The organism is Ensifer adhaerens, assembly GCF_001270265.1.
Lineage (GTDB): Bacteria > Pseudomonadota > Alphaproteobacteria > Rhizobiales > Rhizobiaceae > Ensifer > Ensifer adhaerens_B.
The window spans coordinates 229,144-285,592 of sequence record NZ_LGAP01000003.1 but is presented as its reverse complement, the minus strand read 5'-3'; the positions used below and the strand labels follow the sequence as shown (position 1 = coordinate 285,592).

Annotated in this window: 54 protein-coding genes and 3 pseudogenes (2 of these 57 running past the window's edge); 40 read left to right on the top strand and 17 right to left on the bottom strand. The window is 61.6% G+C overall.

Features of this window, described 5'->3' with window-relative positions; genetic code table 11:
* Nucleotides 1-48, top strand: a pseudogene (locus AC244_RS38005) (type II toxin-antitoxin system RelE/ParE family toxin) (it extends 242 nt beyond the left edge of the window).
* Nucleotides 49-116: 68 nt separating this feature from the next.
* Here AC244_RS38005 and AC244_RS10060 read toward each other — a convergent pair.
* Together AC244_RS10060 and glsA are read right to left on the bottom strand one after the other, a co-directional pair.
* A complete protein-coding gene (locus AC244_RS10060) occupies nt 117-1,736 on the bottom strand; it encodes an MFS transporter (RefSeq protein WP_234716903.1) in 1,620 nt (539 codons plus the stop codon).
* Nucleotides 1,737-1,789: 53 nt separating this feature from the next.
* Nucleotides 1,790-2,787, bottom strand: a pseudogene (gene glsA / locus AC244_RS10055) (glutaminase A).
* Between the two features lie 109 nt (nt 2,788-2,896).
* Here glsA and AC244_RS10050 point away from each other — a divergent pair.
* Entirely contained in the window at nt 2,897-3,628 is a 732-nt protein-coding gene (locus AC244_RS10050; protein WP_053248665.1) for a hydantoinase/carbamoylase family amidase, read from the top strand.
* A gap of 129 nt (nt 3,629-3,757) precedes the next feature.
* On the opposite strand, the gene AC244_RS10045 is transcribed toward AC244_RS10050, so the two are convergent.
* Complete coding sequence (locus AC244_RS10045) at nt 3,758-4,435, bottom strand: phosphoribosylanthranilate isomerase (protein WP_053248664.1); 678 nt, start codon at nt 4,433-4,435, stop codon at nt 3,758-3,760.
* A 19-nt stretch (nt 4,436-4,454) separates the two neighbouring features.
* Nucleotides 4,455-5,309 (bottom strand): MurR/RpiR family transcriptional regulator, encoded by an 855-nt coding sequence (locus AC244_RS10040; RefSeq protein ID WP_082366806.1) that lies wholly within the window; start codon nt 5,307-5,309, stop codon nt 4,455-4,457.
* Nucleotides 5,310-5,455: 146 nt separating this feature from the next.
* Between AC244_RS10040 and AC244_RS10035 the strand changes: the two genes are divergently transcribed.
* The 9 genes from AC244_RS10035 to AC244_RS09995 all read left to right on the top strand — a co-directional run bounded on the left by AC244_RS10035 (nt 5,456) and on the right by AC244_RS09995 (nt 15,087).
* A complete protein-coding gene (locus AC244_RS10035; protein WP_234716902.1) occupies nt 5,456-6,655 on the top strand; it encodes an ABC transporter substrate-binding protein in 1,200 nt (399 codons plus the stop codon).
* Nucleotides 6,656-6,792: 137 nt separating this feature from the next.
* A complete protein-coding gene (locus tag AC244_RS10030; protein WP_053248663.1) occupies nt 6,793-7,695 on the top strand; it encodes a carbohydrate ABC transporter permease in 903 nt (300 codons plus the stop codon).
* A gap of 3 nt (nt 7,696-7,698) precedes the next feature.
* Complete coding sequence (locus AC244_RS10025; RefSeq protein ID WP_053248662.1) at nt 7,699-8,535, top strand: carbohydrate ABC transporter permease; 837 nt, start codon at nt 7,699-7,701, stop codon at nt 8,533-8,535.
* 46 nt (nt 8,536-8,581) lie between these two features.
* On the top strand, nt 8,582-9,784 hold the full coding sequence (locus tag AC244_RS10020) for a trans-sulfuration enzyme family protein (RefSeq protein ID WP_053248661.1): 1,203 nt from the start codon (nt 8,582-8,584) through the stop codon (nt 9,782-9,784).
* 10 nt (nt 9,785-9,794) lie between these two features.
* A complete protein-coding gene (locus AC244_RS10015; protein WP_063934095.1) occupies nt 9,795-10,823 on the top strand; it encodes a carbohydrate kinase family protein in 1,029 nt (342 codons plus the stop codon).
* Nucleotides 10,824-11,172: 349 nt separating this feature from the next.
* Nucleotides 11,173-12,279 (top strand): polyamine ABC transporter substrate-binding protein, encoded by a 1,107-nt coding sequence (locus AC244_RS10010; RefSeq protein ID WP_063934094.1) that lies wholly within the window; start codon nt 11,173-11,175, stop codon nt 12,277-12,279.
* Nucleotides 12,280-12,315: 36 nt separating this feature from the next.
* Complete coding sequence (locus AC244_RS10005) at nt 12,316-13,386, top strand: ABC transporter ATP-binding protein (RefSeq protein WP_234716901.1); 1,071 nt, start codon at nt 12,316-12,318, stop codon at nt 13,384-13,386.
* A gap of 9 nt (nt 13,387-13,395) precedes the next feature.
* A complete protein-coding gene (locus tag AC244_RS10000; protein ID WP_053248659.1) occupies nt 13,396-14,283 on the top strand; it encodes an ABC transporter permease subunit in 888 nt (295 codons plus the stop codon).
* 9 nt (nt 14,284-14,292) lie between these two features.
* A complete protein-coding gene (locus AC244_RS09995) occupies nt 14,293-15,087 on the top strand; it encodes an ABC transporter permease (protein WP_053248658.1) in 795 nt (264 codons plus the stop codon).
* A 65-nt stretch (nt 15,088-15,152) separates the two neighbouring features.
* Here AC244_RS09995 and AC244_RS09990 read toward each other — a convergent pair whose 3' ends face one another.
* Nucleotides 15,153-16,049, bottom strand: coding sequence for a helix-turn-helix transcriptional regulator (locus AC244_RS09990; protein WP_053248657.1), 897 nt, complete (start codon nt 16,047-16,049; stop codon nt 15,153-15,155).
* A gap of 202 nt (nt 16,050-16,251) precedes the next feature.
* Between AC244_RS09990 and AC244_RS09985 the strand changes: the two genes are divergently transcribed.
* The 3 genes from AC244_RS09985 (at nt 16,252) to AC244_RS09980 (ending at nt 19,836) form a co-directional block, all read left to right on the top strand.
* Nucleotides 16,252-17,973, top strand: a complete 1,722-nt coding sequence (locus AC244_RS09985) for an amidohydrolase (protein WP_053248656.1) — start codon at nt 16,252-16,254, stop codon at nt 17,971-17,973.
* 75 nt (nt 17,974-18,048) lie between these two features.
* Complete coding sequence (locus AC244_RS35080) at nt 18,049-18,426, top strand: cupin domain-containing protein (protein ID WP_161807853.1); 378 nt, start codon at nt 18,049-18,051, stop codon at nt 18,424-18,426.
* A 3-nt stretch (nt 18,427-18,429) separates the two neighbouring features.
* Nucleotides 18,430-19,836 carry an NAD(P)/FAD-dependent oxidoreductase gene (locus tag AC244_RS09980; RefSeq protein WP_082366804.1) on the top strand — a complete coding sequence of 469 codons (1,407 nt, stop codon included), beginning with the start codon at nt 18,430-18,432 and terminating at the stop codon, nt 19,834-19,836.
* Nucleotides 19,837-20,080: 244 nt separating this feature from the next.
* Here AC244_RS09980 and AC244_RS09975 read toward each other — a convergent pair whose 3' ends face one another.
* Nucleotides 20,081-20,626 (bottom strand): MarR family winged helix-turn-helix transcriptional regulator, encoded by a 546-nt coding sequence (locus AC244_RS09975; RefSeq protein WP_053248715.1) that lies wholly within the window; start codon nt 20,624-20,626, stop codon nt 20,081-20,083.
* A 172-nt stretch (nt 20,627-20,798) separates the two neighbouring features.
* Between AC244_RS09975 and AC244_RS09970 the strand changes: the two genes are divergently transcribed.
* Complete coding sequence (locus AC244_RS09970; protein ID WP_053248714.1) at nt 20,799-21,134, top strand: cupin domain-containing protein; 336 nt, start codon at nt 20,799-20,801, stop codon at nt 21,132-21,134.
* A 37-nt stretch (nt 21,135-21,171) separates the two neighbouring features.
* Here AC244_RS09970 and AC244_RS09965 read toward each other — a convergent pair whose 3' ends face one another.
* Nucleotides 21,172-22,926, bottom strand: coding sequence for a hybrid sensor histidine kinase/response regulator (locus AC244_RS09965; RefSeq protein ID WP_053248655.1), 1,755 nt, complete (start codon nt 22,924-22,926; stop codon nt 21,172-21,174).
* Nucleotides 22,927-23,379: 453 nt separating this feature from the next.
* Here AC244_RS09965 and AC244_RS09960 point away from each other — a divergent pair, with 453 nt between their 5' ends.
* Complete coding sequence (locus tag AC244_RS09960; protein ID WP_053248654.1) at nt 23,380-23,565, top strand: twin-arginine translocase TatA/TatE family subunit; 186 nt, start codon at nt 23,380-23,382, stop codon at nt 23,563-23,565.
* A 173-nt stretch (nt 23,566-23,738) separates the two neighbouring features.
* Here the strand turns inward: AC244_RS09960 and AC244_RS09955 are convergent, their stop codons facing one another.
* From AC244_RS09955 to ubiT, 5 genes are read right to left on the bottom strand one after another with little or no spacing between them, the layout of a single operon-like run.
* Nucleotides 23,739-23,987, bottom strand: a complete 249-nt coding sequence (locus AC244_RS09955; protein WP_063934093.1) for a DUF454 family protein — start codon at nt 23,985-23,987, stop codon at nt 23,739-23,741.
* 54 nt (nt 23,988-24,041) lie between these two features.
* Entirely contained in the window at nt 24,042-24,437 is a 396-nt protein-coding gene (locus AC244_RS09950) for a hypothetical protein (RefSeq protein WP_063934101.1), read from the bottom strand.
* Complete coding sequence (ubiV, locus tag AC244_RS09945; protein ID WP_053248652.1) at nt 24,422-25,372, bottom strand: ubiquinone anaerobic biosynthesis protein UbiV; 951 nt, start codon at nt 25,370-25,372, stop codon at nt 24,422-24,424. Before ubiV ends, AC244_RS09950 begins: the two co-directional genes overlap by 16 nt.
* A gap of 4 nt (nt 25,373-25,376) precedes the next feature.
* Nucleotides 25,377-26,354: a ubiquinone anaerobic biosynthesis protein UbiU gene (gene ubiU / locus AC244_RS09940; RefSeq protein ID WP_053248651.1), complete on the bottom strand. Its 978-nt coding sequence runs from the start codon at nt 26,352-26,354 to the stop codon at nt 25,377-25,379.
* Nucleotides 26,345-26,851, bottom strand: a complete 507-nt coding sequence (ubiT, locus tag AC244_RS09935) for a ubiquinone anaerobic biosynthesis accessory factor UbiT (protein ID WP_053248650.1) — start codon at nt 26,849-26,851, stop codon at nt 26,345-26,347. Before ubiT ends, ubiU begins: the two co-directional genes overlap by 10 nt.
* A 113-nt stretch (nt 26,852-26,964) precedes the next feature.
* Between ubiT and AC244_RS09930 the strand changes: the two genes are divergently transcribed.
* Both AC244_RS09930 and AC244_RS09925 read left to right on the top strand, forming a co-directional pair.
* A complete protein-coding gene (locus AC244_RS09930) occupies nt 26,965-28,476 on the top strand; it encodes a UbiD family decarboxylase (protein ID WP_053248649.1) in 1,512 nt (503 codons plus the stop codon).
* Nucleotides 28,473-29,099, top strand: a complete 627-nt coding sequence (locus AC244_RS09925) for a UbiX family flavin prenyltransferase (protein ID WP_053248648.1) — start codon at nt 28,473-28,475, stop codon at nt 29,097-29,099. Before AC244_RS09930 ends, AC244_RS09925 begins: the two co-directional genes overlap by 4 nt.
* Here AC244_RS09925 and AC244_RS09920 read toward each other — a convergent pair.
* The 3 genes from AC244_RS09920 to AC244_RS37480 all read right to left on the bottom strand — a co-directional run bounded on the left by AC244_RS09920 (nt 29,048) and on the right by AC244_RS37480 (nt 30,452).
* A complete protein-coding gene (locus tag AC244_RS09920) occupies nt 29,048-29,740 on the bottom strand; it encodes an NnrU family protein (RefSeq protein ID WP_053248647.1) in 693 nt (230 codons plus the stop codon). The genes AC244_RS09925 and AC244_RS09920 overlap by 52 nt on opposite strands.
* A gap of 10 nt (nt 29,741-29,750) precedes the next feature.
* Nucleotides 29,751-30,179: a hemerythrin domain-containing protein gene (locus AC244_RS09915; protein ID WP_053248646.1), complete on the bottom strand. Its 429-nt coding sequence runs from the start codon at nt 30,177-30,179 to the stop codon at nt 29,751-29,753.
* A 111-nt stretch (nt 30,180-30,290) separates the two neighbouring features.
* Entirely contained in the window at nt 30,291-30,452 is a 162-nt protein-coding gene (locus tag AC244_RS37480) for a hypothetical protein (RefSeq protein WP_202596062.1), read from the bottom strand.
* A 122-nt stretch (nt 30,453-30,574) separates the two neighbouring features.
* On the opposite strand from AC244_RS37480, the gene AC244_RS09910 reads away from it, so the two are divergent.
* From AC244_RS09910 to AC244_RS09885, 6 genes are all read left to right on the top strand, one after another.
* Nucleotides 30,575-31,141, top strand: a complete 567-nt coding sequence (locus tag AC244_RS09910; RefSeq protein WP_053248645.1) for a cytochrome c oxidase subunit 3 — start codon at nt 30,575-30,577, stop codon at nt 31,139-31,141.
* Between the two features lie 5 nt (nt 31,142-31,146).
* Entirely contained in the window at nt 31,147-31,425 is a 279-nt protein-coding gene (locus AC244_RS09905; protein ID WP_053248713.1) for a cytochrome C oxidase subunit IV family protein, read from the top strand.
* A 172-nt stretch (nt 31,426-31,597) separates the two neighbouring features.
* The gene (locus AC244_RS09900; RefSeq protein ID WP_053248644.1) at nt 31,598-32,050 is read left to right on the top strand and encodes a c-type cytochrome; all 453 of its coding nucleotides are present in this window, start codon (nt 31,598-31,600) and stop codon (nt 32,048-32,050) included.
* A gap of 24 nt (nt 32,051-32,074) precedes the next feature.
* Entirely contained in the window at nt 32,075-33,421 is a 1,347-nt protein-coding gene (locus AC244_RS09895; RefSeq protein WP_053248643.1) for a nitric-oxide reductase large subunit, read from the top strand.
* Between the two features lie 67 nt (nt 33,422-33,488).
* Nucleotides 33,489-34,301: a CbbQ/NirQ/NorQ/GpvN family protein gene (locus AC244_RS09890; RefSeq protein ID WP_053248642.1), complete on the top strand. Its 813-nt coding sequence runs from the start codon at nt 33,489-33,491 to the stop codon at nt 34,299-34,301.
* Nucleotides 34,302-34,311: 10 nt separating this feature from the next.
* On the top strand, nt 34,312-36,213 hold the full coding sequence (locus tag AC244_RS09885; protein WP_053248641.1) for a nitric oxide reductase activation protein NorD: 1,902 nt from the start codon (nt 34,312-34,314) through the stop codon (nt 36,211-36,213).
* 70 nt (nt 36,214-36,283) lie between these two features.
* Here AC244_RS09885 and hemN read toward each other — a convergent pair whose 3' ends face one another.
* A complete protein-coding gene (hemN, locus tag AC244_RS09880; RefSeq protein ID WP_053248640.1) occupies nt 36,284-37,636 on the bottom strand; it encodes an oxygen-independent coproporphyrinogen III oxidase in 1,353 nt (450 codons plus the stop codon).
* A 226-nt stretch (nt 37,637-37,862) separates the two neighbouring features.
* Here hemN and AC244_RS09875 point away from each other — a divergent pair, with 226 nt between their 5' ends.
* From AC244_RS09875 to AC244_RS09860, 4 genes are all read left to right on the top strand, one after another.
* The gene (locus AC244_RS09875; RefSeq protein WP_053248639.1) at nt 37,863-38,153 is read left to right on the top strand and encodes a DUF2249 domain-containing protein; all 291 of its coding nucleotides are present in this window, start codon (nt 37,863-37,865) and stop codon (nt 38,151-38,153) included.
* Nucleotides 38,154-38,286: 133 nt separating this feature from the next.
* A complete protein-coding gene (locus tag AC244_RS09870) occupies nt 38,287-39,651 on the top strand; it encodes a hypothetical protein (protein WP_053248638.1) in 1,365 nt (454 codons plus the stop codon).
* Nucleotides 39,648-40,184 carry a DUF2249 domain-containing protein gene (locus AC244_RS09865; protein ID WP_053248637.1) on the top strand — a complete coding sequence of 179 codons (537 nt, stop codon included), beginning with the start codon at nt 39,648-39,650 and terminating at the stop codon, nt 40,182-40,184. Before AC244_RS09870 ends, AC244_RS09865 begins: the two co-directional genes overlap by 4 nt.
* The gene (locus tag AC244_RS09860) at nt 40,171-40,479 is read left to right on the top strand and encodes a metal-sulfur cluster assembly factor (protein WP_053248636.1); all 309 of its coding nucleotides are present in this window, start codon (nt 40,171-40,173) and stop codon (nt 40,477-40,479) included. Before AC244_RS09865 ends, AC244_RS09860 begins: the two co-directional genes overlap by 14 nt.
* Before the next feature lie 181 nt (nt 40,480-40,660).
* On the opposite strand, the gene AC244_RS09855 is transcribed toward AC244_RS09860, so the two are convergent.
* Complete coding sequence (locus tag AC244_RS09855) at nt 40,661-41,884, bottom strand: NnrS family protein (RefSeq protein WP_053248635.1); 1,224 nt, start codon at nt 41,882-41,884, stop codon at nt 40,661-40,663.
* Nucleotides 41,885-42,220: 336 nt separating this feature from the next.
* On the opposite strand from AC244_RS09855, the gene nirK reads away from it, so the two are divergent.
* The 12 genes and pseudogenes from nirK to AC244_RS09795 all read left to right on the top strand — a co-directional run.
* Nucleotides 42,221-43,363, top strand: coding sequence for a copper-containing nitrite reductase (gene nirK, locus AC244_RS09850; protein ID WP_053248634.1), 1,143 nt, complete (start codon nt 42,221-42,223; stop codon nt 43,361-43,363).
* A gap of 109 nt (nt 43,364-43,472) precedes the next feature.
* Nucleotides 43,473-44,390, top strand: a complete 918-nt coding sequence (locus AC244_RS09845) for an SUMF1/EgtB/PvdO family nonheme iron enzyme (protein ID WP_053248633.1) — start codon at nt 43,473-43,475, stop codon at nt 44,388-44,390.
* Nucleotides 44,391-44,509: 119 nt separating this feature from the next.
* Complete coding sequence (locus AC244_RS09840) at nt 44,510-45,211, top strand: Crp/Fnr family transcriptional regulator (protein WP_053248632.1); 702 nt, start codon at nt 44,510-44,512, stop codon at nt 45,209-45,211.
* Between the two features lie 254 nt (nt 45,212-45,465).
* Nucleotides 45,466-46,053 (top strand): ANTAR domain-containing response regulator, encoded by a 588-nt coding sequence (locus AC244_RS09835; protein WP_053248712.1) that lies wholly within the window; start codon nt 45,466-45,468, stop codon nt 46,051-46,053.
* 52 nt (nt 46,054-46,105) lie between these two features.
* Entirely contained in the window at nt 46,106-47,401 is a 1,296-nt protein-coding gene (locus tag AC244_RS09830) for a CmpA/NrtA family ABC transporter substrate-binding protein (protein ID WP_053248631.1), read from the top strand.
* Between the two features lie 352 nt (nt 47,402-47,753).
* Complete coding sequence (locus AC244_RS09825; protein ID WP_053248711.1) at nt 47,754-49,046, top strand: CmpA/NrtA family ABC transporter substrate-binding protein; 1,293 nt, start codon at nt 47,754-47,756, stop codon at nt 49,044-49,046.
* A gap of 59 nt (nt 49,047-49,105) precedes the next feature.
* Complete coding sequence (gene ntrB, locus AC244_RS09820) at nt 49,106-49,999, top strand: nitrate ABC transporter permease (protein WP_053248630.1); 894 nt, start codon at nt 49,106-49,108, stop codon at nt 49,997-49,999.
* A gap of 14 nt (nt 50,000-50,013) precedes the next feature.
* Nucleotides 50,014-50,814 (top strand): ABC transporter ATP-binding protein, encoded by an 801-nt coding sequence (locus tag AC244_RS09815; RefSeq protein WP_053248629.1) that lies wholly within the window; start codon nt 50,014-50,016, stop codon nt 50,812-50,814.
* 5 nt (nt 50,815-50,819) lie between these two features.
* Nucleotides 50,820-53,282: a nitrite reductase large subunit NirB gene (nirB, locus tag AC244_RS09810; RefSeq protein WP_053248628.1), complete on the top strand. Its 2,463-nt coding sequence runs from the start codon at nt 50,820-50,822 to the stop codon at nt 53,280-53,282.
* A 4-nt stretch (nt 53,283-53,286) separates the two neighbouring features.
* The gene (gene nirD, locus AC244_RS09805) at nt 53,287-53,622 is read left to right on the top strand and encodes a nitrite reductase small subunit NirD (RefSeq protein WP_053248710.1); all 336 of its coding nucleotides are present in this window, start codon (nt 53,287-53,289) and stop codon (nt 53,620-53,622) included.
* A gap of 2 nt (nt 53,623-53,624) precedes the next feature.
* Complete coding sequence (locus AC244_RS09800) at nt 53,625-56,282, top strand: nitrate reductase (RefSeq protein ID WP_053248627.1); 2,658 nt, start codon at nt 53,625-53,627, stop codon at nt 56,280-56,282.
* Nucleotides 56,254-56,449 (top strand): annotated as a pseudogene (locus AC244_RS09795) (SAM-dependent methyltransferase) (its annotated part continues 881 nt past the right edge of the window); the annotation flags it as partial. The gene AC244_RS09800 and the pseudogene AC244_RS09795, both read left to right, overlap by 29 nt.

Genomic DNA, 56,449 nt, shown 5'->3' with positions numbered 1-56,449 from the left:
ATTGTCCGTGTCCGGCACGGTCACGAGAACTGGGCGGACAACGCCTAATTAAGCTAGGGACTGCTGAGCCCCCACTGCATCCAGCGCGGATGCGACGACGCTTCCGGTGGGCGCGTTCAGTTGTCTGGTATTTCCCCTGGTCGATAATTTGGAAGCCGACCCGGTGGTAGCAACGCCAGAAGCGCAAGTCCGGCCATAATCAAAAAACCGATCTTCAGGGCCAGAAGCCTTGCTTCGGTATTGATACGCAACGCCTCCGCCTTTTGCTCAGGCGTGGCAGTCGTTGCTTGAATCACCGATGCCAGCTGATCGTTGCTAACGAATGTGATGCTATCGAGATTGACCTGGGACTGGATTTCGATCGGCAGCGTTGGGTTCGCCGCCAATTGACGCATGACCGCGGAGCTTAGGAGACCTACGAGTAGAGCTCCGGAAACGGCGGTACCCACGGCGGCAGCGAGGTTGTTGGTGGTCCCCCTCAAAGACCCAACGTCCCCGGCCAGTTGCTTCGGCGAGGCCGTCACCAACACGTTGAACAAGAGAGTGACCAGCGATCCTTGGCCAACTCCGAACAGGATGAGCCCCAACAATACGGGACCGGAACTCCAATCGTTGCGCACAACAAAAGCGAGCCACAACAGCGCGATCGCGCAGGCCGCAAAGCCGAACCGCCCAATCTGTCTTGGAGTGATCCTGTCATAGAACCGAACGATCAGCATCGCCGCAAAAAAGACGGTCAGGTTGAAGGGCAACATCGCGACAGCAGTCGCGAGCGGTGAGCGTCCCTGGACGATCTGTATATAGAGTGGGACGGAAAAATTAAGCGCGGCCTCAAGCGCGACGACTGAGAACATCGCGTAAACGGCGGCCCTTTCCTGAGGAGAATCGAGCACCTCGAGTGGCAGCAGAGGTGTGCGGTTTGACGCTTCGCGACGCCGGGTCCAAAGGAAGAAGGCCTGCCCCAATACAATGCCAATGACAATCATGGCCGGTGCTGGCGAAACGCCAAGGATATCAAAGGGAGCGTTTGGGCTTGCCAAGACAAGGCCCCAACCATTCAGGTTGTTAAATCCGAAGCTGATCAGAACGATTGCACTGGCCGCAAACAGCACGCCGATCATGTCGATTTTTACCTCGGGGCGGCCTTGATCCGGCTTTAGGCGGAAGCTCAGAAGAAGAACGATGGCTGAGACGACGACGAGGATGCCAAAGACCGGCCTCCAGCCAATATAGGTGCCGAGCACGCCACCGATCAAAAACGCAAGCACGCCGGCGCCCGCGCGGGCAGATCCCAAGGTGCCAAGGGCCGTAGCCTGCTGACTACCCCGATAGTTTTCCGCAATCAGTGCGACAAGGGCGGGAACGATGACAGCACCCGCCGCGCCACAAAGGCCCTGTGCGGTGATCATGGCCGTGGCATTCGGACTAAGCGTCATGAGGATTTGTGCCGATCCGAACACGACGACGGCGATGCGAAATACCTGCAACGCGCCAAAGCGTTGAACGAGCTTTGCGCCGAGCATGACGAAGCCTGCCACGATCATAGAATAGGCAACGATCCCCGTGGCGACCACAGTTGGCGCCACACCGAAACTGTCGACCATCCCTCCCAATGCCACCGGCAACGAGGCGACGTTGAATGACATTATCGCTTGGCCAAAGGCGATCGCGATCATGGGAACCCATGAAGCGCGAACGTCCATGTCGGTGTCAGGCGCGGATGCGGCAGTGGACATGGTCTCGCTCCCTTGTGAATCAGATCGAAATTGCGATGTGCCCCTGGCGACGGTTAACTGCCGGAAGAGGAAATCAGCAGATCAAGCCCCAGCCGTTGCGACAGGAACTGCGCAACGAGTTGTCCCTTGACGCTATTGCCAGCTTCATCGAGAGGCGGTGCGAACGTACCCAATCCGCCTTTTCCGGGTGAAACCGTCACTATTCCGCCTCCGATCCCGCTCTTGCCGGGCAGGCCGATTTCATAGAGCCAATCGCCCGAAGTTTCGTACAGGCCCGCTGTCAGCATGACGGCCAAGGTGTAGTGGCAAACCTCCTGCTTGACGACCTGCTCCCCGGTCACCGGGTTGATGCCGCCGTTGGCAAGCGTCGCCCCCATGACCGCGAGATCGCGTGCACTGACATTCAGCGAGCATTGCCGCGTGTAAAGCTCCACAGCTTCGGTCGGATCGCAGTAGATGCGCCCGACGCTATGGAGCATCCAAGCGATGCTTCTGTTTCTGGAGTTGGTTTTCGAGGCCGAGTCATAAACCTCCTCGTTCACGCGGAGGTCCTTGCCCGCAAAGCGGGATAAACCCTGGAGAATGAATTGCCATCCGGCTCAACACTTTCTCCCGGAACGAGGCTGGTCGTGGCGATTGCACCGGCGTTGACCATGGGGTTCGTGCGTCCCGCGACATCTCGTTCGACGCCCGTCAAAGAGTTGAACGCATAACCCGTGGCATTGACGCCAAGTCGGTCACGGGCTCCGGTCGCGCCGATCACATCGCAAATCAAAGCGAACAGAAACGGCTTTGAAACACTCATGATCGTGAATTCATGTTCGGCGTCCCCGACCGAGAAAATGCGTCCGTCGAGCCCCACGACACAAATACCGAACAGATCGCTCGGTACGTTCGCAAGCGCCGGATAGACTTGAGAGTTGTGGCCGAGATCAACGTCGGCGAACCGCTCGTGTGCGGAAGTCACCAGTCTAGAAACTGCATCTGCGGGGGGTAGGCGACCAGTCGAAACATATGCGTTCTTGTCGCGAGACGAATCCAAGAGCTCCATGCACTTCTCCCCTGTCGCAGAGACGAATTGTGGCGGGCCTGAGGAATTCTTGCTGTGATTGTGAAGGTAGAACGAAATTGCCACTTTCACAAGTGGAGCAAAAATCCCAATGCGCGATGCCGCAAGGCCGACGCCGGATATCGGTTTGCACTATTGCTATGTCGAGCTGCACATCGAGCAGGGACCCATTCTCGAAAACAACGGAAAGACCATCGGCGTCGTAACCGGCGGGCAGGGGATCCGCTGGTACGAAATCTCGCTGCATGGCGAGGAAACCCATGCCGGACCGGTTCCGATGAGGCTGCGGAAAGATCCCGTGCCGTTGCACGCGCGAATGATCGACCTTGTCCATGAGATCGGCGGTCGCGATCCGCAGGCACGGTGCACCATTGGGCAGATCCGAGCTCTTCCCAGATCCATCAATGTCGTGCCGGGCCGTATAGAGATGACGGTCGACCTGCGGCATCCCGACGAAATCGAGTTGGAAGCAATGCATGATGCGCTGATGCGTGGTTGCAGCGACCTGTCGCGCAACTACCCGGCAATAAGGCTAGACGTCACGCCTCGCTGGCACTCGCCCGTTGTCCGGTTCGACACGAACCTCGCAAACCTGGTCAGGTCCTGCGCCGAACGTCTCGGCTTTGCCGCGCACGATATGGCGTCCGGGGCGGGCCACGACGCCTTTCATCTGGCACGACGGATGCCGACGGTGATGATCTTTGTTCCCTGCCGTGATGGCATAAGTCACAATCCGCAGGAATACGCCTCTCCCCAGGACGTTGCGGCTGGGGCCGATGTGCTGCTGTCGGTGGTCCTGGATAGGGCCATGTCGCGCGGATGAACGGCCACCTCCTTGGCAATCCGTCGCTCTCTGAACGCCACCGTCGGGTGCGGTACGGTTGAATTCGCAAGCCAAGCGGCCCGAGGACGCGCAGCGGTGCTGCGCGCCGGAATGCGCCTGGCTTCAACTTCAGGCGTGCTTGGCCGCGGCCACGAAGGCCGCAATCTTGTCGATGTCCTTGCGAAAGCCGCCTTCCGGAAGCGGGCGGTTCGTATGGGTGAGTGAGTCGACCGCCCAGGGCCGAACCGCCTCGATCGCTGCAGCGACATTCTCCGGCTTGAGGCCGCCCGCCAGGATCACCGGTCGCTTGCTGCGTTTGACAATTTCGCGGCTGAGCGACCAGTCATGGGTGACGCCGGCCGCACCAATACCACCGATATGGGCCGCGACGGAATCCAGGATGAAGATGTCCGCGAACGGCTCGAACCTTGCGGCGTGATCGAGTGCCTCGGGGCCCGTCATCGGAATGGCCTGGAGGATCTGCAGGTCGGGATACTTTGCAAGCAGCTTGGTGCGCAACGTTTTGACATGCTCGGGGGTCACGAGTTCGATGTCGCCACACAGGTGCAGCACGTCGGGCTGCACCGCGTCCACCATCTCGGCGATCGCCTCGAGATCACTCTCAACCGACAGCGCCACTCGTTGCGCTTTCCCCTTGAGGGCATCGGTAATTTCGCGCGCCGCGGCGTTACTGATCTCTCCGGGCAGACCCCGGTTCGAAGGCGTGACGCCGAGATAATCGACGCCGGCTTCGGCTGCAGCAAGCGCCTCAGTCACTGTCTGCATGGTATAGATTTGTGTTTTCAAGGACTTGCTCGTGTTTTGGCTAGATGGATTTCGGGAGGATCGCCTTGACCATGCGCTCCTCGGTGAGTTGAACCCGCTCGGTATTGCGTGCGGCGAAGACGGAATAGAGCGCGTCGACCAATGTCATCTGCGCGATCTGGGCTGCCATCGGCTCGCTGCCCTGCTCATGCGAGACGCTGACCAAAACGACGTCGGCGAGGCGGGCGAGCGGTGAGCTGCTGTTGCCGGTGATACAGAGCGTCGAGGCGCCACGCGACTTGGCTTCCTGCAGCACCAGAACCGGATCGCTGGTGATGCCCGAATAGGAGATGGCGACGACGAGATCGCCTGGTCCGGTCAGCGCCGCATGCATGATCTGCAACTGGGAATCGACCGGCGCATCGCAGCGCAGACCCAGCCGAATACAGCGTTGATAAAATGCCTGCGCGACGATGCCGGATCCGCCGACGCCTCCGACCAATATGTGCCTGGCACCGGCCATCAGATCGATTGCTTCGGCCAGGGTCTTTTCATTGAGAACGCCGAGCGTATCGGTCAGGGCCTGGCTGATGGCCCGAAACAATCTGGCGGCAGCCTGCAGGTCGCTTGTCTGCGGCTCGGTCGATATTTCGGCTTGAACGGTGCGCGGCTCCTGGGCCAGCGCCAGCTTGAGATCGGTGAACCCCTCGAAGCCGGCGGTGCGACACATGCGCAGCACGGTCGTATCGCTGACATCCGTCGCCTGGGCGATTGCCGACATCGACTGGCGGATGGCGCTGTCGCTGTTGTCGAGCATCCAAAGCGCCACGCGTCGTTCGGAATCGGACAATTTCGGCAGCACGCTTCGAAGCCGGCTGCTGGCTGGGATGCTGTTGCCTCGCAAATCATTGATCATTGACGGGGCCCTTTTCGGGTTCGCGGTGCGCCTGGCGAGGAGGCTAGCACAGTCATGTTGTGGTGTCACTATAGACATGATTGATATGATGTGGCATCACTGCATTGACGCGATGAGATGCGCTGCTGGACTTCTGGGAGGATGTCATGGGACTGAAGCGTTTGTTGATTGCTGGTGCGGCCGTGGTGCTGACCGCCCTTCCGGCCGCGGCCGGTGAACTCTCCTTCTGGCACGCCTATGCGGGTCAGCAGGACAAGGTCGATTTCATCAACTTCGCACTGGACGAATTTGCCAAGGTCCATCCCGACATCAAGCTGGATGTCGTTGCGGCCGAGCAGTCGGCCTATAAGACCAAACTCAACACGGCCATGGCGTCGGGCAATCCGCCTGACGTGTTCTACACGCTGCCCGGCGGATTCCTGAACGCCTTCGTCAATGGCGGGCAGATGTATGCGCTCGACGCGGACCTTGCCAAGGACGGCTGGGGCGACAGCTTCCTTGAAAGCGCGCTCGCGCAGACAAGCAAGGATGGCCATGCCTACGCCGTTCCCGTCGATGTCGACTCCGTCGTCTTCTGGTACGACAAAGCGCTCTTTGCGGAAAAAGGCTGGACGGTGCCGTCGAGCTACGATGAGCTTCTGGCATTGGCCGAGACGATCAAGGGCGAGGGCGTTGTCCCGTTCGCGCTTGGCAACAAGGACGCCTGGCCGGCAACGTTCTGGTTCCAGTATCTCGAAATGCGTCTCAAGGGATCCGGTGTGGTCTCCTCCTTCGTCAACAAGGATGCCAAAGCCACGCTCGGCGACGAGGCAACCAAGGCGCTGGAACATGTCGCCGCGCTTTCGAGCAAGGGCTATTTCCCGATCGGCTTCAACGGCATGGGCGACCAGGAAGCCAACATGCTCTTCCTCAACGGCCAGGCGGCCATGATGCTGAACGGCACGTGGCAGATCGGCGCCTCCGCGGATGCGCCTGAAGGCTTCAAGCTCGGCTACTTCGCATTCCCGACAGTCAAGGACGGGGCTGGTGACCAGTCTGACGTCCTGGCCGGCGTCGCCGCCACATTCGGGATCTCGCAGAAGGCCGAGAACAAGGCCGATGCCGTGACCTTGCTCAAGTTCCTGACGTCGCGCCAGGTCATGACCAAGTATGTCGAGCTTCGAAAGACAATGGTCACTGTGAAGGACGCGACGACTGAGGCCGCCGCAGGCCCGGTCCTGTTCGATATCAGCAGCAAGCTGATGGCTGATGCAGGCCACCTCGATCCCTTCTACGACACGGCGATGCCGCCGGCTGCGACCAACATCTACCAACATCTACTACACATCGCTCCAGGGCGTGCTTGACGGCTCGGTGCCGCCGGCCGATGCGGCCAAGCGTCTCGAGGATGCGCTGCGGGCCGACAAGTAATTGGCCCCAGCGACATGATCCGCTTGCGCGGCAAGCCGCTCGCCGCGCAAGCCCTCCATGGAGCGTAAGATCGATGAGTACCAGCAAAGGCTTTGGCAACAGCCACAACAGGGCGGCACTCCTGTTCCTGTCACCTGCATTCCTGCTCATTGCAGCCTTCGTCGCCTATCCCGTCGTCTATGCCGGTTGGCTTTCGCTTTTCAGTTGGGACGGAGCGTCTGCACCCATCTTCCAAGGGGCAGGCAATTTCGTCCGCCTGGCCGGCGACCCGATCTTCTGGCGAGCGCTTGGCCGCAACCTTCTCGTCGCGCTTTCGGCGATGGTTTTCCAGGTGTTTCTGGCGCTTTGCATCGCCTACTGCCTGGTGCGCATCGTGCCCGCCTTCAGCCGGATATTCCTGTTCTTCTATCTTGTACCGGTGATGGTCAGCGAGATCTGCATCGGGCTGCTCTGGCGCTTCATGTACAATCCCTATTTCGGCCTGGTGAACGCGGCATTCGGCGCGCTTGGGCTGGACGGCCTGAAGCGCGGTTGGCTCGGCGAATCCGGCACTGCGTTTTCGGCCGTGGTGGTGGTGATGAGCTTCACCTATCTCGGCCTCTACGTCCTGCTTTTCGTGGCCGCGGTGAGGAGTGTGCCCGAAAGCGTCTATGAGGCTGCCGAGATCGACGGGGCCGGCCATTTCACCAAGTTCTTCTCGATCACCATCCCGATGGTCGGAGACGCGGTGCGTGCCAATTCTCTCCTTGCGATCATCGGCTCGCTCAAGACCTTCTCACTCGTCTTTGTCCTGACCAATGGCGGCCCGAACCATGCAAGCGAGGTGGTTTCCACCTACCTCTACAAGATGGGCTTCGGCAGCTTCGAGATGGGCTACGCCGCAACGATCGGCTTCACGCAGATGTTGCTGACTGCGATCGGCGCTTGGCTCGTCTTCCGGTATCTGAAAAGAGCCGGCGTCGGCGGGAGAACTTGAGCCATGGGTGCCGTTCGCCGCTGGACTGTGACCAACACGGTGGTCCTTGTTCTCCTGACGCTGCATGTGCTGCTGGTGGTGTTCCCGTTCATCTGGATGATCTACAGCACCTTCAAGACCAACAAGGAGTTCATGCGTTCGGTCTGGTCTTTGCCCACGAGCTTCTCGCTTGACGCCTATGTCGGCGCCTGGAGTGGCGGCGCGCTTGGCGGTTATGCTGTCAATTCGCTACTGATCATGGCAGGAGCGACGATTATCACGGTGGCCGTCGCGACCTTGGCGGGCTATGCGCTAGCGGTTTATCGTCCGCGCTGGATGCCTGCGGTCGAACTCGGCCTGACGGCGGCCATGGCGATACCCGCCTATGTGGCGCTCGTGCCCTTGGTGGTGATGCTTCGTGGCGCCGGACTGCTGGACACGCATATGGGTGTCGTCCTGCCGACCGCCGCCTTCAACGTGCCGGTCACGATCTTCATCATGCAGGCCTTCTTCAACACGCTTCCGCGTGAACTCTTCGACGCGGCGCGCATGGATGGTGCCTCCGAGTGGTCGATCTTCGCCCGTGTTGCGCTGCCGATCGCCCGCCCGGCGATGTTCACCGCGGCGATCGTCAACATGATCTGGGTCTGGAACGATTTCCTGTTTCCGGTCGTCTTCATCAACAGTCCGGCGCGCAAGACGCTGCCCGTGGGGCTTACCGATTTCGTCGGCGAGCACATCACCAATTATCCGGTGATGCTGGCGGCAATCCTGATCGCGGCAATCGCGCCGCTCGTCCTCTTCATCTTTTTCGAACGCCAGATCACCGCCGCTTTGCTCGGCGGTGCCGTCAAGGAATAGCCTTTAATGACTTGGGTAAAGCCTGGTCCAATGCAGGAGAAGTTTCATGTCGCCTAAAGAGCTCGATTTTGCTAGCCGGGCAGTCTTCTACACCCCGGAGGAGCATTCCCAGTCGATCAGCTATCCGATCTACATGTCGGCGAACTTCCAGTATGGCGGCGACATCTACGACCAGATCGTCGCCGGCGCGCGCAAGGAAGTGAATATCTATTCGCGCTGCGGCAACCCGACGGAATACAAGTTCGAAGAACACATCGCCCAGCTGACGGGTGGTACTGCCTGCCTGGCGACGGCTTCCGGAATGGCCGCGATCTCGCATGCGCTGTTCGGCATCCTGAAGGCGGGAGACCACATCGTTGCGGATCTCACCACCTATTCGAGCACGCACGAGTTCTTCGATCACCGCGCGGCCGATTTCGGGCTGAAGGTCAGCCTTGTCGATTGCACCGATGTCCGTGCCGTCGAAAACGCGTTTACCGATGAGACCAAGGTTCTCTACGTCGAGGCGATCGCCAATCCGACCATGAAGGTGCCGCCGCTCAAGGCGCTGGTGGAACTTGCCCATGCGCGCGGCATCGTCGTGATTTGCGACAACACTTTCGCATCGCCTGCGGTTTGCCGACCCCACGAGTTCGGTGTCGACGTCGTCGTAGAAAGCGCGACCAAATTCATCGGCGGCCACAATGATGCGGTCGGCGGGGTGATCACGCTGAAGTCCGACATCCTGCCTGCCGATTGGCTGGAAGACGTGCGCTGGAACACCCTCAACAAGCTCGGCGCACCGCTGTCACCGTTCAATGCCTGGCTGTTGCTCCGCGGTGCGCAGACGCTTGCGCTGCGTCTTGAAAAGCAATGCGCCAATGCGCTAGCGCTTGCAAAACATCTCGAAGCCCATCCCAAGGTCAAGCGGGTTTTCTATCCGGGACTGCCCTCGCATCCGAACCATGCCTCGGCGAGCGAGCAGTTGCGCGGCGGCGGCGCCATGCTCTCTTTCTGCGTCGAGGACGAGGCTTCGGGTGTGCGGCTGCTGAAGCGCCTGAAGCTCGGCTCGTTCGCGGCGAGCCTCGGTGGACTGCGCACCACAACGCAGATGCCCGCGACCATGGCCTTTCTCGACATTCCCAGCCAGGAGCGCGAGGCGATGGGCGTGGTCGATGGCCTGGTGCGTTTCTCGGTCGGTATCGAACATGTTGACGACATCATCGCCGACGTAGATCAGGCGATAGAACAAATGCATCTCGATATCTAGGGTTTGTGCAATGGCAGCGATCGTCCTCCTGGGGGATATTAATATCGACCTGGTGCTTGATATCCCTGCGTATCCGCCCGAGGGCGGAGAGGCGATCGCAACCGCCCAGCGGCACATGCTGGGTGGTTCGGCCACCAATACAGCTATCGCGCTTTCGCGCGCCGGCCACGACTGCCGGCTGATCGGCCGGGTGGGACAAGACGCATGGGGACAGCAGGCGCTGTCTTCGCTCGAAGACACCGGCGTTTCGACGGCATGGATCGGCCGGGACCCGTTGGAGCCGACGCAAACGAACATCGTGACCGTCGGCAAGGGCGGCGAGCGAACGATGTTTGCCTATCGCGGGGCCAACGCGCACCTGTCCCCGGCATCGATCGTCGGCGATACGTTTGACGATGCGGCGCTCTTTCATCTCTCCGGTTACGCCTTGTTGCAAAGTCCGCAGTCCGACGCAGCGATGAGAGCAATCGAGCTTGCGCAGGAGCGGCATATCCCCGTCACTCTAGATATTCCCGCCGGGATTGCCCTGTCGGTCGCGCCGCAGGTGCGCAATCTGCTGCCGAAACTCGACACCATCATGCTGGGCGGAGCCGATCTTGCGCCGCTGGCAGGAGCAGGCTCCGACACACCTGCCGAAGAGGCGATCAAGTCGCTGTTGCACCAGGGTGTGAAAAGGATCGCCCTCAAGCATGATGCCGCAGGGTCGTCTCTCCACCAAAATTCCGGGGTTGAAAGCGCGCCGTGGTTTTTCGTCGCTGCCGTCGACACGACCGGGGCCGGCGATGCCTTCGCGGCCGGGCACATTATCGGGCGGCTGTCCGGATTGCCCGGAGCTGAATGCTGCCGGCTTGCCAATGCGTTCGGGGCTATAGCGGTGACCCGGCAGGGGGCGGGAACGTCGATGCCCGTGCTGGCGGAGATTATGGAGCTGATTGGTGCCGACAACGGCAATAGGTCTGAGAAAGCCGGCTTGAGGGAAGAGCTGGAACGACCGTCACGCGTCAAGCCTCAATCCTTGCAGGATTCAAACCGAACATAGGCTGGCAGCACAAAGTACTTCTCTGTTCGCTCGAAAGAGCTCAGAGCGCCTTTGTCCGCCACACGGATTGCCAGGCCTTTTGCGCAGCTGCAAGCCATCATAGGCGCTTTCAATGTGGGTAAATCTGACCCGCACGCAATCTGTGCTTCGACTGTAGGTACTGTCTGCTGTGCACCAGTATTCGACGCGGTATAGTTGCACTAAGACACTTGGGAATATGGCTCTTTTTAGAGACGTTGGTCATGTGCCGCGTCACCGAACCGCCACCAGCCTAGCCAAAGGGAGTGTTGACCCTTCCCCGTTACCCCAGCAGGCTTTTTCCCAAGAAAAGTCATCCTTGGGAGGGAACATGTCTGGTTCGTGCCGTTCGCTGATGCACTCGGTTGCCGTCGCCTCGATCGCCTTGCTCTATGCGCACGCAGGAGCGAAGGCTGAAGATAAGCTCTTTATCTATAACTTCTCCGACTATTTCGCCGAAGACACAGTTTCGACCTTCGCCAAGCGCACGGGCGTCGACCCCCGTGTCGATTTCTTTGATTCGCTCGAAGTTCTGGAGACACGTCTGCTGGCAGGGGGAAGCGGTTTCGACGTTGCCTTTCCAAGCGCAACTGTCGGTGAGCGCCTCATCCAATCGGGCGCGCTGAAGCCGATCGATGCTTCCGGTCTCAAAAACTATAAGAACCTGGACAAGGATCTCCTGAAGCTTGTTGCCGAACACGACCCCGGCAATCAATATCTGATCCCGTACATGTGGCTGACGACCGGGATCGCCTACAATCCGAAGCTCGTCGAGGAGCGGGTTGGTGCCGCGCCGACGAACAGCCTGGACATGTTCTTCAAGCCGGAGCTGGCGCAGAAGTTTCAAGACTGCGGCATCGGCATCGTCGATGCGCCCAACGAAGTGATCCCGATCGCTCTGAACTATCTCGGTCTCGATCCCTATTCGACAAAACAGGAAGATCTCGACAAGGCCAAGGATCTGCTCCTGACGCTGCGCCCGTACATCCGCCACATGCAGAGCGGCCAGCTGGTGGCGGACATGGCCTCCGGCCAGCTCTGCTTGGCGATGATGTGGAGCGGCGACGCGGGCATTGCCGCCGCGCGCGCGGAAGAAGCCAACAATGGCATTGCGGTCAGCTATTCGATCCCGAAGGAGGGCACCATCATCTCCTTCGACACGATGGCCATCCCTGGCGACGCGCCCGACCCGGAGCAAGCCCTGGCCTTCATCGATTACGTTCTCGAGCCGAAGACCGTCGCCGACATCAGCAACCACGTGTTCTACGCCAATGCCAATGCTGCGGCGACACCTCTGGTCGACGAGGCGATCCGCACGGACCCAAACGTCTATCCGCCCGCCGAAGTCCGCGCCAAGCTCTTCGTCGACAAATCGCTTCCGCCGCGCCAGGCGCGCGAACGCACCCGGGTGTGGACCGCGTTTAGGGCCGGCAACTGAGTGCGTTGCCTGAGAAGCGGAAGCAGAAGGACATCCGTGTTGCAATCCTACGTATCAATTGAAAACCTATCCAAGTCCTTCGGTCTGTTCAGCGCCGTTGACGACGTTTCGATCGGCATCGGGAAGGGGGAATTCTTTTCGCTCCTTGGTCCATCCGGATGCGGCAAGTCCACCCTGCTGCGCATGATCGCCGGCTTCGAAACACCGACGTCGGGTGTCGTCCGGCTCGACGGGGATGAGGTTACCGACGTTCCGGCCCATCGGCGGCCAACGAACATGATGTTCCAGTCCTACGCGCTGTTTCCCCATCTGTCGGTGGGCAAGAACATTGCCTTCGGCCTGCAGCAGGACCGGTTGGCAAGCGGCGAGATCCGGCAGCGCGTCAGCGAGGTGGCCGAAAAGCTCCAACTGACAGCGTTGCTGGATCGCAAGCCGCAGCAGCTGTCCGGCGGACAAAGGCAGCGCGTCGCGCTGGCGCGGGCGTTGGTCAAGCGTCCCAAAGTGCTGTTGCTGGACGAGCCACTCGGCGCGCTTGACAAGAACCTTCGTACGGAAACCCAGCACGAACTGGTCAGGCTCCAGCGGGAGCTGGGGTTGACCTTCATCATCGTAACCCACGATCAGCATGAGGCAATGACCGTGTCGTCGCGCATCGCGATCATGCGACAGGGCAAAGTGCTGCAGATCGGATCGCCGGCCGAGGTCTACGAAACACCGGTTTCCCGCTACGTCGCGAAATTTCTCGGCGAGGCGAACGTGTTTGAAGGCGGCAGCGCTAGACGCTCCGGCAACGAGCTGAAAATCGAAAGTGCGGAGGCAGGCGGCTCGGTGCTTGCCACGGCCAGCGACCATATTTCGACCAATGGTCGCTACTGGGTGTCGGTGCGGCCGGAAAGAGTCGAGCTCAGCAAGCAGGGCACCGGCCTTGAGGGCGTCATCGAACAGTTCAGCTATGCCGGGGCCGGGCGGCATTACCGGGTGCGCCTGAAGAGCGGAGCAACGCTAGACGCTCGGCGCGTCAACTCAGGTGCGCAGGACGATCTGTCGGTTGGCGACACCGTGTTTGCGTCATGGATGCCGCAGGCCGCCCGTCTGCTGGCCGACTAGGGGAACGACATGATGCAATCAAAACCCGATCTGGGCCGGCGTGCACTGGTGCTCGTCCCCTATGGCTGGCTGGCCGTCTTCTTTCTCATGCCGTTTCTGCTCGTGCTGGCGATCAGCCTCTCGTCCGTTCGCCTCGGCATGCCACCCTATGAGCCGCTCTATGCATGGCAGGGATCGCTGCTCAGCATTCGCCTCAATCTTGAGAACTTCGTCTTCGTCCTGGGCGAGAATACCTATCTGCTTGCCTATCTCACGAGCCTGAAAGTGGCGGCGATTTCGACGGCGCTGATGCTGGCGATCGCCTATCCGCTGGCCTACGGCATCGCAAGTTGCTCGCCAGGGTCACGCTCCTTCCTCATCTTCCTCGTTATCGTGCCGTTCTGGAGTTCGATGCTGATCCGCGTCTACGCCTGGATGAGCATCCTGCGCAACGACGGACTCTTGAATTCGCTGCTCCTCAACCTCGGCATCATTTCCGAGCCGCTGCGGATCATGAACACCGAGACCGCGATCTATATCGGCATCGTCTACACCTACCTGCCGTTCATGGTGCTGCCGATCTACGCCAATCTCAGTGCCAGTGATCGCACCTTGATCGAGGCGGCACGCGACCTTGGATGCTCACGCATCGCGGCGTTCTGGCGCGTCACATTTCCGCTCAGCCTCCGGGGCGTCGCCGCCGGATGCGCGCTGGTGTTCATCCCGGTCATCGGCGAGTTCGTCGTGCCCGATCTCTTGGGAGGTGCGGACACTCAGATGATCGGTAGGACGATCTGGATCGAGTTCTTCAACAACCGGGACTGGCCGGTGGCCTCCGCCGTCACCGTGCTGCTTCTCGTCATCCTTGTGATACCGATCGTCCTTTTTCAGACACGTTTGTCTCGAACCTCTAAGTGAGGAGCGACTATGCCCCAGCCATCCTGGTTCAATCGGCTTTCCATCTTTGCCGGGCTCACCTTCCTCTACCTGCCGATCGTGGTTCTGGTTGCCTACAGCTTCAACGCTTCGCGACTGGTCACCGTCTGGGGAGGGTTCTCCACCCAGTGGTACACGTCCGCGATCACCAATCAGTCTATCGTCGAGGGTGCTAAGATCAGCTTTCTCGTGGCGGCGATCTCGGCAACATTCGCGACCGCGCTCGGATCGCTTGCGGCGATCGTGGCTGTGAGAATTCGGCGCTTTCGCGGTCATCACATCTTCAACGGCATGCTGGTGGCGCCGATGGTGATGCCGGAGGTGGTCATGGGCGTGTCGATGCTGTTGATGTTCGTGACGTTGGGCATCGATCGCGGACCGGTGACGATCACGCTTGCGCATGCGACCTTCACCATGTGTTTTGCGGCGGTGGTGATGCAATCCCGACTGGCCGAGCTCGACCCGTCGCTGGAGGAAGCGGCAAGAGACCTCGGCTGCCCGCCATTCCTGGCATTCATGAAAGTGGCAGTGCCGAACATGGCTCCGGCCTTCGTTTCGGCCTGGTTGCTGTCGTTCACGCTGTCCTTGGATGATCTCGTCTTGTCGAGCTTCACCACGGGACCCGGAGCTTCCACTTTGCCGATGAAGATCTACTCGCAGATCAAGTTTGGTGTGACCCCTGAGGTCAATGCCATCTCGACGATCATCCTCGGTGTTGTCGTCTTCGGCCTGGTGGCGTCACGCATCGTCTCCAGGCCATCGGCGAAGAGCAGTCTTGCCGTATAAGAGCACGGTCAGGTGGCCGAGCACATGCCGATCATAAGGCTTCGGCTGCCTGCAACGGACGCCCGTCAGTTGCAGGCAAGCTCGCCCGTTAGCTGCCCGCGCTTGGCGAGGTAGCCCGACAGCGGGTCTTCGTAGACGTTCCTGGCCGAAGAGACGGCATCTATGAACAACGCAAACAGCGCCGTCTGTGACGTGATATCCAGCTTCGCATAGAGATTGCGGCGGTGGAGCTTCACCGTTGCCGGCGAGATGCCAAGCCGCGTCGCAGCCCCTTTGACGGAATAGCCGCGCAATACGAGTTGGGCGACCTGGCATTCGCGCTCCGTCAGGATGCTGCGGCCGAAATTGCCGATCGCCTGGGCAAGCGCCTTCTGCAACGCGGAGCCCTCGCCATCGAGCGTCTCGGGTCTCAGGTCGCGGAAATGGCGGATGACTGCCGTCCGCAGGATCGGAGCAAGGCTCTCGAGCAACGACACTTCCTGCTCGCTGAAGGCTATGCTCGACCGCTTGCGGCCGAGGGAGATGGCGATCTTCGAGGCATCGTCGAGGCTGACGATGAAGTTGAACTCGTCGTGAAGCCCGGAGTGCTGATAGTATTCGCGGTAGTATTGCGTTCGATCGAACGATGGCGCGATCTGGCTCAGGCGATAAAGCCCGTCATCCTCGTTCTCGACCGCGAGCTGATAGAACGGATCGAGCCGGTAAGGTCCCTGAAGATAGTGCCGGATGTCGGACAGGCCGCGATGCGTCTGCCAATCGTTGAAGAGTATCTTCGGCGCACTGTCGCCCCGATAGAGCAGGATCAGCCCTGCATCCACTGAAACATGCTGCTTCAAGGCTTCGGCCAAACGCTCCTGGAAATCCATTCGACCGATATTGCCGATCAGTGACATCGCCAGTTCATTGATTGCAGGCGACTGCGTCACCGTGCCTGGCTCGCTCGTCGCGATACTCCCATTCATGCCTGCGTCCTCCCTCGCGCGAGCGTAGGTCAGTTTCAAAACAGCCGCAAGGGACGGCCGCAGCCTGTTGCTGAACGGGCAAGGATGCTTTCGGCAGTCGCCGATCGCGCGGACCTAGCCCTTTGGAGTATTCCGCTTCCGGCCGCATTGCCGCTTACTCCTTCCATCAGGTTCATCTGTTCTGACTTCGGGAGGGAAAGACGTGCGCACCAAGAAAACACGTGTTCTGCTGCACCAGCTTCTGGCTGGCACCATGCTCGCCGCGCTTGCGGCCGGATCATCTTTTACGGTTGCAAATGCAGCCGCCGACCTTATCGCCGTCAACGGCGACGTGCGGACCGTCGATCCGAACACGCCGCGAGCCGAGGCCTTTGCCGTCGAAGGCGGAAAGTTCGTGGCAGTCGGCACCAGCGCCGAGATCCGGTCGCTCGCCGACGGCAAGACCACGGTGCTCGATCTCGGTGGCAAGACGGTCACGCCCGGCTTCATCGACGGACATACGCATCTGACAAGCGGCACGGACTACGTCACCGGCGTCGATCTCTCCTACATCCCTGACAAGGAAACGTGGCTGAAGAAGATCAAGGAGGCGGATGAACGCCTGCCGCCAGGCGTGTGGATCACTGGAGGCGGCTGGGACTATACGCTTGGGGAAGGCAAACTTCCGACGAAGGAAGACATCGACGCGGTGGTCAAGGATCGCCCGGTCGTTCTGCGCGATATCGATTTCCACTCGATCTGGGTGAACAGCAAGGCATTGGAAATCGGCGGCGTCACGGCGAAATCCGAGGTGCCTGCCGGTGGCGAGATCGTCGTCGACGCCAAGACGGGAGAACCGACCGGGATCCTGCTCGAAGGTGCGGGCGACCTCGTCACCAACAAGAAGCCAGCCTATTCCGACAAGGAGCGCGCCGAAGCGCTGCTGCAGACCGTGAAGTTTGCCAACAGCGTCGGCCTGACCGGCGTTCACGACATGTCGTCCATCGCTGCCGCCTACGATTATCTGAAACTCGTCGAGGACAAGACCCTGTCGTTGCGGGTTTGGTACGGCTTCTTCGAAGACAAGGCCGCAAACATTCCGGCAGCGGCAAAGGATCGCGAAGCCGTCGACAGCCGTGTGGCTGCCAGCGGTGAGACAAAGGTCAAGGGGCCACTCCTGACGGTCGGCTACGCCAAATCGGTCGTCGACGGGGTGCTTTCGACCCACACGGCCTACCTGCTCGAAAATTACTCGGATCGCACGGGATGGAAGGGGGAGCCTTTCCAGTCGGAGGCGGACATGAGCGCCCTGATCAAGGCTGCCAACGAGAACGGCTTTCCGACCGCCGTTCACGCGATCGGCGATGCCGGCGTCCAGATGGCGCTGAACGCATTCGAAAAGGGGCAATCGCCCGGCAAGTATCCCAATCGCGTCGAGCATATCGAGATCATCAGCCCGCCCGATGTCGAGCGGTTCAAGAAGCTCGGCATCGTGGCGTCGATGCAGCCGAACCATGCCACCGGCACGATCGGAAAATACATCACGGAGCGGGTCGGCCATGAGCGCGAGTCCCATGCCTATGTCTGGAAATCGATGCTTCAGCACAAGGTTCCGGTCGTGTTTGGATCCGACTGGGCGACGTCGCCTCTGAGCCCGCTGACCCAGATCAACGATGCCGTTTTCCGCGAAAGCCCCTTCGGGCTCGGCGACGGTCCATGGCATCCCGAGCAGGCCGTCACCTTTGACGAGGCGCTGTTCGCCTATACCCAGGCCGGCGCCAATATGACGCCTTGGGCCGATGAGATCGGTTCGATTTCGACCGGTAAATGGGCGGACTTCGTCGTGCTTGACGCCAAGCTTCCAGATCCCGTCGATCGGACCATTCGTGAGCGGCATGTCGAGGCGACCTACGTCGCGGGAACGGAAGTCTATCGGGCGAAGTAGCCACATCCAACCGCATCCGGCGGGACCATGTTCCTCGTGTCCCGCCGACAGCTGACCATGCATCCAGGAGCATACATGTCCAAGGTAATGAAAATCGATCGCAATGGCGTCGGCCTGCGTGAACTGGAAAAGTGCAGCGTCGTGCCCGTCGAAGCGATCCTGTCGGGTTTTGCCGACGAGATGGGTGACGTCCACTTCGAAAGCGCCGACGGCTCGATCGTCGTCGGTACATGGCAATCGACGCCCTATGCCGAAATGCTCTCCTACCCCAATGGGGTGGAGTACAGCGTCATCCTTTCAGGCAAAGTCTCGATCACCAACTCGGACGGATCGGTGGAAACGTTTCAAGCCGGCGAAAGCTACTTGCTGCCACAGGGGGTGGAGGTCCGGTTCGAGGTGCTGGAGACGATGCGCAAAGTCTATGTCTTGCACACCGCGAAGACCGACGGGTGATCCATGGCGCACCCAACGCAACGATCATCGGCGGCATCGCTTGCCGATGTGAAGATGTCGCCGTTCTGGCTGGATCGGCCGGATGCTCCCGAAGCGCTGCCGCCGCTGACGGCCCATCGAAAGGCTGATTTGCTGATCGTCGGGGGCGGTTTCACCGGCCTCTGGGGCGCAATCCAGGCCAAGCAGGCGCAGCCCGGTCTCGATGTCGTGCTGATCGAAAAGAGCACCGTCGCCAATGGCGCTTCCGGTCGTCCGGGCGGCGTCGTCTCCACATCGGTGATGCACGGTCTGTCCAATGCGGTGCGCGTGTTCCCGAACGACATTGCCGAGCTGGAGCGACTGGGCAAGGAGAACATGCATGGTTTCATGCAGACCATTTCCGACCATGGCATCGACTGCCACGCGGAGTGGGGCGGCGAACTAACCGTCGCAGTGGACGCAGACCATATCGAAGCCCTTCACCGGGAGCACGAGCTGCACCTTCAATACGGGCATCAGGCCGTGTTTCTGGATCAGGACGCGGTCCAGGCGCAGATCGGATCGCCGCGATACAGGGCCGGGATCTGGTCAAAGGACATCAGTGGGACGGTGCACCCGGCGTTGCTCGCCTGGGGTTTGAAACGAACCGCCCTTTCTCTCGGCGTCGAGATCTTTGAGAATACGGAACTGCTGTCGCTCGACGAGGCAGGAGCGAGGATCGAGGTGAAAACGCCGTTCGGCTCGGTGACCGCACCCAAGGTGTTGCTCGCCACCAACGCGTTTGCCTCGGGCCACCCGGGCATCAAGCGTCGCGTCGTCGCCATCCGGGATCGTGTGCTCGCGACCGAGCCGTTGTCTGAACATCAGATGGCATCGATCGGTTGGAAGAACCGGCAGGGTGTCTATGACACCCGGACCCAGATGAACTACATGCGTCTGACGAAGGACAACCGGATCATCTTCGGGGGAAGACTGGGCTATGCCTTTGCGGGCACGACGTCATCAGGCGTGGATAGCGACGTCCAGACATACGAGCCGCTGGCCGCCGCTTTCTTCGACACTTTTCCGCAGTTGCAGGGCCTCCGTTTCACGCACGCCTGGAGCGGCCCGATCGATCTTAGCACACGCATGGCGGTGCATTTCCAGAGATACCACGCAGGCAAGGTCGTTTATGCCGGCGGCTATTCGGGTTTTGGTGTCTCCGCGTCGAGGTTCGGCGCACGCATAGCGCTCGACATTCTCGACGGGTCGAAGACTTCGGAGAGCAGGCTGGATTTTGCAACGCAATTGCCCAACGTCGTGCCGCCGGAACCTTTCCGCTGGCTTGGGGCACAAGTCACGATGTACGCGCTTGATACCGCCGACCGGAAGGGCGGATGGCGCAAGCCGTGGCTCAGGCTGGTCTCGGCAATGGGCTTCCCATTGAGTTGAGCGCCAACAGGCCCAGCGCTGATACCAACCTGCACTGATATTGACCTCTTGCGTGGGACCGTCTGCGGTCATCCGGCGAGGAGCATACCGCAGAGCGATGCCGTGGCGTCGGTCGAGGATTGCGACGCTGCCGGTGGCCGACACACGGCCCACCCGAAGGGCCGGGCGCTTTTGGCCGGGCGGTCGCCAGTCGTGCCGACGTTACCGGGGCGTGGCCATGATCATGAAAGCTGCCGCTGCACTCTCAGCTTTCGCGCGGCTCCTCGAGGCTCACGACGAGCTTGCGCAGCAGGTCTGCCAAAGTGGCGCGTTCTTCCGCATCAAGCCCCTGAAGAAAGACCAGTTCGTTCTCCATATCCACGCGAAATGCCTTCTCGGCAAGCGTTGCGCCAGTCGGTGTCAGGCAAACAACTACGCTTCGACCGTCGCGGGTCGATTTTTCGCGCGCAATCAGCCCCGCTTTTTCCAATCGAACGAGGCGGTGTGTCAGTCCGCCGGAAGACAGCATCAGCGTCGTGTACATTTCCGTCGGCGTGAGCTGGTAGGGTGGCCCGGATCTCCGCAAGGTCGCGATTACGTCGAACTCGCCTCGGTCGAGGCCGAATTTTGCAAAAGTGTCCTCGATGGATGGGCCAACCAAATTGGCAAGGCGCTTTGCGCGGCCGAGGATAGCCATGGGCTCCGTGTCCACACCCGGCAGTTCGCGCGCCCATTGCGCACGAAGCCGATCGACATGGTCTTCGGCATAGCCCGTCTCCAAGCCGCGGTTTTTATCCTGTGCCGACAGCATTTGCCTTGCGTCCTTCATCGTCATTTATGGCTTCCAAGCTTTCACATACATCGCGTCAGCGCTGCTGGAAAGGTATCTTTGCGCGAAGATATATGTCTTGACGAGAAGATAGTTTAATATATCTTCTCGCAAAGATAAATTTCAGATCTCAGCGAAGTGGGAGGAGTTCATGATGATTTCAGTTCGCCGACATCAAGAAGCCGAACCCGGCGCGAGCCGCACCGTGCGCTTCGAAGGCTGTGAGTTTGGCAGTGACGTATCGCTTTTTGTCGTCGATGCGGATCCCGGGCGCGGTTCCGCACTGCACGTGCATCCCTATGCGGAGACTTGGGTGATCCGCAAAGGCGAAGCAGAATTCACGATAGGCAATCAAAAAACACGCGGCTCGGCCGGCGATATCGTTGTCGGGCCTGCCAATATTCCCCATCGTTTCGAAAATGTCGGCGTCGACCAGCTGGAAATCGTCTGCATTCATCCGAGCCAGACGATCCAGCAGGTCTTGGTTTAGACCGGTTTCCGAGCCCCGTCAGGTGGGTTGGGCGGGTCTACGGCTCTATCCCGTTCAAGGTGGCGTGGATCGCTTCCCGTAGCTCCTCTCCGGTGATGGGCTTGTGCAGGATACGAACGCTACTTGCGCTAACCTCCTTGAGGCGCGACGGCGAGGTGTCGCCGGTGACGATGATTGCCGGAACGCGGCGACCGATGTGGGCGCTGAGGGCCTGGATCGCGTCCAAGCCTGTGGTGCCATGCTCAAGGCGGTAATCGGCAACGATAAGATCGACAGGCGCGTCGCCGGCCATTAGGGCTTCCGTATGGATTTTTAGCACCTCCCCAACAGATCGGCCGGCATAGATGCGATGCCCCTCCAGCGTAAGTAGCCGAACCATAGCGTCGAAGACGTCCTTCTCGTCCTCCACCAGCATGATGCCGGCCGTGATGTCCGCCGCGGGAGACGGCTGACCGGGTTGCAGAGTGGAGGTCACCGGGTGGGCTCTCGGAACCGTGATCGAGAACATGGAGCCGCGCCCAGGCACGGAAATCAATCTCAAGGGATGTTGCAGCAACTCGGCCGTCCGGCGAACGATGGCAAGACCCAGGCCCAGACCTTGTGCGCGGTCCCTTGCCGGGTTCTGCAACTGCACGAATTCCTCGAAGATCATCGCTTGCTGATCGGCAGGGATGCCGGAGCCCGTGTCCAGGACCTGGATTTCGGCCGTATTGCCGCGCCTGCGGCAGCCAAGCAGGATGCTGCCTGCTTTCGTGTAGCGGAAGGCGTTAGACAACAGGTTGTTAAGGATCCGCCGGAGCATCATCGGGTCACTGTCGAGGAGCAGATCGCTGTCGACGATCCGCAGTTCAAGGCCGCGCTGGTGTGCTTCCGCGGCGAACTCGTCACGAAGATCGCGAAAAAGGTCGCGCAACGCCACCGTCTCGTTTGCAACCGTGACGATGCCGGCGTCAAGCCGGGAGATATCGAGCAGCGCATTCAGCAGTCCGCTGAGATTGCCGACGGCGGACTTCGCCCGCGTTGCCAGATCGCGAGCATCGCCGGAAGAGACGTTTCCGCGTTGCCCCAAGATTGCAAGTGTGGAAACCAGCAGACTTAGCGCATGGATCGGCTGGCGCAGATCGTGACTGGCAGCTGCCAGAAAGCGCGTCTTGGCGCGATCTGCTGCCTGTGCCCGGTCGCGTTCCTCTTGCAAGTGGCCGACGAGACTCTCGTTCTCCAGTCGCAGGCTGACGGTTTCGCGCAACATCCGATAGGTGATGCGACAATAATAGAAATTGATCGCCACAAGGGAGGCGAGCAGGAACAGGAAAGCGCCGGAAATATCGCTGTCCGTCAGAATGCAGCGCGCGGCAATCGGCAGGACCGTCACGAGAATTGAGCCGATGAGCGCGGGCGGAAAAGCTGAAAGAGACGGTACCGTGCCACAGACGAGGCCGGTCAGCACGATAACCGTGAAGGATAGCACAATGGGCTCATCGGGAAGAAAACCGACCCAGCCGAGTGTGCCCCACATGAGGCCGGACGCCCAGGTGAATGCCGCTGCGAGCCAGGCCCATCGCATGATGGACCGGGCATCTCTTGGACGGCTGAAGAACCGGCGGGAGGCAAGGACACGTATGACGATGAGCAGGTAGAGCGCGCCAACCCATCCGGCCAGCCAGCTCGCGGATACGGCATGCCGAAGGACGGACACGGCGGCGAGGGAAATGACGATGTTGGAGATGACCACGCCATAGGAGTTGCGATACAGAAGCTCGATAAGAGCCTGACGGATCTTGTCTTCGTGCATTTTCCCTCTCCAGATGCTGGAGGGACGTCATCCGGCGGTCCGTCCCAGGACCAGTGGTTTATCGGAAACTTGTTTCCCATAGGTTGGCGACCAAGGAATTTACGTCGATCCCTTCGTGGAGGGCGATCAGATTGATCGCCAGAGCCGCGGCCTTGCCGTAGCGAAAGATCTGCTTCGCAGGCGGGTTCAATCGGCGGTTAGCGGCTACGATCTCGAACCGACAAGGGCGGATCCATCGAAGTGATCGGCCATTTCCGCCCAATCTCTGACCATCGCTCCCCGACAAGGCGCAGCATCGCGCATGGCGACTTGGTCCAAGCGGTTTGGGGACATCGCAGCTCACTGTTTGTCGCGCGACAAGGATTTCCCGCCCAACGGACGCTAATCCAGTGTTGCAGTCGGCGATCCAGTCGCCGCCCAGCGGCATCGAGACAGTTTTAGGGAAGCAAAGATATGGGTTCCTTGAGTATTTGGCATTGGTTGATCGTGCTTGCGGTGGTGTTGGTCCTTTTCGGACGCGGCAAGATCCCGGAACTGATGGGGGATGTCGCAAAGGGCATTCGCAGTTTCAAGCGCGGTCTGCAGGACGATGCGGCTGTGCCGCCGCAGAGGGAGATCGATACGAGACAGGGCGAGTAATGACCGGCCCGCGCCCGACGAAGCCGCCCGATGCGGCGCGAAAGGATTGATCCCTCAGGCGGTCTGCCTGGTGATGATGAAGAAGGCCGGCGGCAGCACCGCCCCGACGACGAACACCATCTATGTCGGGCTCGGCTTGCTGAGAATATAGAAGAAGATCAAGCTCGCGGCGATCAAGGCGATGGCGACGCCTTTGCACGCGCTGACATTGCCTCTTTTTCCCGCCAAAGCCGAAAGAAGCGGCCGAACGTGCGGGGTTCCAGCAGCCAGCGCTCAAGCCGCGGTGATGCCCATGCGAACAGGCCCGCCGCCAGCAGAAGAAAAGGTGTGGTCGGCAAGGCGGGGAGAAAGGCTACGGCGATGGCGAAGCCGGCCATCAGCCGGCCAGGACAGGGACGCAGGATTGGCAAAGCCTGGTTCATTTGCCAGTTCCAGTTCGAGCGGGAGACGCGGCGTGCCTGTAGTGCCTTGCCTGCTCATCGTGCGCCAGCCTCGATTTCCGGGCATCCTCGCATTGCCCCGACCAGGATATCTGCGCCGTGGCGCGCGGCTTCGGCGATATCCTCGAACAGCAATTGCGCCTCGGCCAGCACGCTGCCGTCGGCCTCCTCGTAGCCAATCTCGTCAAGTTCGCGAAGCAATTCCATGATGGCGGCGATGCGTCGCCGTTGCCCCCTGGCAAGGTCCAGCCTGCGCCGACGGTGGTGGCCGGCAGCCAGTGTTTCGAACTGGAAGAGCAACTGATCGATCTCTGTCCGGCAGGCGCAATCGAGCGTCGCGCCATCGATCAGCCGACGAACGCTGCCGATGATGTCAGCGAGATTGCCATCATCCGTCGTCTCCTTAGCCGAAAGGATCAACTCATCTGCCATCGTTCACCTCCATGGGGCGAGCCGGCGGGCGCTGCGATCCACGACGCGCCGGTCTGGCCATAGTGAAAACCGTTCGACAGCGGCACGCCGGGATAGGCGAGCGCCAGGCGCTCAATGCCCTCGGCGGACGAGCATCGTCCGGTTGCAACATCGTCATAGATGCGGGCGACCATCACCATGTCGCAGTCCTGCGGCGACAACCGGATGCGGCCGATGCCGGCGGCGGTCAGTTCGCCAAGCTCCTGCAGAAGGCTCTGGCATGTGTGCGACATGGTCTGCACCCCATTGAGGGCGAGGAACGGCTGACGGTCGAGTGTGTCGACGATGAGCCCGTCGCTGTCTTCGCCGCAGATGAATTGGCAATTGTCCTTCACCAGGCCCTTGGAACGGGCGTGGGCGCAGCGTGCCGAGATCGCCAACGGCACGCGTCCGAAACCGAAGATTTCAAACGCGATATCAGGCGCATCGCGAACGATGTCGCGCACCGACGCCATAGGCAACTCCGGCGGCAGACAAATGCTGGTCGCACCGCGCGACGCCAGCAGACGGGCGGTCGCGCCGTTGTAGACGTTGATCAAAGGGCCGACCGAATGCGGCTTGCCGGCAAGCAACCCGAGAGCGGACAGATCGTTGGCCTCGATCGGATGGACGCTGTCGCGCACAAGGCCGCGCACGAGTTGGCTTTCACGTTCCAAAGTAACCAGCGCAAGCGAGGCAAGGCTGACCTTTTTGCCGGCGCCCTCCAGGCGTTCGATCACCTCGGCGACATGCGGTTCAATGAAATGCAGACGCTTCGAGCAGACCGCCTCGCCGATGGTGACATGTTCGACCGGGGCTTCGTCGGCAATGCGGAAATAGAAGTCGCGCCACTTGGGTCCGTCCCAGAGGTAAAGCACCGGGCCGAGGCTGAGCGAGGGGTGTGTTGATGCGGGCATGTCGTTACCTCCACCGCTTCTCGTAGGCGCCTGATGTCGTCTTCTGTCCCTCGCTGAGCCGCCTGAGACGCGACAGCAAGGCGGGCCTCTCGTCCGCATTGGCAGCGACAGCACGACGCATGATGGACACGACCTCGGCGACATAGGCCTTGCCGCGCTGGCGTCCCTCGATCTTCAACGCGCCGACACCGGCATCACGCAAGGCATCGATGTGGTCCATGACGTCGAGCGAAACCGGATCCTCGAAGGCGTATCCACGCTCCTCGGCAATGTCGAAACGTCCCTTGCAGAGCGTGGGATAACCGGCGGCTTCGCCGGCGGGAAAGCGGTTGATGGTGTAGTCGCCCAGCTCCGACACCAGTTCGCTGCCATCCTCGCGGTAACGCACATGGCTTGCCGGCGAGCAGACGCCGTGCATGTTGGGAGACTTGCCGGTGGCATAGGACGAGAGCGAGCAGCGCCCCTCGGCCATCACGCAAAGGCCGCCGAAAACGAAGACTTCGATCTCGCAACTGATCTGGCGCGCCAGGCGCGCGATATCGGGAATGGTGAGAATGCGCGGAAGCACGACACGCTTCGCACCGAAGGTTTCGACAAGGAATTTTACCGCGTCGGCGTTGGAGGCGGAGGCCTGGACCGAGACGTGCAGCCGTTGCTCCGGATGGCGCTCGGCGGTGTAGGCCATCAACCCGAAGTCGGCGAGGATCAGGGCATCGGCCCCAAGGCGCACGGCATCGTCGACCGCGTCATGCCAGAGCTTTTCTTGCCCCGCCCGCATGAAGGTGTTGATGGCGACGAAGGTCATCACCTTGCGCTGACGCGCATAGGCAATCGCCGTCTTCAGCTCGTCGCGGGAAAAATTGAGGCCGGGAAAGTTGCGTGCATTGGTCTCGTCGCGAAAGCCGCAATAGACGGCATCGGCGCCGGCATCCACGGCCTCGCGGAAAGCAGCCGGCGTGCCCGCCGGACAGATCAGTTCCATGTGGCGGCCTCCCTGGACAAGGCGCGTGTCCTGATTTCAGCCGCTGCGCGCCGGACCAACGGTGCGAACGGCCCGCTCATGCGGGCGATATCTGCTGGCAGGTCGATGTTGCAGTCGTCGAGCGCGTTGCGCAGCGCCAACATGGCTTCCATGTCGCCCGTGATCGTCAGGCTTCTGGAGAAGAACACGGCATCGCCGTCGATCTGGCCTTCGAGCAGCGCCAGAAGCAACACGAGCTTGCCGCCCATGCAGGCCTGAGCGACCGGCAGATGCGGCTTGCGGTGAACGGAGATGCGGCGGGCAGAGGGCTCTACCAGAAAGCCCACTGGAAGGTCCGTGGGCACAAAGGCGTATCGTTTGTCGGCGTGCTCCCCGAGCCGGTCGAAAAGATCCGGATGCTGCTGAACGACCTGGGCAAAGACGAGCCGCGTGGCGTGTTCTATGACGGAGAGCGGGGCGATCCGGAAAGGTGCGGTCATCGCGAAGGGTAGGGTCATGGGCTGCCTGCATGAAAACGGAGCAAAGAATGGCTGCATGCTAGTCGGCGCGCTGCTGCCGCTGTTTGTCCCACGTCAAAGACATCGGGCATTTGCCGACCCTAAGAGGCGGCATGAACAAGAGCTTCCGTTCCGCCAAGGGTTTTGTCTCGCTTCAGGATTTTGCCTGCGCGCTCGAGCGTGAAGGGGAGTTGAAACGCATCTCCCGTCCCGTCTCGCTGGTGCATGAGGTGACCGAAATCCACCGGCGCGTTCTGGTGGATGAGGGACCGGCCTTGCTGTTCGAGCGGCCGGTCGATGCTTCCGGGCGCGTCCACGACATTCCTCTGCTCGCCAATCTCTTTGGCACCGAGCGTCGGATCGAGCGCGGTTTCGGTTTACGCACCGGCGGACTTGTCGAGCTTGCATGCGAGCTGGCTGAGCTGCGGGATCCGCGCGCCCCCGGGTCGCTGCGCGATGCCTGGGACCGGCTGCCGCTGTTGCGGTCTGCACTCTTCCTGCGGCCGAAACAGGTGACATCCGCACCGTGCCAGGACATCGTCTGGCGTGGTACGGACATCGACCTTGCCCGCTTGCCGATCCAATGGTGCTGGCCGGGCGAACCCGCACCGCTGATTACCTGGCCGCTGGTGATCACGCGCGCGCCGGACGACCCGCTCGACGTCAATGTCGGCATCTATCGTATGCAGGTGCTGGGCCGGGACCGGGTGATCCTGCGTTGGCTTGCCCATCGCGGCGGCGCCCGGCACCATCGTCTGTGGCAGCGCCAAGGTCGCAATATGCCGGTTGCCGTGGCAATCGGCGCCGATCCTGCGACGATCCTTGCCTCCGTAATGCCGCTGCCGGAGGGGCTGAGCGAACTCAATTTCGCCGGATTGCTCCGGCGCAGCCGGACGCAGCTCGTGGCCGCAACGTCTGTGCCGCTGGCCGTTCCGGCAAACGCCGAGATCGTCCTCGAAGGAACGGTGTCGGCGACCGAGACCGCCGATGAAGGGCCCTATGGCGACCACACCGGCTATTACAATTCGGTCGAACCGTTTCCGGTCATGACACTTTCTGCCATCACCACGCGCCGTGCCCCCTATTATCTCTCCACCTATACCGGCCGGCCGCCGGACGAGCCCTCGCGGCTTGGCGAGGCCATGAACACGCTGTTTATTCCGCTTGCCAAGAAACAGTTCCCGGAGATCACTGATCTCTGGCTGCCGCCGGAAGCCTGTTCCTATCGCGCCATGGTGGTCGCCATCGACAAGCGTTACCCCGGGCAGGCAAAGCGTCTGATGATGGGGCTTTGGTCGATGCTGCCGCAGTTCAGCTACACCAAGCTGATCATCGCGGTTGACCCGGATATCAACGTCCGCCATTGGCCCGACGTCATGTGGGCGCTGGCCACGCGCTTCGATGCCAGCCGCGATGTCACCGTGATTGCCAACACGCCGATCGACTATCTCGATTTCGCGTCGCCGCGCTCCGGCCTCGGCGGCAAGCTCGGGCTGGATGCAACGACGAAGATCGGTTCAGAGACGGATCGGGAATGGGGGCAGGTGCTCGATATGACGCCCGATGTCGTGCGCCAGGTGGATGCCATATGGGCCGATCTCGGACTTGAAAGGAAAGCATCATGAGCAGGCACCGAATTGTCGTCGGCATAACCGGTGCATCGGGTGCCGCCATTCCATTGCGCATTGCCGAGCGACTTGCGCAGATCGAGGACGTGGAGATGCACCTGGTATTGTCGCCATCGGCTGATCGCACGCTTGCCCATGAGGTTGGCGGACATGCGCTGTTGCGGTTGCTGGAGAAGGCGGACCGGACCTACGAGCATGACGATATCGGCGCTGCAATCGCCAGCGGATCGTTTCCGACTGCCGGCATGATCGTCGCGCCCTGTTCGATGCGCACGCTTGCCGCCATTGCCAATGGGCTTGCCGACAACCTCATTGTGCGCGCCGCGGACGTGCACCTGAAGGAGCGCCGGCGTCTCGTGCTGATGGCGCGCGAAACGCCGCTTCACCTCGGGCACCTGCGCAACATGTGCGCGGTGACGGAAATGGGCGCAATCGTCATGCCGCCGGTGCCGGCCTTCTACCACCGGCCGGACAGCGTCGAGGCGATCGTCGATCATCTCGCGGCAAGGGCGATCGACCTTCTGTCGCTGCCGATCAAACCGCTTGCCGTCGCCTGGCAGGGAGAGGTTCAGTCGAAAGGCAATGCCTGCAACAGCGGATCTGCGCCGAACATAACGTAGTGGCCGCCCGCGAGCAGCCAGAAGGTGATCGCTGCGGTCGCGAAGGCCGACAGGATCATCACCGGATCGGCGCGCAGGGGCGCCTGGCCCCTCAGGATCGCGACAAAGGGCCAAATCGAGGTGCCTTGCCCGGCCGCCGGCCATTTTTCCCCGAGACGGCGCCGCGCGCGCTTTTCCACCATGAAGAACCCACCGAACGCAAACAGCGCGAAGCTGCCGAAGAGCACTAGGGAACGCAAATCGCCATTGGCGATGACATGGCCGAGGGCCCAAAGCAGGAAGCCCCAGAGCACCGGATGACGTGTGACGCTGACGATTGCCCCCTTCCGCTCGTTGCCCTGAAAAATGGAGATCGACAGCGGGTTTTCGCTGAACAGGCCGGCGAGAACCAGGAGGAGGCCGAATGGCGCGAGGACGAATGTCGTCCAGGCCTGCCACGGGGCGGGCTCCCAGAGCGGGATGAAATCAAGCGCGAGCGCTGCCTGGAAAACCCAGATCAGCGCGACGATCGAAAGCAGCGAATAGATGCCGAAGTAGGCGCGCCGCCCCAGCAGGGTGATGAGCCGCTGACGCAGCGTCGGCCAGGCCGGCACCATGTGAAGGGCGAGGAAAACCGAAAATGCCGTGAGAAAATTATACATCGACGGGACCTCAAATCCTCTCCGCGAGAAGCAACCGTTCCGTCGCGACGTGGCGCCGGACGGTTTCGAAAAAGGCGCGCAGCATGTAGCCGATCGCCTCCCAACTGTGCGGACTGCGACCATGAAGCAGTTCATTGAGGACGCGCGCAACTTGCTCGGCCGCTTTCCCGTCATGCCGGTGCTCGTCGCGCAGGCGTTCGATCAACCTTTGCCCGTCGTCGCGGCATCTCGCAGCCGTGATGGCTGGAAACAGGATCTCATCCTCCAGCCTGTGCACGGTCAGGAGCGTTGAAGAAAGCCTTTCTGCAACTACGCGGCAACTGGCCGTATCGATGCGGCGCGGCAGGGAATCGGCAATGGCCTCGAGGCGATCACACAATCCGAGAAGGCTCTGATAGCCCTCTTCCAAGGCATTTTGTTCGGGCAACGGCAGCTCCATGATCGAGATTCGTCATTCCTCAATCGTCTAGGCGCAATCGATTGGGCGATCTTTGACATTTCGCAAAGTGGATGGCGACCGGCTGGGGCGGGCATCTGCTGCGTGACGCTGTTACTGCGAAGGATCGAGAAAGAGCACGATGGCGATCGCGATGGAGAACAGGACAGCCGACAGCGTGGCCGCGCGCTGCAGGACACCCATGCGGTAGAGAAGGATGGCGAACCCGACAATGATCGGGGTTGCGACGGAAAGGCCGATTTGAGCGTCTGTCATCGGAAAACTCCTGGAATGAGCTTGCTGCTAACAGCCCCGTTACCCCGCCTCTTTGCGCAATCGCAAAGACAAGGGATACCTGCCTGCCTAGCTGACGCCGGTTTTAGCAAAGGAGTTGGCGCATGGACGGGCACGCCCTTCCGGTTGTCGAGACAGAACAAACAGAAGAACATGCATCCGTAGACGATCTCCTGCTCTGGGTGCTTGTTTGGAGCGAACTTGCTGCCCTCGGCATCCTGTTGACCGGTTTTCTCGTGGTCGGTGTCATACAGGCGGACGCGTTTGCCGCAGCCCGTTCGCATCTCAATCCGCTGCTTGCGGGCATCAATACGCTCGTTCTTCTGACCAGCGGCTGGCAGGCGGCCTTGGCGGCGCGTCCGGTCGCGTCGACCGCTGCACGGCGACGAGCGCTCATGCTTGCTGCCCTCTTCGGGGTTGCCTTCGTCGTCATCAAGCTTTTCGAGTATTCGACCGAGGTCGACGTCGCCGGGTTGCCGCAGTTCGGTGCCTTCTTCGAGCTCTATTTCCTGATCACGGGCTTTCACCTGCTGCACGTTGCCTTCGGCAGCGCCGTCCTGCTCTTGGTCGCCTGGCGTCCGAGCCCGGGAAACATTGCGCTGATCACCACCCTCTGGCACGTCATCGACCTTGTCTGGATCGTGATGTTCCCGCTCGTCTATCTCGTGTGATTGCCATGACCCATCACAATGCGCGCCGACTTCACAACACCTGGGCCGTTCTGGTCGCAATCGTGCTTTCGGGCATGGTCATGATGACGTTCTGGGGCGGCACGGCTGCGGTGACCGTGACGCTGCTGTTCCTGGCGGTCGTCAAGTGCCGGCTCGTGGCTCTGGATTTCATGGGCCTGCGTCAGGCCCCGGTTGGTCTGCGGTTCGGCCTGCTGGCGTGGCCCATCATCCTTGCGCTTCTGGCTCTGGCAAAACTTGCAATGGGCGCAGTGCCATCCGCTTGAAACCACTCTTCCTCTTGTTTGCCAAAACGCAAAGAAGGCCTTTCGGAAATCCCTAGACATGGTCCGCGCCCCGATAGTTCGTCGGTGCCGCACGTCGCGGCGCCAAGCGGGGAGGGGATCAGATAAGCCGGCCAAGGTGTTTAAGGCCGGCCGAAGTCGAAAGGATCACGTGATGGCAGAACGCCTCACCAAGACCGGGGCCCGAAACGTCTTTTACGGCGGGCCCTTCTTCTTTTTTTCAATCTTTGTCGGGCTCACCGCCCACAGCCACTACTACATGCGCACGGTCTCGACCGATGAGTCGACCCTGACGGACGCGGTCGCCCGCGGCAAACACGTCTGGGAGAAGAACGCCTGTATCAACTGCCACACGCTTCTCGGTGAAGGCGCCTATTTCGCGCCCGAGCTCGGCAATGTCTGGAAGCGCTGGGGCGGCGAGACAGATCCGGACGGCGCGCGTGAAACGATGAAGGCCTGGATGGCCGCCCAGCCGAGCGGCATCGAAGGGCGCCGCCAGATGCCGCAGTTCAACCTGACCGAACAGGAGCTTAACGATCTCGCGGATTTCCTGGAGTGGACGAGCCGTATCAAGACCCAGAACTGGCCGCCGAACGAGGCCGGCTAAGCGTTGCGATTGGAGTGTGAAATCATGAAATACCAAACCCAGAAGGTCGCAATGCTCTATTTCTACGGAGCGATCGGCCTGTTCCTCGCCCAGGTGCTGTTCGGCGTGCTTGCCGGCACCATCTATGTCCTTCCCAATACCTTGTCCGAACTGCTGCCTTTCAACATCGTTCGCATGGTGCACACCAACGCCCTCATCGTCTGGCTGCTGATGGGCTTTATGGGCGCCACCTATTATCTCCTGCCGGAAGAGGCGGAGACCGAGCTTTACAGCACCAAGATCGCGATCGCGCAGTTCTGGATCTTCCTGATCGCGGCTGCCATCGCCGTCGTCGGCTACCTCCTGCGCATCCACGAGGGGCGAGAGTTTCTCGAGCAACCCTTCGCAATCAAGGTCGGCATTGTCATCGTCGCGCTGATGTTCCTCTACAACATCACGCTGACGGTCCTTAAGGGCCGCAAGACCACCGTCACCAACATCCTGATCTTCGGGCTCTGGGGCGTTGCGATCTTCTTCCTCTTCGCTTTCTACAATCCGATCAATCTCGCGCTCGACAAGATGTACTGGTGGTACGTCGTTCACCTGTGGGTCGAAGGCGTCTGGGAACTGATCATGGCGTCGGTGCTCGCCTTCCTGATGATCAAGCTCAACGGCATCGACCGGGAGGTCGTCGAGAAGTGGCTCTACGTCATCGTCGGTCTGGCGCTGTTCTCGGGCATCCTCGGCACTGGTCACCACTACTACTGGATCGGTGCGCCGGGCTACTGGCAGTGGATCGGTTCGCTGTTCTCGACGCTCGAGGTCGCGCCGTTCTTCACCATGGTGATCTTCACGTTCGTGATGACCTGGAAGGCTGGACGCAAGCACCCGAACAGAGCGGCACTGCTTTGGTCGATCGGCTGCTCGGTGATGGCCTTCTTCGGCGCCGGTGTCTGGGGCTTCCTGCACACGCTGTCGTCGGTGAACTACTACACCCACGGCACGCAGGTGACTGCCGCGCACGGACACCTTGCCTTCTTCGGCGCCTATGTGATGCTCAACCTTGCGGTCATGGCCTATGCGATCCCCGAAATCCGCGGTCGGGCACCCTACAACCAGATGCTGTCCATGGTCAGCTTCTGGATCATGTGCACGGCGATGTCGGTCATGACCTTCGCGCTCACCTTCGCTGGCGTCCTGCAGGCTCATCTGCAGCGCGTCTTGGGCGACAGCTACATGGACGTCCAGGATCAGCTCGCGCTGTTCTACTGGATCCGGCTTGGCTCCGGCGTCTTCGTGCTGATCTCGGCGCTGATGTTCGTCTGGGCAATCCTCGTCCCCGGCCGGGAACGCAGCAAGACGCTGAGTGCATCGATGCAGCCTGCAGAATGAATGAACGCGCCGGTCCGGGTTGCCCGGACCGGCCAATCTCCTTCCTCCTCTTTCACGGAGACATGCCATGAGCATTGTTCAACCAAGCCTGGTTCCGGTATCGATCGACATTCCCGCCTATAGCCCCTCGGGCAACGAGTGCGCCCTGTTCGAGAATGCCTGGGTCCGGCAATTGCCGCTCCTGCTCAAAGGCCCGACCGGCTGCGGCAAGACGCGTTTCGTCAGCCATATGGCGGCAAAGCTCGGCCTGCCGCTTTCGACCGTCTCCTGCCATGACGACCTGGCCGCAGCGGATCTGACCGGGCGTTACCTGTTGAAGGGCGGCGATACCGTCTGGGTCGATGGCCCTCTGACACGTGCAGTGCGCGAGGGCGGGATCTGCTACCTCGACGAGATCGTCGAAGCACGCAAGGACGTGACCGTCGTGCTGCATCCGCTGACCGACGACCGCCGCATGTTGCCCCTGGAGCGGACCGGCGAACTGCTCGAAGCGCCTCCAGCGTTCATGCTGGTCGTCTCCTACAATCCCGGCTACCAGAACCTGCTCAAGAGCCTGAAGCCCAGCACGCGTCAACGTTTTGTCGCGATCGAGTTCGATTTCCTGCCACGCAACGAGGAGATCGAGGTGGTCTCCCGTGAGAGCGGCCTGGCCGCAAGCCAGGTGGCGCCGCTCGTCAATCTCGCGGCTCGTCTGCGTGCACTGAAGGGTCACGACCTTGAGGAGGGCGTGTCGACACGTCTGCTCGTCTATTGCGCCTGCCTGATCGATGCCGGAATGCCGGTCAAGGACGCGGTGCGCGCGGCGATGATCGAGCCGCTGACCGATGAGCCGGACGTGCGGGCGGCGCTTCTTGAGGTTGCCGCCTCCTTGATTGCCTGAGGATTGAGTTATGCTGGACTTCCTCGAACTCGAAGAAACCGTCGGGCGCGCCTGGCACCGTTTCATTGGCAATACCGGCACCTGGCGGCGTTATCCCGAACAGGCTGTCAAACTGGCCGATATGATGCCGATGCTGGCGATCTGCTTTCGAGGACACGGCGGCGAGGCCGCGGTCCAGATCGTTCCGGCCCGCGGCCGCACGTCCGGCCACCGTCTGAAGTGGCGGCAGAAAATGGGGCTCGGCGAGGAAAAGCTCGTTCAGCCCGGCCGGGATCATGCGTCTTTGATGCTGCCCGGCGAGATCGACATTTTTCCCGACCGGAACCTCAACATCGATCTCTATTTCTGGCTGGTCGCCTATATGGCGACCATGCCGCTCGATCCCGCTGCAGAAACGGATCCATTGCAGTCCGACCTGGCCTATCTGTCGCGGGCGCAGGAAACCGTGGCCGAGGTCTTCCAGCGCTTTCCGGGCATGCGCCACAAGTACTGCCACCTAGCCGAAGCCGTTCTCGTCGAGCGCCAGCGCGGTTCTCTCCCTTCGGTGGAGCAGCATGTCGAGAACCGTGTCCTGCGGCTGCTGCGCAAGGCGGCCGGCCAACCGGATGCGACCTTGCCGGTGATCTTCCCGCATCGCGCTCCACCGGGATATCTGCCGCTGCTGCCGGTTCCCTTGTGGCCGGATACTTTGTTGCGACCGGAGACTGCCACCGAGCGCGATGACGATGTCGCGGCAACGGGGACCGCCTCCAGCCAGATCGCCGAGACCGAGCGCCACATTGCGGTCAGGGAGAACCCCGAGAACCGCAAGGGGGATCGCAGCCCCTTCATCCTCAACCGCTTCGAGAAAATCCTGGCGATGGCCGAGATGGTCAATGTCGATCGGCCGTCCGACGACAGCGACGACCATGACAACAAGGCCGCGCAGGATCTCGACGAGATGACGCTTGGCGAACGGAAGGGCAGACCATCTGCGCGCTTTCGCTTCGATCTCGACCTGCCGCCTGAAGCCGTCGATCCGACGCCGCTGACGGCCGAGCTCACTTATCCCGAATGGAACTACAGGACGTCGAGCTACCTGAAAGATCATTGCCGGGTGCTGGCAGGCCCGGCATCAGGCGTGGAAGACCGGGCTGAGCTGACGCCGGAAACCAGGAGCCTGATCCGGCGCGTGCGGCGCCAGTTCGAAGTGCTGCGGCCACGCAACGAGATCCTGCGCGCGCAGATCGACGGCGCTGATCTCGATCTCGATGCCGTGGTGCGCGCCCGCACCGATTTGGCTGCCGGCGGCCAGGGGAGTGACCGCATTCATCTGATGAGCCGCCCGCAGGTTCACGACCTCGCCGTCACAATCCTGGTTGACGTCTCGCTTTCGACCGATGCCTGGTCCGATAATCGACGGGTGCTCGATGTCGAAAAGGAAGCGCTGCTCATTCTCGCCCACGGCCTTTCGGCCTGCGGCGACAATCATTCGATCCTTACCTTCACCTCACGGCGGCGCGACTGGGTGAAGGTGGAAAGCGTCAAGGCTTTCGACGAGCCGATGAGCGCGCTCGTCGAAAGCCGCATCGCCGCCCTGAAGCCGGGATATTACACCCGCATCGGTGCAGCCATCCGCCATGCCACGGCCGAGCTTCAGAAGCAGCCCAACCGCAAGAAGCTGCTGCTGGTCCTGACCGACGGTAAGCCGAACGACGTCGACCATTATGAGGGGCGCTTCGCGCTGGAGGATAGCCGCAAGGCGGTCACGGAGGCGCGCCGGAGCGGTATCAGCGCTTTTGCCGTCACTGTCGACCGCGAGGCGCGGTCCTACGTGCCGGCCATGTTCGGCCAGAACGGCTATGCCGTCGTCGGCAACATTGCCCGGCTGCCGGCGGCACTGCCGGCGATCTACAGAAGCCTGGCGGGATAGAACGATCAGATGGAACACGAAAAGGCCCGGTCGCGACCGGGCCTTTTCGTGTTTGGTGGTTAGCAGCGCTTCAGGCCGCTTTGCTGTGGGTGCGTTGCGTGTCATCGATATAGGCATCGAATGCCGCGGCAACGGCGCGGATCACGAAGCGATGATCCTGCCTTACAGTTATGACGCCATCGGCGATATCCAGCACACCGTCGTCGGCCATCCTCGCCAGACGCTCATTGCCGCCGAGAAGGAAATCCGGGTCCCGTCCATGTGCAGTGGCGATTGCCTTGATGTCGGCCGTGAAGTCGCACATCAGCCTTTCGATGATCGCGGCACGCAGGCGATCCTCGTCGGTCAAACGGTAGCCCTTCGTCGTTGCCAATCGGCCGGACGCGATATGGCTTGCATAAAGCCCCGGGGGGACCTCGTTCTGCACATAACCGTCTTGTGAGCGGCCGATTGCCGAGGCGCCGAAACCGATCAGCGTTTCGCAATTGTCCGTCGTATAGCCCTGAAAATTCCGCCGAAGCATGCCGGAGGATTGCGCAAGCACGAGATCGTCGTCGGGCAGGGCGAAGTGGTCGAGCCCGATCTGGTGGTAACCCGCTTCGCAAAGCGCTTCACTGATGGCGAGCGCCTGGTCGGTGCGTGCGGAAGCGTCGGGCAGCACGTTCTCGTCGATCATGCGCTGGTGTTTTTTGAACGATGGCACGTGCGCGTAGCCGAAGACGGCAAAGCGTTCCGGCCGCATTGCCGTGGCGGCCTTGACCGTTTCGACGCAGGAGCGAACCGTCTGGTGCGGCAATCCATAGATCAGGTCGAAGTTGATGCCGGTGACACCCGCGTTGCGAAGATGCGTCACGGCATCGGCTGTCTGCTGCTCGCTCTGGATGCGGTTGATCGCCTTCTGGACGACCGGGTCGAAGCTCTGAACGCCGAGGCTGGCCCGTCTCACCCCACCTGCGCCAAGCGCTTGTGCCATGGCGGCGGTCAGGCGCCGAGGATCGATTTCGACGGCCACGCCCGTCTCCGGACCAAACCGATAGCGCTCACGCAGGAGCGCCATCAACGCCAGGAACTCTTCCGGTTCGATGATCGTCGGCGTACCCCCGCCGAAATGCACCTCACCGATCGGCAGCGGACCGGCCGCATGATCGGCCACCATGCCGATCTCCTGCCTCAGCACATTGAGGTAATCGAGGATCGGTTCGTCCTGGCGGGTGATCGTGGTGTGACACCCGCAATACCAGCACATCGAGCGGCAAAAGGGGATGTGCAGGTAGAGTGAGACATCCCGGTCCGTTGGGACCGCGCCGAGCCAGTCGGCGTAGGTCTCGCGTCCGACACCGGCGGAAAAACGCGGCGCGGTCGGGTAGCTGGTGTAACGCGGCAAGCGCATCTCGGCATATTTCATAAGGGCGGTGGACTGCATGGTGCTCTTCCTATCGGCAAAAACAATCGATCCGTTTCTAGGCCGGATGCACACCGTCGTTCTTTGCGAAAAGCCAAGCAGGCGAGCAACAAGGAGGCAAAACGGGATTTGTTTGCGCTTCGACAAAATGTCGCGGTGCAGCCGGCACTAGGCTTTGCAAATCCGGGCCGTTTGCGTCGGCGGTTCCCGGGATCTGAAGCAACGACGGCGCCCCGAACGGACAGACATGACAACTGCAGAAACAGAAACGAAGCCCTTGATCGACGTGCGAACGATCCCGCCGGCGGAACGCCATCCGAAGATCTTCGGCATGCTCAATGCATTGGCCGAAGGCGGCTCCTTCATCATCGTCAACGACCACGACCCGCGCCCGCTGCACTACCAGTTGGAAACCCGTTATCCCGGCGAATTCACCTGGGAATACCTTGAGCAGGGACCCTCTGTCTGGCGGGTCGAGATCGGCCGGCAACAGGCCTCCGGCTGCGATTGCTGCTGCGGCAGCAGCAGCGGCCACTGACGGGTGCCCCCAGCGAGAGCGTTTGTGGTTTGAGCGGGGCAGCAGACGCGCTCCATTTCTTTGTTTTTATGCATTTCCTCACGGAAAACCGCTTCACACTTTCCTGGAAATGCTCTCGTCAGGATGAACCGCGATGTTCGGAGCCACGCTTTCCCGCTGGACGATGTCCTATTTCGCGGCCGCGCTGATCTTTCTTGCCATCGGCGAGGTCATGATGGTCCTCGGTTTCGGATATCCGGTCTCATCCATCGAAGCCCCTGAGACGCTTGCACTCGTTCACACCATTGCGCTTGGCTGGCTCAGCCTGTTGATGGCGGGAGCCCTGTTGCAGTTCGTGCCGGTCCTCGTTGGCCGGCCGCTTTCCCTCCCGGGCCTGGCTCTCCCGGCTCTGGTGCTGCTGGTTGTCGGCATAACCGGCCTGGTCCTTGGCTTTGTCAGCCTCGCTGGGGCCGGCAGCTTTTCACCACTTTTGCTCCCGTTCGGCGCGACTGTGACGATCGCCGGCTTCGGCCTGCTCGTCATCGTCTTTGCAACAACGCTGTGGCAGGCACGGCCGTTGCCGTTGCCAGCGCGTTTCGTCGCCGTCGGTCTCGGCTCGCTGGTCGCGACCATTGCCCTTGGCGGCACCTATGCGTTCGTCCTTGCCGGGCTCTCCGATACGCAGGCTGCGATCGATCTGACGCTGGAAGGGCTTTCGCTGCACGCGGCGCTGGGGCTGGGCGGCTGGCTGAGTTTTACGACCATGGGCGTCAGCTACCGGCTTTTGACCATGTTCATGCTGTCTCCTGACCGGGAGCGGCAAAGCAGCAGGATCGTCTGGGCGCTCGGAGCGGCGGCCCTCGGGATTGTCGCCTGCATCGTGCCGATGATCCTTTCCGGTTCTGCCGGGCGCGTCGTCTTGCTTTTGATCGCCGCGCTTGCCGGTGTGATCGCCATCGGAATTTACATGGCGGACATCGTACGGATCTACCGCGGGCGCAAACGCAAGCTCATCGAGCTGAACAGCCGTGCCGGCATCGGCGCTTTCGCGGCGCTGACTGTTGCGACCATATTCTTCCTGGCCTTGGCCGTCAGTGGCCAGATCGAAAGAGGCGTGGGTCCGCTCGTCTATCTCGTCACATTCGGCTGGCTGACGGGCATGGGGCTGGCGCAGCTCTACAAGATCGTCCCTTTCATCACCTGGCTCGAATGCTACGGCCCGCTGCTCGGGCGCATGCCGACGCCGCGGGTCCAGGATCTGGTTGTCGAGACGCGCGCTGCGTTCTGGTTCCGGCTGTTCTATCTTACAGTGATCGTTGCCTCCGCCGCGCTCTGCCTCGACAACGCATCTCTGTTTCGCGTCAGCAGCCTTGGCCAGTTGATTGCGGTCAATGCGCTGCTTTGGGAATTCGTCGCAACACGACGGCTCAGCAACGTGCCCAGCAATCTTCGGCTGTCTGGCGGCTTCGCCCGGCCACACCTTTTCTTCCCACCGTTCCAGTCACGGAGACAACCATGACAAAAGATCCCTACGAGCTAGACGTCAGGCCACTTCTCAAGAGCGGCAGCGATCCGTTCCAGGCCATCATGAGCGCCGTCGATGGTCTGGCACCCGGGCAACCTCTGAAGCTGAGCGCGACGTTCAGGCCGGTGCCACTTTTCAGCGTCATGGCCGGCCGCGGCTTTGCGCACCAGGACCAGCCTCTCGGCAACGGCGATTGGGAGGTCCTGTTCACGCCGGAGGAACAGGTGGACGAGGTCAGGGTCTCGGCCGGCGACACAGATCTGGACACATGGCCTGATCCCGCGCGCCAGCTCGACCTGACGGATCTGGACCCGCCAGAGCCGATGGTGCGCATCCTCGCGGTGGTGGAAAAGATGCAGGCCGGCGAGGTGCTTTTCGCCTTGCTCGCGCGCGAGCCGCTGTTTCTCTATCCCGAGCTTGCCAAGCGCGGCCACAAATGGGCCGGCAATTTCGATGCGGCCGGCGAGACCTATCGCATCCTGATCCGCGTCGGTGGACGCAAGGGGCACGAAAATGCAGCCGACTGAAAGCGAAGAGCTGGTCGAAAGGATCCGCGACGCCCTGCGGATGATCGTCGATCCGGAAATGGGCTCCAATATCGTGGATCTCGGTCTGATCTACGACATTGCCGTCCAGGACGGCGGTCTTGTCCGGGTGACGATGACGACGACGATAAAGGGATGCCCGGCGACCGCCTTTCTCAAGGAGGCCGTGCAGAACTGCGTCTGGTACGTGCCGGGCGTCGAATATGCCGAAGTGCGGCTGACCTATGAGCCGCCTTGGACGCCGGAGATGATGCTCGAGGCAGCTGTCGGGCTGTAACCGGAAAAGGGGCTCCAGGAGGTTGCCGCAGATGCGGCAACCTCCTTCGTCATTTTTATAGGGCGAGTTTCCCGGGGGGGTAGAGCGTTTCCGCCTTGGACGGAGAAGCAGAAACGCTCTATCGCTTTGTTTTTACGTATTTCCTGACGGAAAATCGCTTCGCACTTTTCCTGGAAATGCTCTACGCGGCCCCACGTGGCGAGCGCCGATCGCGAACCAGCATCGGGCCGTATTCGATGCAGAACAGAGCAAAGGCTGCGATCCAGAGCGTTCCCGACAGCGCGATCAGGTGATGATAGTGCGCCGGTAGGACCTCGGCGAAGGGGCGCGCCAGCGCCGCGCCGATGATGGCGATATAAGACGCGCAGCTGAGGTTCGATGCAGCCAGCGGCCGCCCGGTGTGTCCCCGGCTTGCGCGCGTCATCACGGCCAGCATCATGCAGGCCATGACACCAACGGTCATCACATGCATGACGGGATACCCGTCAAGGGCGCCGACGGCACCTGCCGCAACGGCGGCGAAGCCGAGCGGAACGAAGGCGTAGGCCGCGTGCAGGACGAACACGATCTTGTCCGGCCAGGTGGTCCAGCCACGCCAGCGAACAAGCCGGGCGGCCTGCAGCAAGGAGGCGGCGGACGCTATAGTGGCGGTGACGATATGTTGCGGTGCGAATGTCCAGCAGGCAAGAGCTGCGACGCCGACGAGAATGGTTGCTGTATCGAAGCGATTATAAGGAACCGGAAAGTCGGTTCGGCCGAATTTGTTCAGCCAGTTGCGGGTGAAACTCGGCAGAATTCTGCCGCCGACAATCATGATCAGCATGACATAGGCGCCGATCGCCAGCCGTGCCGCAGCATCGACGTCGAGTTGGCGGACGACGGAGATGTGGAACCACGCGTTGGCGGCCGAAAGGAGGACCAATCCGCCGACGACCTTCAGATCCTTCCACTTCCGCCCGACGATGACTTCGCGCGCGCAGATCACCAGCAATGCCGGCATGAACGCGGCTTCGATGATGACCGCCAGCTTCAGTCCGATGACATCTGTTGTCAGCAGCGCCAGTCGCCCGGCGACCCACAGGCCGAACAGGCAAGCGAGCGGCCTTCCGGAGACAGGTAATCTTCCGGTCCAGTTCGGAACCGCAGTCAAAAGGAAGCCTGCGAGCACGGCTGATGAGAACCCGAAGAGCATCTCGTGCGCGTGCCAATGGGCAGGGCCATAATCGCCGGCGATGGCGATACCCCTGACAAGGGCTGCGATCCACGCGGCCATGGCGAAGATCGCCCAGAGGCTGGCCCCGAGGAAAAACGGCCTGAAGCCATAGGAGAAGAGAACGGGGCCAGTGGTGGCGAGCCCACGCGGGATTCCGCCGCGGGGCCGTGGTTTTCTAAGTAGATTAAGCATTGTTCGATCCTGTTCTTTCGTCCAGCGGACTTCTGGATAGGAACGATTTATCCGTGGCCTGCCGAGCCCTCTTTGCGAAAACGCAATTATAGAGCCCGGCTATTGCCGCCTCGCGCGAAGATTTGCAGAAAAATATCTACTTCCCGGGCCGATTTGTTCCAAGACAAAGACGTCATTCGCTCTCGGTTCTACTTGAGACATGACTGCTGGAAAACCGGTGGTCAAAACCTGAGGTGAGCCCGCCAGGGACGGCAGAGGACACCGTAACACGTTGAATATCGGCATGATTTTCGGACGGCCATTCCGGTCGCGCGGTCGTGCACAAGGAGAGCAATGATGACAGAACAGCTGCAGATGACTCGCCGGACGATTCTGGCCGGCGCCGCCTTCGCTGGCGCGCTGACGCCGATCCTGACGGCGACCTCGACCCAGGCCGCAACGGCCGCCGCTCCCGCGGCTGCGGGCGCGGCACCGGTCGACATTGCGACATTGCCACGGGTGAAGGTCGACCTCGTCGCTCCGCCCTTCGTTCATGCTCACGATCAGGTCGCCAAGACCGGTCCGCGCGTGGTCGAATTCACCATGACCATCGAAGAAAAGAAGCTGGTGATCGATGGCGATGGCACCGAGGTGCACGCCATGACCTTCAACGGCTCGGTTCCCGGTCCGCTGATGGTCGTCCACGAGAACGACTATGTCGAACTCAGATTGATCAACCCCGCCACCAACACGCTGCTGCACAATATCGACTTTCACGCAGCAACGGGGGCCTTGGGCGGTGGCGGCCTGACGCAGGTCAATCCCGGCGAAGAGACGACCTTGCGCTTCAAGGCGACCAAGCCTGGCGTCTTCGTATACCATTGCGCGCCGGAAGGCATGGTGCCCTGGCACGTCACCTCGGGCATGAACGGCGCCATCATGGTGCTGCCGCGTGACGGGCTTAAGGATGAGAAGGGACAGCCGCTGACCTATGACAAGGTCTACTACGTGGGCGAGCAGGATTTCTACATCCCGCGCGACGAGGCCGGCAACTACAAGAAATACGAAACGCCCGGCGAAGCCTACGAAGACACCGTCAAGGCCATGCGTACGCTGACGCCGACGCACGTCGTCTTCAATGGCGCGGTCGGAGCGCTGACCGGTGAGAAGGCGTTGACGGCAGCCGTGGGCGAGCATGTGCTCGTCATCCATTCGCAGGCCAACCGCGATACGCGGCCACACCTGATCGGTGGCCACGGTGACTATGTCTGGGCGACCGGCAAGTTCCGCAACCCGCCGGAGCTCGACCAGGAAACCTGGTTCATTCCGGGCGGCACCGCCGGTGCGGCTTTCTACACATTCCGGCAGCCGGGCGTCTACGCCTACGTCAACCACAACCTGATCGAGGCTTTTGAGTTGGGCGCGGCGGGACACTTCAAGGTCACCGGCGAGTGGAACGACGATCTGATGACCTCGGTCGTCAAGCCGGCGTCGATGTAACCCAGGCATGACAATCGGCTACGCCGCCCGGGGAAATCCTCGGGCGGCAACCGGAGCGACAAGGGCATGCGCCGCAGCCATCGGCGCCTGCCAATAGAAGGGGAAGGTCATGCGCGATAAACGTCACAAGAATTCGGTTTCGGTCTTTTCGGTCGCCGTTCCAGCAATGCTGTTGGTTGCCATTGGCGGCGTGCTTTCGGCCAAGGTCGGGCTGTTGGACGATATGGACGCATCGGTCGATACCCGCATCGAAGCGCCGGTGACGGTGACTATCGAACCACGCCAAATGGAGTACCGGGCCGAAGGCCACTTCATCAAGAACGGCTTTGCCGTCGATGCGCCGCTTGTCGATGCGACGCTCGCGAACCCGTTCAGGATCATGAAGTATCAGGTCAGCCGCAGGGATTATCAGCGCTGCGTTGAAGACGGCGCCTGCGAGAGGGGCGAGCCGGCGGCAAGCCTCGGCAATGACACGCCGATGACGGGCGTCAATTACACGGATGCCAGCAACTATGCCGCCTGGCTGACCGAAAGGACGGGTCAGGTCTGGCGGCTGCCGACCGATCGGCAATGGGCCTTTGCGGCGGGCAAGAAATTTCCCGACGACGCACTCGGCATCGACGGCAGCAAGGACAACCCGGCGCTGAGGTGGCTTGCCGACTACGAGCGCGAATCCACCCGACAGAAGTCGAAGAACCCGATGCCCCAGCCATCCGGCACATTCGGCGAGAACGAATTCGGCGTTGCCGATCTCGACGGCAATGTTTGGGAATGGACGGAAACCTGCCACCGCCGCGTGACGATCGGCGAGGACGGCGAGGTGCTGAAGGAGGCGCCCGCCTGCGGCATCTACGTCGTCGACGGCAAGCACCGCGCTTCGATGAGCTTCTTCATTCGCGATCCGAAGAGCGGTGGTTGCGCCGTCGGCGTGCCGCCGGACAATCTCGGTTTCCGCCTGGTTCGCGACGATCGCTGGTATGCGAACATGCTGTATGCCTTCGAGCGCCGTTTTCCCGGTGCGGTGTAACAGCGCAGGCCCTCATTATCGCCGCTTTGGGGCTACGACGGGGTGCTGTCCGCTTCTTCCGCCCGATCGCACGTGATATAGCAGCGCGCATCGCCGATCCGCAGGAGACAGGAAACGACGTGGCTGCACTGGACCGAACACTCGTCAAATCGCTCCCGCTGTTTCAAAAGATGAGCGATCAGGAGCTGGACAAGCTCCTGGCGCATGCGACCGTCAGGCGCGTCCCGCAGAATGAGGCCGTCTTCGAGCAGGGGGCTGCGGCGGATTCGTTCTACCTGCTTCTGCATGGACGACTTAAGGTCACCCAAGTCACCCGCGACGGCCAGCAGATCATCGTCCGTGTCGTCAATCCGGGCGATCTGTTCGGCTTTGCCCGTGCGCTGCAGCGCAGCGACTATCCCGGCACGGCGATGACAGCGACGGAAAGCCTTGTTCTCGCCTGGCCGACCGAGCTCTGGAACGTGTTCGTCGAGAGCAATCCGCATCTGGCCGTGAACGCGATGCACACAATCGGTCAGCGGCTTGACGAGGCCCATACCCGCATCCGCGAGATGTCGACCGAGGAAGTCGAGCGCCGGGTCGCGCACGCGGTTCTGCGCCTTGCCGAACAGGCGGGTAAACGCGAAGAGCTCGGCGTGCGTATCGATTTTCCCATTTCCCGCCAGGACATCGCCGAAATGACCGGCACCACCCTCCACACTGTCTCGCGCATCCTCAGCGCCTGGGAGGGGCGGGGTCTCGTCCAGGGCGGGCGTCAGAAGCTGCTTCTCTGTGACTTGGCCGGGCTGCGCCGGCTGGCGGAACAGGTCGAGAAAAACTAGGTTCACGGCTCCGGCCACGGGGCCGCTTCACGCATGAACCTGGGCGAGTGACAAGCAATCCGAACGGGTTTCCGCACGGCCGTCTCCCGGTCGGCAGCCTGGCCTCAATGCGCCGCTTCGGTTTGTGTAGCATCTCGATGACCCGGCTGTGCTAACATGATGCGCAATCAGCCTAAAAATTAGGCCGCAACAAATTTGTCAAGAAAATAGGCAATTTGGTTGCGCAAATTGCTGCGCTGCATCATGATCGTGCCATGACAAACCGCGACCTCACCATTCTCGTTATCGACGAGAACGCCATCCGTGCCTCGATCATCGAGGAAGGATTGCATGAGGCCGGGCATCGCAAGGTCACGGTCATTCATGAGGTGCAGGGCGTCGCGCGCATCATCGACAGCCTCAGGCCCGATGTTATCGTCATCGATATCGAAAACCCCAATCGCGACATGATGGAGCATCTCTTCCAGCTGACGCGCACGGTGGGGCGACCGATCGCGATGTTCGTGGATCGCTCGGACACGGCTTCGATCGAGGCGGCGGTGGAAGCGGGCGTGTCGGCCTATATCGTCGACGGCCTGAAGAAGGAGCGCGTCAAGCCGATCCTCGACATGGCCGTCAGTCGGTTCAACGCATTCAGCCGGCTGCAAAGGGAACTGGCCGACGCAAGGTCCGCGCTCGAGGAGCGCAAGGTTGTCGAGCGCGCCAAGGGTATCTTGATGAAGATCCGCGGTCTCTCGGAAGAGGAAGCCTTTGCCCTGCTGCGCCAGACGGCGATGAACGAAAAGAAGAAGATGTCTGAAATCGCGCAAAGCGTGGTGACGGCTGCGGGCCTGTTGATGTGATGGCGCGCGCGGTGCATCGGCCTTGTCGCAAGGAGTGAGCGGAGTGAACATCATGGCCAATTTCGGCGATATCGGCAGCGGCCAGGCTTCGACCGGCGACGGCTTGCCGGCGCCGCAACAGCTGCGCAGCGAGGATGCCCGCACGCTGCGCGCCGGCTTTATCCCACTGGTGGACGCATCGGTGCTGATTGCCGCTTGCGAGTTCGGCTTTGCTCGCAAAGAAGGCCTGACACTCGATCTGGTCAAGGATGTATCCTGGGCCAATGTTCGCGATCGGTTGGCTTTCCGGCAGTTCGATATTGCCCATATGCTCGCGCCCATGCCCGTTGCGGCGATGCTCGGTCTCGGCTCCAACCCTTCGCCTGCAATTACACCCTTCTCGCTCGGGCGCGGCGGCAACGCCATCACGCTGTCCAACCGGCTCTATGCCCGCATGGCCGAGGAAGAGGCGCTCGGGGGCGCTGAGGACGCGCTTGCCAACGCCCGAGCGCTTGCTGCCGTGCTTCGACGCATGACGGCACACGGCGAAGGGCCGCCGACCTTGGGCGTGACCTACCCCTTCTCCTCGCATAATTACGAATTCCGCTATTGGCTGGCGGCTGGCGGCATCGATCCCGACCGCGACGTCAAGCTTGTGGTGGTGCCGCCCCCGATGACCTCCGACGCGCTGGCCGCCGGCGCGATCGATGGTTTCTGCGTCGGTGCGCCCTGGAACATGGTTGCATCCGAGCGCGGCGTCGGGCGTATCGTGGCCGCCAAGCAGGATATCTGGCCGTCGGCGCCCGAAAAGGTCGTCGGCATGCGCCCTGAATGGGCCGAGGCCAATCCGGAAACCGTTTCACGATTGATCGTGGCGTTGGATGCCGCCGCGCAGTGGTGCGACGATCCGCAGAACCGCGGTGCCCTGTCCGACGCACTCGCCGACCAGCGTTATGTCGGCGCCCCGGTCGAGATCATCCGCCGCGTGCTTTCCGGCGAGTTCACCATCGACGCTCACGGACAGCGCCGGGTCATCGACGATTATTTTGTCTTCCATCGCCGTTTCGCCAACTATCCCCGACCGAGCCATGCACTGTGGATCTACAGCCAGATGGCGCGCTGGGGGCAGGTTGGCCTCAACCCGGACGGGATGACGGCGGTGGCTTCGGCCTATCGCCCGGACCTCTATCGGCTCGCGCTCGGGAATGGCGTGGCGCCAGTGGGTGCTGATGTCAGGATCGAGGGCGCATCTGCCGACGATCGTTTCGTGGACGGGCATGTTTTCGACCCTGCCGCCATCGAGGCCTATGTCGAGGCGTTTCCCGTGCGTGCGAAGGGCGGCGTAGCCGCTTTTGACGCCGACAACTGAAGGCGTCGGCCGCTTGTTTGGGCAGAGTCGCCAGGCCACTTGTGTGCGGCGCACAATAATTCAGCAGATTCTATAATAGCCATTTTTCTAGGCGACTTTATCAAGATGTATTTTTATCCTTTGATTTCAATATATTAAAGCTATTCCTCTGAAACTGGCACGGCCCTTGCTTCTAAGAAATTGCTTCGGTCAACGGCGATTGAAGTGAGTTCAAACGCCAGATCGCGTTTGCCAGAGACACTGACGTCGCAAGGTTTTTGTTTCCCGCGGATTCCTCCTGATCCCGGACGCAAGCACCAAGCGGCGTTTTTTTATGTCCGGCTTTGCCCGGCAGCAGCAGAGGAACCTGCGCATGACCAAGTTTTCGACCGGCGGCCTGACCCGCCGCAGCCTGCTGAAGACCACGGCCACGGCCGCCCTGTTCGGTGCGGTCAAGACGGCATTCCCCTCCGGCGCCTTCGCTCAGGCTGCGGGTCCGGAAACGACCAAGGCCGTGCTCGGCTTTATCGCGCTCACCGATTCCGCACCGCTGATCGTCGCCAAGGAGAAGGGCCTGTTCGACAAGTACGGCATGACCGAAGTCGATGTGGTCAAGCAGGCTTCCTGGGGCACGACGCGCGACAACCTTGTGCTCGGTTCGGCCGGTGCCGGCATCGATGGCGCCCATATTCTCACGCCGATGCCCTACCTGATCTCGACCGGCAAGGTGACGCAGAACAACCAGCCGCTGCCGATGGCGATCCTCGCCCGCCTCAATCTCGATGCGCAGGCGATCTCGGTCGGTGGCGCCTATGCCGATCTGAAAGTCGGGCTCGATGCTTCCGCGTTGAAGGAGGCCTTTGCGAAGAAGAAGGCGGAAGGCGCGGCTGCCAAGGTGGCGATGACCTTCCCCGGTGGCACACACGACCTCTGGCTGCGTTACTGGCTTGCTGCGGGCGGCATTGATCCGGACTCGGACGTCGAGACGATTGTTGTTCCGCCGCCGCAGATGGTCGCCAATATGAAGGTCGGCACCATGGACTGTTTCTGCGTCGGCGAGCCCTGGAACGAGCAGCTCGTCAACCAGAAGATCGGCTACACCGCCGTCAACACCGCCGAAATCTGGAACGAACATCCGGAAAAATCCTTCGCAATGCGCGCCGACTGGGTGGAGAAAAACCCGCGCGCCGCCAAGGCGCTCACCATGGCCATCCAGGAAGCGGCGCAATGGTGCGACGACATGGCCAACAAGGAAGAGTTGGCGAAGATCGTCGGCAAGCGCAGCTGGTTCAACGTACCGCCGAAGGACATCGTCGACCGGCTGAAGGGCGAATACGACTATGGCAACGGCAAGGTCGTCGAGGCCAGCCCGCATTTCATGAAGTTCTGGCGCGACCACGCCTCCTATCCCTTCCAGAGCCATGACAGCTGGTTCCTGACGGAGAACATCCGCTGGGGCAAGTTTGCTCCCGACACCGACGTCAAGGCGCTCGTTGCCAAGGTCAATCGCGAGGATATCTGGCGTGAGGCGGCCAAGGAGCTCGGCGTCTCCGACATCCCCTCCTCGACCTCGCGCGGCATCGAAAAATTCTTCGACGGCAAGGTGTTCGACCCGGCAGATCCGCAGGCTTACCTCAAGAGCCTGAGCATCTCGCGCGTCGCCTGAGCCTTCGTGGCGGCGGCCGAATCCCGCCGCCGCTCGACTTGAACCTTTAGGAGAACGGTATGTCCGTCACCAATCTCAAGCTTCCGCAGGATGCTGCCCCACCGCACGCGGCCCGTGTCATCGCCTTTAGTCGTACCGCCAGGCCCGGCGCCAGCCGCCGGCTGCCGGCGGCACTCATGACGGCTTTGACCAACCTCGTGCCGCTCTTGGTCACCCTGAGCTTCATCCTGGTTGCCTGGCAGGTGATCTGTTCGGCGCCCGACTCGAGCTTGCCGGCGCCGACACGCGTTCTCGAAGAAAGCTGGGAGCTCATTGCGCACCCGTTCTATGTCGGACAAGGCGTCGATCAGGGGCTGTTCTGGCATATCTCGGCCAGCCTGCAGCGTGTTGCGATTGGTTATGCGCTGGCGGCCGTCGTCGGTATCGCGCTCGGCGCGCTCGTTGGCCAGAGCGCGCTTGCCATGCGCGGGCTCGATCCGATCTTCCAGGTGCTGCGCACGGTACCGCCACTCGCCTGGTTGCCGCTGTCGCTTGCCGCCTTCCAGGATGGCACCCCCTCGGCGATCTTCGTGATCTTCATCACCGCGATCTGGCCGATCATCATCAACACGGCCGTCGGCATCCGCAATATTCCGCAGGATTATCAGAACGTCGCCAAGGTGCTGCGGCTCAACGCCTTCGAATATTTCGGCAAGATCATGTTGCCGGCGGCGGCTCCTTACATCTTCACCGGCCTTCGCATCGGCATCGGCCTTTCGTGGCTCGCCATCGTTGCCGCCGAGATGCTGATCGGTGGCGTCGGCATCGGCTTCTTCATCTGGGATGCATGGAACTCCTCGTTGATCAGCGACATCATCGTTGCGCTGATCTACGTCGGCATCGTCGGCTTCCTCCTCGATCGTCTCATCGCCCTCATCGGCCGCGTCGTCACGCGCGGCACGGCAACCGCGTGAGAAAGGCAAAGACCATGACCAAGAGCTATCTCTCGCTTGAGCTTATCGACAAGAGTTTTGAACGCGGTGGCGTCAGGACGGAAGTTCTGAAGCAGGTTTCACTTTCCGTCGACAAGGGCGAATTCATCTCGATCATCGGCCATTCCGGCTGCGGAAAGTCGACGCTGCTCAATATCGTCGCTGGCCTGACGCAGGCCACCACCGGCGTGGTGCTGCTCGATGGCAGGGTCGCCGACGAGCCGGGGCCGGACCGCGCCGTCGTCTTCCAGAACCACTCGCTGCTGCCCTGGCTGACGGTATACGAGAACGTTCGCCTCGGCGTCGACAAGGTCTTCGGTTCGAGCAAATCAAAGGCGGAGCGCCATGACTGGACGATGCGCAATCTCGAGCTGGTGCAGATGGCGCATGCCGCAGACAAGCGTCCGTCCGAGGTTTCCGGCGGCATGAAGCAGCGCGTCGGCATCGCCCGGGCGCTGGCCATGGAACCGAAGGTGCTGCTGCTTGACGAGCCGTTCGGTGCACTCGATGCGCTGACCCGCGCCCATCTGCAGGACCAGGTGATGCAGATCCACGCCGAGCTCGGCAATACGGTGCTGATGATCACCCATGACGTCGACGAAGCGGTGCTGCTTTCCGATCGGATCGTCATGATGACCAATGGCCCCTCGGCGCGCATCGGCGAGATCCTCGACGTGCCGCTTTCCCGCCCGCGCCGGCGCATCGAGCTTGCGGCCGACCGAACCTACCTCAAATGCCGCGAAGCGGTGCTCAAGTTCCTCTACGAGCGCCACCGTTTCGTCGAAGCTGCGGAGTGATCCCCATGGCTCATCAAACCCCCGAAAAACTCGTCATCGTCGGCAACGGTATGGCGCCGGGCCGCATGTTGGAGCATCTGTTCGAACAGGCTCCCGGACAATATCAGGTCACGATCTTCAACGCCGAACCGCGCGTCAACTACGACCGCATCATGCTCTCGCCGGTGCTATCAGGCGAAAAGGACTACGAGCAGATCATCATCCACGGTGACGGTTGGTACATCAAGCACGGCATCACGCTCTACAAGGGCCACAAGGTCGTTTCGATCGACCGCGCCAAGAAGACCGTCACCTCAGATCATGGCGTCACCGAAAGCTATGACAAGCTCGTCATCGCTACCGGCTCCGTACCCTTCATTATCCCCGTTCCCGGTAAGGATCTGCCCGGCGTCATCACCTACCGCGACCTCGACGATGTCAACGCCATGCTGCTTGCCGCCCAGTCGCGCGAAAAGGCTGTCGTCATCGGCGGCGGCCTGCTCGGGCTTGAAGCGGCCGCCGGCCTTGCTTCGCGCGGCATGGATGTGACCGTGCTGCACGTGATGCCGACGCTGATGGAGCGCCAGCTCGATCCGGCGGCCGGTTATCTGCTGCAGAAAGCCGTCGAGGAGCGTGGCATCAAGGTCATCTGCAAGGCCAACACGAAAGCCATCATCGGTAATGGCAAGGTCGAGGGCATCGAACTCGATAACGGCACAATCATTCCGGCAACGCTGGTGGTTATGGCAGTCGGCATCCGGCCGAATGCGGGCATAGCCAAGGAAGCCGGTCTTGCGGTCAATCGTGGCATCGTCGTCGATGCCGGCATGCAGACCTCCGATGGAGATATCCTGGCGCTTGGCGAATGCGCCGAGGTCGGCGGCATGGTCTACGGCCTCGTCGCACCGCTCTACGAAATGGCCCGCATCGCCGCTTCGCACCTGGCCGGCGATCATACGCCCGCCTTCGTCCATTCCGACACGCCGACGAAGCTCAAGGTGACCGGCATCAACCTCTTCTCGCTCGGTGATTTTGCCGAAGGCGATGACCGCGAGGAGATCGTGCTGCGCGATGCAGCCGGCGGTGTCTACAAACGCCTTGTCCTGAAGGACAACCGCATCATCGGCACCGTGCTTTACGGCGAAACCGCCGACGGCGCGTGGTTCAACGATCTGAAGAAGAAAGCCACCGATATCTCGGAAATGCGCGAAACGCTCATTTTCGGCCAGGCCTATCAGGGAGGGTCCCCGCTGGACCCTACGGCGGCCGTTGCAGCCTTGCCGGATGATGCGGAAATCTGCGGTTGCAACGGCGTATGCAAGGGCAAGATCGTCGCGACGATCAAGGGCAAGGGGCTCTCTTCGCTTGATGACGTCAGGGCACACACGAAGGCGTCTGCCTCGTGCGGCTCCTGCACCGGGCTCGTCGAGCAGGTGATGTCGCTGACGCTCGGCGATGCCTACAATCCCGCCGCCGTCCAGCCGATGTGCACCTGCACCGAACTCGGCCATGACGATGTTCGTCGCCTGATCAAGACCAAGGGCCTGAAGACTATTCCTGCCGTCATGCAGGAACTGGAGTGGAAGACATCCTGCGGCTGCGCCAAGTGCCGCCCGGCGCTCAACTACTATCTCGTTTGCGATTGGCCGGATGAATATGCCGACGACTACCAGTCGCGCTTCATCAACGAGCGTGTGCACGCCAATATCCAGAAGGACGGTACCTATTCCGTCGTCCCGCGCATGTGGGGTGGCGTCACCAACTCTGGGGAATTGCGCGCGATCGCCGACGTGGTCGACAAGTTCGAAATCCCGATGGTCAAGGTTACGGGCGGCCAGCGCATCGATCTGCTCGGCATCGAGAAGGAAGACCTGCCCGCTGTCTGGGCCGATCTCGGCAAGGCCGGCTTCGTGTCGGGCCAGGCCTATGCCAAGGGTCTGCGCACGGTGAAGACCTGCGTCGGTTCCGACTGGTGCCGGTTCGGCACCCAGGATTCGACCGGTCTCGGCATCCGCATCGAAAAATTCATGTGGGGATCCTGGACGCCCGCCAAGCTGAAGATGGCGGTCTCCGGCTGTCCCAGAAACTGCGCCGAGGCCACCTGCAAGGATATCGGCGTGATCTGCGTCGACAGCGGTTTCGAGATCCACTTCGCCGGTGCCGCCGGGCTCGACATCAAGGGCACCGAAATTCTCGGTTTGGTCAGGACCGAGGACGAGGCGCTCGAACATATCGTCGCGCTGACGCAGATGTACCGCGAGCAGGCCCGTTATCTCGAGCGGATCTACAAATGGGCCAAGCGCGTCGGCCTCGAGGAAATCCGCCGCCAGATCATGGACGATGCCGAACGGCGCAAGGCGTTCTTCGACCGCTTCGTCTTCAGCCAGAAATTCGCCCAGGTCGATCCCTGGTCGGAGCGTGTCTCCGGCAAGGACAAGCACGAGTTCCGACCGATGGCGACGGTCGGTTTTTCCCAGGCAGCGGAGTGAGATGATGGACATGAACTGGATCACAATCGGTGACATTTCGGACATTCCGCTCCGGGGCGCACGCTGCGTGCGAACGCCTCAAGGCAAGATCGCCGTCTTCCGCACGGCCGAAAACGAGGTGTTCGCCATCGAGGATCATTGCCCGCACAAGGGTGGGCCGCTGTCACAGGGCATCGTGCACGGCACGGCCGTGACCTGCCCGCTGCACAACTGGGTGATTTCACTCGAAACCGGCAAGGCGCTGGGCGCAGACGAGGGGGCGGTGCGCACGATCCCGGTGCGCAACGACGGCGGCGCGCTCTTTATCGCGCTCGAAAGTCTGATGATCGCGGCGGAATAGTCATGGCAACCGAAGTCAAAACCACCTGTCCCTATTGCGGTGTCGGTTGCGGCGTGATCGCGACGGTTGGCGATGACGGCGGCGTCGGCGTGAAAGGCGATCCGGATCATCCGGCCAACTTCGGCCGGCTTTGCTCCAAGGGGTCGGCGCTTGCAGAGACACTCGATCTCGACGGACGGCTGCTCTATCCCGAGATTGCCGGCGAACGGGCGGATTGGGATGAGGCGCTCGATCATGTTGCCGAGCGTTTCTCAAGCACGATCGCCGAACATGGGTCGGATTCTGTTGCCTTCTATGTCTCCGGCCAGTTGCTGACCGAGGATTACTACGTCGCCAACAAGCTGATGAAGGGCTTCATCGGCTCGGCCAACATCGACACGAACTCGCGCCTGTGCATGTCCTCGTCCGTGGCCGGCCACCGCCGTGCCTTCGGTGCCGATACCGTGCCCGGCTGCTACGAGGATCTGGAGTTGGCGGATCTCGTCATCCTGACCGGCTCCAACCTCGCCTGGTGCCATCCGGTTCTCTACCAGCGCCTGGCTGCGGCCAAGGTGGCACGGCCGCAGATGCGGGTCGTTGTCATCGATCCACGCCGGACAATGACTGCCGACATCGCCGATCTGCATCTGGCGATCCGACCGGATGGTGATGTTGCGCTGTTCAATGGCCTGTTCGCGCACCTGGCTGCGAGCCCGGCCGTCGATCAGGGCTACATTTCCGCCCATACCAGCGGCTTCGCCGAGGCCTTCGCCGCAGCAAGTGCGCTGGATGAGACCGCTTTGGCGCAGGCGACGGGGCTCGAGGCGGCGGAGATAGCTGCCTTCTTCCGGCTGTTCGAAACGACGGAAAAGGTCGTCACCTGCTATAGCCAGGGGGTCAACCAGTCGGTGGCCGGTACCGACAAGGTCAATGCCATCATCAACTGCCATCTGGTAACCGGCCGCATCGGTCGTCCCGGCATGGGGCCGTTCTCGCTGACGGGCCAGCCCAACGCCATGGGCGGTCGCGAGGTTGGTGGCCTTGCCAATATGCTAGCCGCCCATATGGATATCGAAAAGGCCGGGCACCGCGATCAGGTCCGGCGTTTCTGGGGCGCGCCGTCGCTCGCCGCCAAGCCGGGCCTCAAGGCCGTCGACATGTTTCGCGCCGTTGCCGACGGGCGCATCAAGGCGATCTGGATCATGGCGACCAATCCGGTGGTGTCGATGCCGGATGCCGATGCCGTCGAGGCAGCGCTCAAGATCTGTCCCTTCGTCGTCGTCTCCGATGTCCTGAAGCAGACCGATACGACGCGTCATGCGCATGTGCTGCTGCCTTCTTTCGGCTGGGGCGAAAAGGATGGCACGGTCACCAACTCCGAGCGCCGCATTTCGCGCCAGCGTGGTTTTCTGTCGGCACCTGAGGGCGCACGCGCGGATTGGTGGCAGCTTGCCGAAGTCGGCCGCCGGATGGGTTTTGCCGGCGCATTTGCCTATGCATCCGCGTCCGAAATCTTTGCCGAACATGCCGGTCTTTCCGGCTTCGAAAACGACGGTCGCCGCGATTTCGATATCGGTGCCCATGCCTCGATCGATAATGCCGGCTATGATGCGCTGATACCGTTCCAATGGCCGCAGCCGCGAGGTGCGGCGAGCGCGACGACGCGCTTCTTCGCCGATGGCAGCTTCTACCATCCGGACGGGCGCGCGCGCTTCATCACGACCACAAGTCGCGTTGTCGATCGCGTCAACGATGCCTTCCCTTTCACCCTCAACACCGGGCGTGTCCGCGACCACTGGCACACCATGACCCGGACCGGAAAGAGCGCGCGGCTGTCGGCCCATATCGGCGAGCCCTTCGTCGAGATCCATCCGCGCGATGCGATGGAGCTTGATCTATCGCCCGCCGATCTCGTGGTGTTGGAAAGCCCCTATGGCGCGGCGATCGTTCGGGCACTGATTACCGAACGCCAGGCACGCGGCAATCTCTTCGTACCGATGCACTGGAACGACCAGTTCGCGGCCAAGGCGCGCATCGATGCCTTGGTGCCGCCGATCACCGATCCCGTTTCGGGACAGCCGGCTTCCAAGAACGTTGCTGTTTCCGCCCGCCGTTTCGAAGCCTCCACCTATGGCTTTGCGGTGAGTGCCGCAAAGCCTCAAGGCCTCGATTGCACCTATTGGGCGCTCGCCAAGGCGCGGGGAGGGTGGCGGCTCGAACTGGCGGCGGACACCATGCCTGAGGATTGGGTCGCCTGGTGCCGGCGCATCTTCGACCTCCCTGGGGATATCGATCCGATCGGTTACGCGGACGGGCCGTCGGGCCTTCGCCGGCTTGCCTTCTTCGACGGTGATCGGCTTCTGCTGGCACTTTATCTCGCACCAGAGCCCGTCGCGGTCGCCCGCAACTGGGCGGTCGAGCAGCTCGATGTCTCGCACTCGGATCTACGCCTGCGCTTCGCGCTCGTGGCTGGGCGGCCGGGAGCGGATAAGCCCGATCCGGGCGCAACCGTCTGCTCCTGCTTCAATGTCGGGATCAACCAGATCGTTGCTGCCGTGCGCAACGGCTGCCGCACGGTCGAGGCGGTCGGCCAGGCACTCAATGCCGGAACCAATTGCGGCTCCTGCCGCGCCGAGATCAGGGGGATCGTCGATGGATGCCTTGCTGCTGCCGCGGAATGAAAGGCGCCTACGCGCGGAGCCGCCGCGCATGATGCCACTGGCGAAGCTGCCCGTGTTCTGGGCGCTCGACGGCCGCCGCGTCGTCGTGGCCGGTGGCTCCGACGCCGCTGCCTGGAAGGCGGAACTGTTGGCGGCCTGCGGCGCGGAGGTTCATCTCTATGCGCCGC

Coding starts and splice junctions, on each gene's coding strand:
- AC244_RS10060 (WP_234716903.1), bottom strand. CDS start 1,736: ATGTCCACTGCCGCATCCGCGCCTGACACCGACATGGACGTTCGCGCT.
- AC244_RS10050 (WP_053248665.1), top strand. CDS start 2,897: ATGCGCGATGCCGCAAGGCCGACGCCGGATATCGGTTTGCACTATTGC.
- AC244_RS10040 (WP_082366806.1), bottom strand. CDS start 5,309: ATGATCAATGATTTGCGAGGCAACAGCATCCCAGCCAGCAGCCGGCTT.
- AC244_RS10035 (WP_234716902.1), top strand. CDS start 5,456: ATGGGACTGAAGCGTTTGTTGATTGCTGGTGCGGCCGTGGTGCTGACC.
- AC244_RS10030 (WP_053248663.1), top strand. CDS start 6,793: ATGAGTACCAGCAAAGGCTTTGGCAACAGCCACAACAGGGCGGCACTC.
- AC244_RS10025 (WP_053248662.1), top strand. CDS start 7,699: ATGGGTGCCGTTCGCCGCTGGACTGTGACCAACACGGTGGTCCTTGTT.
- AC244_RS10020 (WP_053248661.1), top strand. CDS start 8,582: ATGTCGCCTAAAGAGCTCGATTTTGCTAGCCGGGCAGTCTTCTACACC.
- AC244_RS10015 (WP_063934095.1), top strand. CDS start 9,795: ATGGCAGCGATCGTCCTCCTGGGGGATATTAATATCGACCTGGTGCTT.
- AC244_RS10010 (WP_063934094.1), top strand. CDS start 11,173: ATGTCTGGTTCGTGCCGTTCGCTGATGCACTCGGTTGCCGTCGCCTCG.
- AC244_RS10000 (WP_053248659.1), top strand. CDS start 13,396: ATGATGCAATCAAAACCCGATCTGGGCCGGCGTGCACTGGTGCTCGTC.
- AC244_RS09995 (WP_053248658.1), top strand. CDS start 14,293: ATGCCCCAGCCATCCTGGTTCAATCGGCTTTCCATCTTTGCCGGGCTC.
- AC244_RS09990 (WP_053248657.1), bottom strand. CDS start 16,049: ATGAATGGGAGTATCGCGACGAGCGAGCCAGGCACGGTGACGCAGTCG.
- AC244_RS35080 (WP_161807853.1), top strand. CDS start 18,049: ATGTCCAAGGTAATGAAAATCGATCGCAATGGCGTCGGCCTGCGTGAA.
- AC244_RS09980 (WP_082366804.1), top strand. CDS start 18,430: ATGGCGCACCCAACGCAACGATCATCGGCGGCATCGCTTGCCGATGTG.
- AC244_RS09975 (WP_053248715.1), bottom strand. CDS start 20,626: ATGCTGTCGGCACAGGATAAAAACCGCGGCTTGGAGACGGGCTATGCC.
- AC244_RS09970 (WP_053248714.1), top strand. CDS start 20,799: ATGATTTCAGTTCGCCGACATCAAGAAGCCGAACCCGGCGCGAGCCGC.
- AC244_RS09965 (WP_053248655.1), bottom strand. CDS start 22,926: ATGCACGAAGACAAGATCCGTCAGGCTCTTATCGAGCTTCTGTATCGC.
- AC244_RS09960 (WP_053248654.1), top strand. CDS start 23,380: ATGGGTTCCTTGAGTATTTGGCATTGGTTGATCGTGCTTGCGGTGGTG.
- AC244_RS09955 (WP_063934093.1), bottom strand. CDS start 23,987: ATGAACCAGGCTTTGCCAATCCTGCGTCCCTGTCCTGGCCGGCTGATG.
- AC244_RS09950 (WP_063934101.1), bottom strand. CDS start 24,437: ATGGCAGATGAGTTGATCCTTTCGGCTAAGGAGACGACGGATGATGGC.
- ubiV (WP_053248652.1), bottom strand. CDS start 25,372: ATGCCCGCATCAACACACCCCTCGCTCAGCCTCGGCCCGGTGCTTTAC.
- ubiU (WP_053248651.1), bottom strand. CDS start 26,354: ATGGAACTGATCTGTCCGGCGGGCACGCCGGCTGCTTTCCGCGAGGCC.
- ubiT (WP_053248650.1), bottom strand. CDS start 26,851: ATGACCCTACCCTTCGCGATGACCGCACCTTTCCGGATCGCCCCGCTC.
- AC244_RS09930 (WP_053248649.1), top strand. CDS start 26,965: ATGAACAAGAGCTTCCGTTCCGCCAAGGGTTTTGTCTCGCTTCAGGAT.
- AC244_RS09925 (WP_053248648.1), top strand. CDS start 28,473: ATGAGCAGGCACCGAATTGTCGTCGGCATAACCGGTGCATCGGGTGCC.
- AC244_RS09920 (WP_053248647.1), bottom strand. CDS start 29,740: ATGTATAATTTTCTCACGGCATTTTCGGTTTTCCTCGCCCTTCACATG.
- AC244_RS09915 (WP_053248646.1), bottom strand. CDS start 30,179: ATGGAGCTGCCGTTGCCCGAACAAAATGCCTTGGAAGAGGGCTATCAG.
- AC244_RS37480 (WP_202596062.1), bottom strand. CDS start 30,452: ATGACAGACGCTCAAATCGGCCTTTCCGTCGCAACCCCGATCATTGTC.
- AC244_RS09910 (WP_053248645.1), top strand. CDS start 30,575: ATGGACGGGCACGCCCTTCCGGTTGTCGAGACAGAACAAACAGAAGAA.
- AC244_RS09905 (WP_053248713.1), top strand. CDS start 31,147: ATGACCCATCACAATGCGCGCCGACTTCACAACACCTGGGCCGTTCTG.
- AC244_RS09900 (WP_053248644.1), top strand. CDS start 31,598: ATGGCAGAACGCCTCACCAAGACCGGGGCCCGAAACGTCTTTTACGGC.
- AC244_RS09895 (WP_053248643.1), top strand. CDS start 32,075: ATGAAATACCAAACCCAGAAGGTCGCAATGCTCTATTTCTACGGAGCG.
- AC244_RS09890 (WP_053248642.1), top strand. CDS start 33,489: ATGAGCATTGTTCAACCAAGCCTGGTTCCGGTATCGATCGACATTCCC.
- AC244_RS09885 (WP_053248641.1), top strand. CDS start 34,312: ATGCTGGACTTCCTCGAACTCGAAGAAACCGTCGGGCGCGCCTGGCAC.
- hemN (WP_053248640.1), bottom strand. CDS start 37,636: ATGCAGTCCACCGCCCTTATGAAATATGCCGAGATGCGCTTGCCGCGT.
- AC244_RS09875 (WP_053248639.1), top strand. CDS start 37,863: ATGACAACTGCAGAAACAGAAACGAAGCCCTTGATCGACGTGCGAACG.
- AC244_RS09870 (WP_053248638.1), top strand. CDS start 38,287: ATGTTCGGAGCCACGCTTTCCCGCTGGACGATGTCCTATTTCGCGGCC.
- AC244_RS09865 (WP_053248637.1), top strand. CDS start 39,648: ATGACAAAAGATCCCTACGAGCTAGACGTCAGGCCACTTCTCAAGAGC.
- AC244_RS09860 (WP_053248636.1), top strand. CDS start 40,171: ATGCAGCCGACTGAAAGCGAAGAGCTGGTCGAAAGGATCCGCGACGCC.
- AC244_RS09855 (WP_053248635.1), bottom strand. CDS start 41,884: ATGCTTAATCTACTTAGAAAACCACGGCCCCGCGGCGGAATCCCGCGT.
- nirK (WP_053248634.1), top strand. CDS start 42,221: ATGACAGAACAGCTGCAGATGACTCGCCGGACGATTCTGGCCGGCGCC.
- AC244_RS09845 (WP_053248633.1), top strand. CDS start 43,473: ATGCGCGATAAACGTCACAAGAATTCGGTTTCGGTCTTTTCGGTCGCC.
- AC244_RS09835 (WP_053248712.1), top strand. CDS start 45,466: ATGACAAACCGCGACCTCACCATTCTCGTTATCGACGAGAACGCCATC.
- AC244_RS09830 (WP_053248631.1), top strand. CDS start 46,106: ATGGCCAATTTCGGCGATATCGGCAGCGGCCAGGCTTCGACCGGCGAC.
- AC244_RS09825 (WP_053248711.1), top strand. CDS start 47,754: ATGACCAAGTTTTCGACCGGCGGCCTGACCCGCCGCAGCCTGCTGAAG.
- ntrB (WP_053248630.1), top strand. CDS start 49,106: ATGTCCGTCACCAATCTCAAGCTTCCGCAGGATGCTGCCCCACCGCAC.
- AC244_RS09815 (WP_053248629.1), top strand. CDS start 50,014: ATGACCAAGAGCTATCTCTCGCTTGAGCTTATCGACAAGAGTTTTGAA.
- nirB (WP_053248628.1), top strand. CDS start 50,820: ATGGCTCATCAAACCCCCGAAAAACTCGTCATCGTCGGCAACGGTATG.
- nirD (WP_053248710.1), top strand. CDS start 53,287: ATGGACATGAACTGGATCACAATCGGTGACATTTCGGACATTCCGCTC.
- AC244_RS09800 (WP_053248627.1), top strand. CDS start 53,625: ATGGCAACCGAAGTCAAAACCACCTGTCCCTATTGCGGTGTCGGTTGC.